This is a genomic window from Chryseobacterium indologenes (genome assembly GCF_002025665.1).
In the GTDB taxonomy this organism is placed as follows: Bacteria; Bacteroidota; Bacteroidia; order Flavobacteriales; family Weeksellaceae; genus Chryseobacterium; species Chryseobacterium metallicongregator.
Window position 1 is genome coordinate 2,883,292 of record NZ_CP018786.1, and the last position, 57,671, is coordinate 2,940,962.

The window sequence follows — 57,671 nt, forward strand, 5'->3', positions numbered from 1 at the left end:
TTATATGGGAGAACGTTGTGAAGGAAATGCGTCATGTGTTCCTATCTGCCCTGTTCAGGCTAAATATAATGCTTTAAAAACCTTGAAAAAAGCTTTATATAAACTTAATGACAACGAAAATCTTAAGCGTAATCCACACATGCAGATTCAGGCGCAGAGTGTGGTTTACAGATTAAGTATTGACCAAAATGATAAAGATAAAATCTCCAAGGTTCATTTGAGAAGATATACTTCAAAAGAGAAAACAGATTTTGTTGAAGAATCTATTGATACTTCAGAGGCTATTGTGATTTTGGCTGCTAATGCTTTTGAAAACCCAAAAATTCTACTGAACTCCAAATATACGGTTAACAACGTTGTCAAAACAGCGGCTAACAGCAGTGATCAGGTGGGAAGAAACCTGATGGATCATATGGTAATGCTTACCTGGGGACTTTTCCCTGAACCGGTTTATCCTTACAGAGGCCCAGGTTCTACCACAAACATTTCGTCTTTCCGTGACGGAAGCTTCAGAGATAAATTTTCAGCATGGATCTCTCCTCTTGACAACTGGGGTTGGGGATGGCCGGCATTTTCTCCGGGTTCTGATGTAGCCTACTTTATCAAAGAAAAACATTTTGGAGCAAAATTAAGAGAAAAGCTCACCGACAGACTTTCCAAGCAGGTATTATTTCATTTTGAAATTGAACAGCTTCCAAATCCTAATAACAGAGTTACGATTAACGATCAGTATCTGGATGTAATGGGAATTCCGCGCCCTGTTATTCACTATGAACTGACAGAGTATGAAATGAAAGCAATGGAACAGGCAAAACATGCCTCTGATCAGATGTTTAAAAGATTAAATATTGAGAATTTCACAAAGTATACTGCGGAAGACAAAAATTCTGTGATGTACAACGGAGAAAGATATTCTTATAACGGAGCTGGCCATATCGTAGGAACTCACAGAATGGGTTCTACAGCAGAAGATTCTGTAACCAACAGCTATTGCAAAACCTGGGATCATCCGAATTTATACGTCGTAGGCGCAGGAAATATGACGACTCTGGGAACTTCAAACCCTACTTTAACCTTATCAGCATTCACGATCCGTTCTGTAGAATCTATTCTTGCTGATCTTGAAATTCAACTAAAAAAATAACATCATGAGACAAAGACTTATCAATAAAACAGCACAACCACAGGAAACGTTATTAACCGAAGGAAGGATGGCTGCAAGAAGCGCCGTTGTTACTGAAACCATTTCATTACCTTCTTTATTATTTGATTCAACACTTGGCAAAGAAGATTGGATAGAAGGGTTAAAACATCACAGCAAAACCTTAACGAATCTTTTGCTTAATGATCAGATCAAAGATTTCAATGCTTATCTGGAATCTGAGTTGGGTTCTGGAGTTTCAGAATTAAAAAAAGGGATAACGGAAATTGATTATAAACCGGTTTTACAAGATCTATTGCAAACGGCCATTCTTATCGAACACTCTACAATCCCTCCTTACCTTACGGCTTTGTATTCAATCAAGGATGGAACTAACGCTTTGGCTTCACAAATTATCAGAAGTGTTGCTGTAGAAGAAATGCTTCATCTGATTATGGTTTGTAATGTTCTGAATGCCATTGATATTCAGCCTTCTGTCAACAAACAGGAAAACTACCCTACTTATCCGATGAAATTACCTATGAATGTTGATTTCTATGTAGGGTTGGAAACATTTTCAAGCAATAGTATTGCCACATTTATCGCAATTGAAAGTCCAAGCCAGCCTTTGGTAAAAGCTCCGAAATATGATCACGAAGCTGACACTTCTGCGTTATATTCTCAAAGAACGGCAGTACAGGAAAACAACTTCTGGACGCTTGAAAACATGAAAGCTTTCATCATGGAAAATGTACACACCATTGGTGAATATTATGATGTTTTATTCTTCTATATTGTTATTTTCCAAATCATTGCTTATTACAAAAAGCATGGCAGCCTTCCGAAGACTTTTGAGGAATTAAATACAGGTGGAATTTTTACAGGAGATTCAAAAAAACAGATCCGTCCGGAACAATATTACGGAAGTGGAGGAAAATTACATTCTGTAGAGGCTTTGGCCGGAGTAATTGCTGTTTTCCAGGAAATCAAAGGGCAAGGTGAAGGTGCTGATGATTCTATTTTTGATGTTGACCCATCCCAGTTTGAAGAAGGGGTTGAACTGGCACATTATTTCAGATTCAAAGAAGTTTTCCATGAGCATTTCTATCTGGGAGGAAACTATGAGCCTTTCATGGATGAAAACGGAATGATGCCTGTAACGACACCACCTACAGGAAAAGATCTTCCGGTAGACTGGAATGAGGCTTATCCGATGAAACCTAATCCGAAGATGGAAGACTATATAAAAAACAAAGAATTACATGCACAGGCTGTTGAGTTTAATAAAACTTACAGACGTTTATTAGACGCTATACAAAGTGCTGTAGAAGGAAATCAGAGAGAACTTGAAAAATCTATTATGTATATGTACGCCCTGAAAGAGCAGGCTGTTAATCTGATGAAACAACCGTTGGATGCGCAGACTAACGCTGGGCCAACATTCGAATACATCAATCTATAACCATAAAAACGATATATCATGTTAAAAAGAAAAAAAGAAAGTCCGGAAGCGGGAGGAGAACAGTTATTCCGCAAAATGCCGGGTCAGAAGGAAGTTAATCTGGCTGAAGTAATGGATGGATATTCAAAACTTCTTATTGATGATCCGGTAAGACCATTCAGAGAAGACAACCTGCAGGCTATTGAAAATAATGTAGATTATGGAGTTCTGGCTGCACTGGATGGTACCTGGGTAAGCTATAATGTCAATTACAATAAAGACGTTCCAAAACCATCATTAGCAAGCGGAGTACATACTACCATCATGCCTTCCCCAGGAACCAATTCAGGGACAATACCTGGAAAATTCGCTTTTGACAGTGAAGAATATATTGAGAAACTGACATTCTCCATCGTTCCCGGAGGAGTGCGTAACCGTGGTGGTGCAAGCGAACTTTTCTGCGGAGCAGTTAAATATGAACAAACCATTAAAAGTGTTAATGCTGTTCCAGGGCAGGATGCCCTGAAATATACACCCATCCACGAAGAAAACGGAATGTACCTATGGCTGAGTGATGTCTATAATCATGCAGCAACGAAAGAATCTATTGAAAGAGACCGTGGTATTCATGCTATTTCAACAGAGGATGCTAAATATGGATACACCGGCGAATACAGAGATGAGCCTTTGCTAAGGATAACACCAGACGGAGAGCCCAACCCTAAATATATTCTTCAAAGCCAGCTGGAGCCGGGACAGCCTTATTATGAAATTATTCCGGCACAGGAAATAAAGCCGGGAGCAGGACTTGATGGTCCTTATTTTATCCCGGACTACTCTATCTCAAGAAGCGGTGTTATTCCTCATGGAAGTACCATTACTTTGCTTGGAGATATCATCCCTCAAAATAAAGATAAAAAGACGTACTATTTAATTGATGGCTCTCCTCAGTTCCCTTATGGTAAAGAAGCCTGGGAAACCAATCATCTTTCAATTTCACGTACAATGGGAAATGCAGGAGTAACTCCTCAGGAAATCATTGATCTTGATCAACCAGCACCGGAGTGGGTTCATCAAACGCTTGATGATGATAATGATCCGGGTTCAAACAAGATTTATACCCAGAGAATACTGGCTGATGATCTTTATCCTTACTCTGTGCGCCCTGATTTGAGATTAAGAGATACGCTAAGAGGCCAACACGTCAGCAATCATGTTCATGTGAGAATGTCTTCAAAAATGAAAACCGGAGCGCAGGGAGGAGTTTTGAACGTTCCTTTTGTCAACCGTTTCGTTCCGACTGTTGAAGTGGATATGGACATGTGGATTGAAACCATCATTGAAGACGGAAAAGAAATTCTTCAGCTTCAGTACGAACAAATCGTATTCTTTGAATTTGATTTCGGAAACGATGGAGGTACTACGAGCTGGCCTCATATTCAGGTTAATACTCTTCGTAAGATACAGGATATTCCTGAGGATCAGAGAAAGGTTATTGAAGAACAGTTTTATAATACCAACGGAAATCCTGATGCAGCTTCAGGATGTCCTTATCATAAAGGATAGACTACCAGGTATCATACAAAAAAGGGGCAATAATTTTGCCCTTTTTTTGTATATTATTTATAATAACTTATAGATTATCATGGGTCTGTTCTACCATGAAAGATATTGCCTTTTTAATTTTTTCCCGTCCTTCAGGTGTATTCGTATCTATACCACAGAAAAGACTACCATTCAGAGATGCAAACATATTGAGGTAGTATAGTCCTGAAACCATGATAGCCATAATAGAACGGTAGGTATCCATTTTATCTTTAAAACGGGATTCCATCAATAATTTGAAGATATATTCTCCATTTTCTTCCTGAGTATCAATCAGTTTTTTTAATGATTTTCGGGGCTCAGAAATAGTCCACAACAATAGTTTTTGAGCTTCTTTATTGGCGTATACGTAATCAAACTGTGAAAGAAGCATATGTTCGATAAATTCTCTGCCTCCATCTTCAAGATTCGGTTTCATCTTTTCCACTTCCTCGCTGGTTACTTTTACCCAGAAATCCTGTGTACGGACATATTCGTCCATCAGGCCATCCATTCCGCCAAAATAGGTATAGATCATTTTTTTATCTACTCCGGCAGTAGCAGCGATATCATTAATCTTCAACCCTGCATGTCCCTTCGTTTTGAGTATTTTTCCAACTGCATCCAAAAACTTTTTTTTGCTGCGTTCTTTATTCCTAATACTACCTGATGCTGACTTTCTTTCCATGACTAAACATTCAATATACAAGTTTAAGAAATTTTTTTATCATTTTAGACACCTACCAGTGTCTAATTTAATCTATTTGTATATATTTGCACAAACTAAAACCATTTTATATATAAAACACTATTGAAGTTGAAAAATTAAAAACTATTCAGATTGTATCGTTAGTTCCCTCAGTTTAAAATATTTCGAACATCAACGACTGAGGTAAAAACACAACTAGCAGCATCATTTTTCTATAGTGATGCTGTTTTTTTATCTCAAAAAATGGAATGATATTAAATAAAATACTTTTTTATAGATATTTTTTATCACTTATTCTTTTTAGGAAGTATATACTTACTATAAGATAGAAATACTGTTGTATTTTACAGATTAAACCTATTGAAAAAGATTAATTAATAGAATTTCTTACTCTTAAAACAAAAATAACATTCTGAATTTCAAAACATTAAATAAAATTAAGAAAAATTTTACCATTTTACACACTTCACAGTGTCTTATTTTATATATTTGTACAAACTAAAACCAACTATATATTTTAAAACACTATTAGGTTGAAAAATAAGACAATCAAATTGTATTATTGAGTTCCCATACTTTAAGACAATTTCAAATACGAAACAACTAAGGTAGAAACACAACTTATAGACAGACCATTAGATTTCTAATGGTTTTGTTTTTTATAGAAAGTTCAATTTTCAAAATTAAAAATCTAGAGGTTTTCATAGGTATGATGCAACATGAAAGAAATAGCTTTCTTGATCTTATCCCTTCCTTTAGGCGTGTTCACATCTATTCCACAGAAAATGCTTCCATTAAGAGAGGAAAACATATTCAGGTAATAAAGTCCGGAAACCATAATTGCCATAATAGAACGAACATCTTCAGCATTATCTTTAAAATGGGAATCCATCAAAAGTTTAAAAATGTACTCTCCGTTTTCTTCCTGTGTTTCTGTAAGTTTTTTTAAAGATTTACGAGGTTCTGACAAGCGCCAAAGCAGGAGTTTTTGCGCTTCTTTGCTGGAATAAACATAATCAAATTGAGATAAAAGCATTTCTTCCATGAAAGATTTCCCTCCATCATCCAACTTGGGTTTTATTTTGCCGATTTCTTCAATGGTTACTTTGCTCCAGTAATCCTGCGACCGGATATACTCATCAATCAACCCGTCTATCCCTCCAAAATAAGAATAAATCATTTTCTTATCCACCCCGGCTGTAGCAGCAATACTATTCACTTTCAAGGCAGTATACCCTTTTGTTCTCAGTATCTTTCCCACTGCATCCAAAAACTTTTTTTTACTGCGTTCCTTGTTCCGGATACTTCCTGCTACAGACTTTCTTTCCATGGTAAACTTTCAATCGTACAAGTTTATGAATTTTTTTTCGTTTTTAGACACTTTTTAGTGTCTAAATTTATATATTTGCATAAACTAATAACCATTTTTAAATAAACAGACAATCAAAGTTGTGAGGTTGAGAGAGATCAGGTTGTACCGTTAGTTCCCTCAGTATAAATATTTTAATATTCAATACTGAGGCAAAACATTACTTCAGCAGCATCATTATGTATGTAATGGTGTTGCTTTTAGTAATGATGATATTTTTAGCGGTCCCCTGTTATGCTGTCGTTTTTATATACTTCAATCTACTTTTTACAATTTTATTATTCTCTTATAATGCTGTATGCGAAAGGGTTTTCTTGAGGTTTCAAATTGCTGATCAAAATATTTTTCATTTTTTTAAACCTTTAGACACTACGAAGTGTCTTATTTTGTATATTTGTTCAAAACTAATAACCATTTTACATAGAAGCACTATTTGAGTTGGAAAAATTATAAGTTTCGAACAAAAAGCAACTAAGGTAAAAACACTAAATGCTGCAGCGTCATGAGTTCTCTAATGATGCTGTTTTCATTTAGCGTACCTTATTTTCGTTTTAATGTACAGAAAATTGTATTTACCGGGAATCCGGTAATAGAATAGTTGATATGAAGAGAGACTGTCCAAGGACAGTCTCTTATTTTTTTCAAGATTGAAGTATATTAACCTCTGGCTTTTTCGTCTGTAAAAAACTGAAATCCATTCTTCTTCTCAATAAGCTGCATTGGATATAATGAAGGATTATATTCACCATTCAAAACTTCATTCAGCGCATGTTTTTTGGATTCACCAAATGCAATAGCCAGAATATGATCTGCATTATTGATAATAGGTGCAGTCAAAGTAATTCTGAACATTTCCTGAGGTTTAAGATAATAGGCAGAAACCCATTTTTCTTTTTCATTTAAAACTTCTTCTCCAGGAAATAATGAAGCCGTATGACCATCATCTCCCATTCCCAGCAGGATAAAATCAAAAACACCTTCATCGTCAAGAACAGTTCTGATCTGCTGTTCATAAGCTTTAGCATAGTCTTCAGGAGTGATTCCTTCAGCATACATAGGAAAGATATGGTTTTGATCTACCGGAACCTGATTGAGAAGTGCCTCATCTGTCATTCGGAAGTTGCTTTTATCATCGTTCAAAGGAACCCATCTTTCATCTACCCAAAAAAAGTAGACTTTATTCCACTCAATCTGTTCTTTATATTCTGGTGTCGCCAGCAGTTTGAAAATGGCTTTAGGCGAAGATCCTCCACTGAGAGCCACTACAAAACGGTCATTTTTCTGAATAGATTTTTTTGAAAGGTCAACAAATGTATCTGCAGCCTTTGTGTACAGTTTTTCCAGATCGTCAAATACTGTAATATTCATTTTCTGTTTGTTTAAATTTATATTGTTTTATACCCAGCTGTGTCCTTGTCTTTCTACCAAAGCATTCACGTCTTCCGGTCCCCAGCTTCCTGCTTTATAGTTTGGAAAAGAAAGGTCTTTATTATTTTCCCAGGCTTCCTGTATGGTGGTGACAACATCCCATGCTTCTTCCACCTGATCGGAACGCATAAATAAGGTAAGATCTCCCAAAAGAGCATCCTGTAATAAGGTTTCATAAGCTTCCGGAGTATCATCCTGACAGGCAAAATTATCGAAAATCATTTCAGCAGGCTTCAAATCCAACGTCAGCCCTGGTTTTTTAGTCATGAACTGTAATCTGATATCCATCATTGGCTGGATATTAATAATCAACCTGTTTGCTGACAAAAGATGTGGACTGTCTGAGAACGTTGAGTGAGGAAGCGGTTTAAATTGTATGGTAATGTAAGAGTGTTTTTCTTTCATTTTTTTCCCGGTACGAACATAGAAAGGAACATCCTGCCATCTTTCATTATCCAGATAAAATTTTATGGCAGCAAAAGTTTCTGTATTGGAATCCGAAGCAATTCCATCTTCCTGACGGTAACCTTTCACTTCCACTCCGTTTATAGTACCTTTTCCGTACTGACCTCTTACCGCATAATGATCCACCTGATCGGAAGATATTCTACGAATTGATTTAAGAACGTCTACTTTTCGGTCTCTGATTTCACCAGACTGCAATGAAGCAGGTGGTTCCATTGCTACCATACACAGGATCTGCAACAGGTGGTTCTGGATCATATCCCTTAATGCTCCTGTCTGTTCATAGAAAGCTCCTCTTGTCTCTACCCCAACTTCTTCCGCTACTGTAATCTGTACAGATTCTATGTATTTATGATCCCATAAAGGTTCAAAAATTGAATTCCCAAACCTGAACGCCAATATGTTCTGCACTGTTTCTTTCCCCAGATAGTGGTCGATACGATAGATTTGTTCCTCTTCAAAAGTTTTAGCCAAAAGACTGTTTAATTCAATCGCAGACTGTTTATTATGACCAAAAGGTTTTTCAATAATAATACGGTCCTTTTTCGGATCAGAAGCCAATGAAGTTGTTTTGATATGATTGGATATCGTGGTAATAAAATTAGGTCCAATGGATAAATAAAATAACCTGTTTGCTCTTATCCCATACACGGAATCAAAATCCTGCAATTTCTGCTGTAGATTCTCATAAGAACTTTCTTCATCCAGCTGATGCTGAAAATAAGTAATATGAGCCTGAAACCCTGCCCAATCTTCAGAAGTCACTTTTTTTCTGGAGAAACTCTCAAGGTTTTCTTTGATATAATTTCTAAAATTTTCGTTGGTATTTTCTGCCCTTCCCAATGCTACAATATTAAAGCCTTTGGGCATTCTGCCATCGATATATAAGTTATAAAATGCCGGAAAAAGTTTTCTTTTTGCCAGATCTCCTGTAGCACCAAAAATAACGATAGTTGTTGGCTGCAAGATTCTATTTTGATTCATTTCTTCCGAATTTTTAATTGTTTGCACTTTGCCAAGAAGTATGGAAAACTCCCTCTCTGTCAATACGCTGATACGTATGAGCTCCGAAATAATCACGCTGAGCCTGGATCAGATTCACAGGAAGAGATTCTGTAGTATAGGCATCAAAATATCCCAAAGCCGTCTGGATTCCCAAACTTGAGATTCCGTTGGTAACGGCATAGCCTGCAGTTTTTCTTAAAGCTTTGATTTTTGATTTTACCAATTCAGAAATATCGTGATCAAGAAGAATATTAGAAAGAGTAGGATTTTGGGTATACGCAAAATAGAATTTTTCCAGTAATACAGAACGTATAATACACCCTCCTCTCCAGATTTTCACTACATCTTTCAATGGAATTTCAAAACCATATTCTTCAGATGCTTTTACCAGTAAAGATAAACCTTGCGCATAGCTGATTAAGGTAGAAAGGAAAAGAGCATCACCCACTTCCTGAATGAATAATTCTGTATTTTCCGGATTTGTAATTTCGCTTTCAGTATAGATTTTTGAAGCCTGAATTCTTTCGTTTTTATAAGCAGATAAAATTCTTGAAGTTACAGCAATATCAATAGTAGGAATAGAAACTCCTATTTCCATAGCTTGCTCAGAAGTCCATTTTCCGGTTCCTTTCGCTCCTGCTTTATCTAAAATCTGATCTACAAGATAGCTATCTGTTAATGAATCTTTTTGGGTGAAGATATCTCTGGTAATTTCAATAAGGAAAGAGTTCATTTCGCCATTATTCCATTCTTTGAAAACCTCATAAAGCTGTTCGTTATTTAGACCTGCTCCTCTTTTAAGAAGATCATAAGCTTCACTGATAAGCTGCATAATTGCATATTCAATACCATTATGTACCATTTTCACATAGTTTCCAGCAGCCCCTTTTCCCATATAAGCTGTACATGCTTCGTTGTCTACTTTTGCTGCAATGGCTTCCAGCATTGGTTTCAGAAGTTTGAAGGCTTCCAGATCACCTCCCGGCATTATACTTGGTCCTGTTCTGGCACCTTTTTCACCTCCTGACACTCCCATTCCCATAAAATGCAGTTTTTTGGACGCCAGATCAGCAACACGTCTGTTGGTATCTTCAAAATAAGAATTTCCTGCATCAATCACGATATCGCCTTCACTTAAAAGTGGGGTAATATTTTCCAGCACAGCATCTACAGGTTTTCCAGCAGGAACCATAAGAATAATTTTTCTTGGAATTTCCAGTGCGGATACGAAATCTTCTAAAGAGCCTGTACCTTTTACCTTCATTTCTGAAGCATCTCCTCCTTCTAATTCTTTCACTTTTTCCTGATCAAGGTCGAATCCTGCGATTGAAAATCCGTTGTCAGCAATATTATAAAGCAGATTCCGCCCCATTACTCCAAGGCCAACCATCCCATAACTATATCTTTCCATTATATTGGTATTAATATGAATTTTGTTATACAGACAATAAAATTACGGAAATGCCTAGTATGAAAAAAATAAAAGGAAATAAAAAGTTGAGAGCACTTTTGTTTTTCCCTCATTTATAAGCCCCTAATATTCACATTTTCACATGATTTTGTGTTTACAGAATAAAATTCAATCATTAATATGGGAATGATCTATTAAAACAGTCTGTTTTTTGGCATAATTAAACTTATATTTGCCAAAATTTATAAAGTAATGAACTATAAACTTGAACTCAACACTCAGGAGCCTAATTCTAAAATCGTTTTTAATAATATCATATTTGATTCGTTCAAGATTAATATAGTTGAAAGATATATTGGGTCAATGAAGGCTCGTCCTACATTATGTGAGGTTTTATTTAAAGTAAGAACTTTAGATAATGTCATTATCAACAGAAAAGATGGTAATATAAGAGTAAAGATAAAGGGTGATGATTTTGAAACATATCAGAAACTATCCAGAGACCTGAACTCTTATGAATACAAAAACAAACTGATTAACAGAAAAGAGGTAGAACAGAATTATGTTCATTTCATCCTGAGTTTAGTAATTACAAATTATCAGCTTAATTAAGCTGTTCCGGGCACTCTCCTTCTATCATTTTGCAGAGGGAGAATGTTCAGAAAACAATACACAGAAAGCAAGCAGTTTTTTCATTAAAAACTGTAAGTTACACTGAGCGTTCTATTTTGATTCTCAGCCATTTCGGCCTGGAAGCATTTAAAAAAGTATAGTTTAAATCAAATTATTCGTTATTACGTAGGATATTGCTTCGATAATATTCTTTACTCCAATTCTCTCAAACAATTTGCTTCTGTGAAACTTTATGGTACTTGGTGACACAAACAATTGTTCTGCAATTTCTTCTATTTTTAATCCCTGAAGGTAAAGTCGTATTATTTCTATTTCCCTTAATTTTAGGGCAACTTTAGATTCTTCTGTCCATTTTCCCGTGAAGAGATTATACTTCCAATAGGTCTCTGAGGTATTGGAAACAATCCTGATATTTCCTGCAGACCGGTTGAGAGAATAAGACACTACACAGACTATTTTGGAAATTTCTCCATCATCAAAGAGTTCTATAGGTGTAATCTTATGATTGACAAGCACATCTACACTATTGGCATATTTCAGATGAAAATCATAGGTAATGGTGTGTACTTTTTTTTCTTCAGGTGAAAGGCATTCAAAAAACTTTAATCCGTAGGTACTTACTTTCTTTAATATGTCAAGATCGGCCTTCTTAGTGTATTTACGAAAAAAATTATAACCCATTTTTTCAACTTCAGCAGCACTTAAACCGGAAAAAAGAAGAGGATTCTCAGAAATAAACTCTAATTTTTTTGTTTTAAGATCTGCAATGTAAACACAGCCCAGACTGGTTTCTGATACCGCTTTTAGTACATTAAGATACTTCTCTGATGCCTTTGCGGCATATAATGAATTATTTTTATCACTCATATTTTTGACATGATAATAAGATATAAAACTTTTTTATTAGACGACTTTTGCAAACATATTCATAATTAAGCTAAATAAAAAATCTATTAAAACTTAATTATAATTAAACTAAAAACTACAAATCACTTATTTTGATAATAAAAAAAACTGCATAGATTCATTTTATTACATTTTTAATACCTTGAAAATTATATATTTCCACTTTGTACGGAGATGAAAAAAGAAAAAAAGCAGAAGAATGAAAGAAAGATATTTATATAAGTCAATATTTTAAAAGGAAATTTATATTTTTTCTGTTTTGAAAGCATTTTTGGAGGATCAGTTTCTAATTAATTCATCAAGCTTTGATTTAAAACTATACGAAAGTATAGTAACATTCAATTTTTAATAAATTAATTTTACCCAAGCCATAACAATAAAAACTAATCAAAGAGAACCATCTAAAAATGAAAGATTCCAAAAAAAATTAAAAACTACAACAACTTATACGCAGAAAAGTGAGTTTTTTTATAAAATAGATTAAACCATCACTCATCTGCAACCGAAATTATTCCCACTCGCTTAGTATTCTACTATTTTTCCTGTTTATCCATTGATCACTTTTGTTAAAGAGGTGATGTGGAAGTACAGTAATATGCTTTAACCCACTTATCGTCTCTGTGAATTGAAAACACAGTTTTTCTATGAGTTTCTGAAACGAATCCCATAAAAAAGCACGTGTACTTTTCAAAAGGACACTTAAGTAAATTGAATAACAGACTCTAACTTAAAATGAAACTATATGAGAAAAATTCTACCCATTATCTTATTTTTAATGATTTTTGCGCATGCCCGGGGACAAACCTGTTCTCCTGTTCCTGTGCCTTTTTCACAGTCATTCAGCAGTGGTGCACTACCAGCATGCTGGATCAGCCAAAACCCTTCTTCAACCTCAACGAACGCTAATGTTAAGTGGAAATTTTCCGGATCAGCGGGATATGGAGCTACCGGAAACGGAGGGAAACCTGCCGGAACTTTTGCATGGGTTGATGCATCTTCACCTTATGCAGGTGAACACACCGTTGAACTGATTAGCCCTCAGATCAACTTAGCCGGATTAACGAATCCTTATATCAAATTTGAATGGTTTAAGGATCATTTGACAGCACTCAATGGCACAGTGCCTGCTGCCGACAACAATCAGCTAAAACTTGCCGTAAATAACGGTTCCGGATGGGTACAAGTCTGGTCCGGTGATACCAATTCTCCTGAATGGAGAACAGTTGGTGTTCCTTTGGCAGCAAGTTATGTCGGAACAACTATTCAGCTAAAGTTTGCCGTTGATAAAGATGTAGCAGGAAATGGTGATTTTTATGACGATGTATTATTAGACGAAGTTCAGGTAATACAAGCTCCTACATGTTTTGAACCTGTTACTTTGCCTGCATCTAATATTGCACCTACTTCTGCAACACTGAACTGGACTGCTCCGCTTGTACCTGCACCAGCTCCAGCCAATGGATATGAATATTACTACAGTACAAACAGTACTCCTCCTGCAGCTGCAACACCAGGCACACCCAATCCCGGAACAAGTGCTAATATCAGCTCTCTTACTTCGGGTGCTACTTATTACTGGTGGATAAGATCTGTCTGTTCTGCAACGGATAAATCACAATGGGTAGCAGGTAATCCTTTTACACCAGGACAAATTGGTGGAGGTGCTGCCACTCATGCTTTCCTACCCGTTTATTCCTGTTCTGGATTCAATTATTCCCAGCAGATTTATATGGCTTCAGAGATTGGAGCCGCTGTCGGAACGAATAATTATATAACAGCTATCAGATTTTTTGTTTCCACAACTGCAGCTACCCAAGCTAATTATAATCAATGGGTAGTGTATATGGGAAACACTTCACAAGCAGATTTTGCAACCACTTCAAGCTGGATCCCTTCCCCCTCTTTAACACAGGTATATTCTGGAACTTTACCGGCAATGGTAGCTGGTACCTGGGTGGAAATTCCTCTAAGCACACCTTTCCTATGGGACGGTGTCAGCAATGTGGTGATAGGTGTTGATGAGAATTCAACAGGAACATCATGTACCGCCAACTGGGGAAGTTATTCTGCAGGAAATAACCGTGGAATGATTTATTACAATTCAACTACCAATCCGGACCTGGCAAATCTTCCTACTGCAACAAGCAGATATGCTGTATTACCGAGGGTACAATTGACAGGTACAACGTTACCAAGTTGTACCAACACTCCTCCAGCCAATATTGCAATAAATAATATTACAGCTACCTCAGCCAATGTTACCTGGACTGCAACAGCCAATGCCACATATGTTGTAAGATACAGAATACCTCCTTCCCTTACATGGCAAACGATCAATATAACGACTCCTTTTACTAATAATGTAACGCTTACCTCTTTAACTGAGCAGACTCAATACGAGGTAGAGATCGCAACCATTTGTGGAACGCAAGGGACATTTTCTACCCCGGTCAGTTTTACAACACCTGCACTCACTTACTGTAATGCTGCAACAGCAACAGTTACGAACGGTTACATTAATAACATTACGATGATGGGTACCAATGTACCTTTAACCAGTAATAACTCAGGGCCAACAACATATACGGATTATTCTACAGATCCTACAAAGACCATTACACTCCTGAGAAATTCAGTTAACAATACATTGTCTGTAGGAAGATCAATTATATCAGGAACCTATTCTACCAATGCGTGGATAGATTTTAACGGGGATGGTATTTTTGATAACAACCCAACAACCACTGCTGGCGGAGAAAGAATTATGAATCTTGGTTATTCCAGCACAACTCCTGTTACTGCTACTTTTGATGTTCCCGCAAATGCTTATTTGGGAACAAGTAAAGTAAAAATGCGTGTCATTGTATATTCTCTCACTCCAGCCAACGCCTGCGGACCTTTAACAAGTAATGGAGAGGTGGAAGATTATTACGTAAAGTTCATTGATCTTCAGCCTTGTACTACAGCTGCTCCTACTACTATTGCAGTGAATAACCTTACTCATAATTCTGCGTATGTCTCATGGATACCAACCGCCAACGCAACTTACGTTATCAGATGGAGACAAGGAAATACAGGTGCTTGGCTTCCAAGTGCAACAGGACAAACACTTCCGGCAGGACAAAGCTTTTATACAATAACAGGACTTACCGAGCAAACCGGATATCAGGTACAAATTGCCACAATCTGTAATGGAAGTCAGGGAGCATTTTCTCCAAGTATAAGTTTTACAACTCCGCCATTAACGTATTGCAGTATGACCGGAACAGGAATTAACGATTATATTTCAAATGTGAAAGTTACCCCTGTCAACTTCCCAGTAATGGACAACACATCTGTTCAAACGAATTACATCAGTTACACATCTGCTACTACACTTATCAATCTTGAAATCGGTTCCCAGGGAAATCAATTATCGGTTTCTAAAGAATGGGCAGGTACTCAGTATGCTGATGCCGTAAACGCTTGGATCGATTGGGACAGAGACGGAGTTTTCACAGATGCTGAAAAAATAATGACTTCTACTGCCAGCACAACAACTCCAATAACAGCAACTTTTAATGTTCCTGCAACAGGAGTTTATACAGGTCCACTAACCACTACGATGAGAGTGGTACTGAAACGAACCAGTGCTCCTGTAATGTGTGCAGATGCAGCCAATGGAGAGGTAGAAGATTATGCTGTAAGATTAAGACCTTGTAATAATACAACACCGGGAAATCCTGTATTTACCAATATCACACATAATTCTGTGAATATAAACTGGACTGCTGCAGCCAACAATAATGCGTTTGTTCTGGAATACAGACCTGTTACAACACCTGCTTCTGCATGGACCACTTTAAACCTATCTGTTTTAGGAGGAAACCCGCCTGTAACAATCAATGCTTTAACTCCTGCTACTACTTATGAGGTAAGAATTGCAGCGGTTTGTGGCAGCACAGGAATCGGAGTATATACTCCAATAAAAACATTTACAACAAGATGTGATCCTACTCCACCATTTGTAACGATAAGTAATGTAACATCAAACTCAGCCTTAATCACCTGGAATCCGGTTGTTCCAAGTGCCTCTTATATTTTAAGATGGCGGGAAGTAGGCGCTGGCCCATGGAATACACCAACGATCCCTCAACCACCGGCAAATTCATATACGATTCCAAACCTTGATTCATTTAAAACATACGAAGTACAGGTAGCCAATATTTGTAATGGAGAAACAACAGCCAATCCGTGGTCTAATCCAAAAGTATTTACCACAGAAAGAATATGTGAAATTTCTCCTCCGGGGCTTATGATCACTCAGATTATGCCAACAACGGCAGAAGTGGTATGGGATCCTTTTCCGGGAACTACTTATATACTGAAGTACAGAAAAGTAGGTATTCCGAGCTGGACAGAGGTTGTGGTTCCTACGAATACTTACACCATCACTGGTTTGCTGGAACTCACTAAATACGAAATGCAGGTAGCCAATCTCTGTAACGGAGTACCGGGAAATTTTACAAAACTGTATTATTTCACTACTCCAACCGTCATCTACTGCCCGATGTCAGCAGCTAATTCTACGACAGAATTTATTTCAAAGGTGACCGTGAAACCTAATGGTAATAAGGAAATGATAAATGAATCTCTTGCATCTACTTATTCAAACTTCACAGGAAATCCTTTACAATTTATTGAGTTGATCCAGGGATCAAAAGGTAATCAGATTACTATTGAAAAAACTTTAAGTTCAGGAACTAACGCTGGCGTAGCGGTCTGGATTGATTTTAACAGAAACGGAGAATTTGACATCAATGAAAGAATTCTGGCAGACGGGCCTAATGGAAACCCAACGGCAAGTACTACTTTCTCTGTTCCTGACAATGCTTTCATAAGTATGACAGATTATAAATATGTAGTCATGAGAGTCGCTTTACAGAAGGATGGTATTCCTGTGAACTGTACGAATTTCAAAGACGGCGAGGTGGAAGATTATACGGTCAGAATTTCAAAACAACCTGTACCAAATTCTCTTAATCAAGCAGACATCCACATTTATCCCAACCCGGTAAGCTCAGTATTGTATGTAAAAAATATAAGCTTCAAAGCTCAATATAAAATTTACAGTGCTGCTGGAAGATTGATATCAAGTGGAATCATTCTGAACAATGCTATTGATGTGAGCAATCTTATCCATGGAATGTATATGATCGAGATAGAAGATGGAGGAATAACCGTTCAGAAGAAGTTTATTAAAGAATCTTAATCTCTTTTGTCAATGAAATTTCAATTTTTAGAATCAAAATTTAGTAATTCATGAAAAACATCATACTCAGTTTATTATTCATTATCTTGGGCATTCAGATTTCGGCACAAAGAGATACAGATCACTGGTTTGCTCCTTATTATGCCTCCACAAGTTACACACAGGCATTATACCTTTCTACAGATTCCGCAACCCCTTTTGTTGTTACAATTAACAATAACAATACTCCGATTGGCACTGTCACAATCAGCAAAAATGCCCCACAAACCTTTGTTGTACCCATTTCTGCTATCGCCGCCAATGTTACATCAGACGCTTATAGTGTTATCACGAAAGGGTTACATCTACAAGGGACAAAGCCGTTCTACTGTTCATTAAGAATAGTAAGCAACACTACACACGCCGAAATCATCACCAGTAAAGGGAAAGCCGGGATTGGTAAGGAATTTTACGTAGCCGGAACTCCTACAACCTCATCACTTACCGGATATAATTTTACAGCAGGAATACTGGCCACTGAAAACAATACCGTAGTAACCGCTACATGGAGTGGAAACGTAACGTTCTTTGGAGCAGCACCAGCCACCAATACTCAGACCATTACACTTAATAAGGGACAGTCTTTTATTTTTGCAGGAGGTCCCGGAACGGGAGGTCAAAATCAGTCTGCTTTTATCGGAGCTAAAATTGTTTCTGACAAACCCATTACGCTTACCAACGGAAATGTAAATGGAAATTTTGGAAATAATACCGGATCTGGCTCTGATGCCATCCTTGATCAATCTGTACCTACAGAAAGGCTTGGAAGTACTTTTGCCATGGTAAGAACCAGATCTTCCGCTGATGATCTGGAAGGAGGTATCATTATTGGAACGGAAGACCATACCCAAATATTCATCAATGGTTCCAACACTCCTATTGCCACCATAAACAGTGGTGATTTTTACAGGATCACTGGGAACAATTATGTACAGCAGGGGAATTCAGGGCATTTTAATATGTTTATTACGACTTCAAAAAATGTCTATTTATATCAATTGGTTTCAGTAAATAACAGCAGTGCTACCTGTGGTTACAACTATATTCCACCATTGAACTGTTTTTTACCCCGAAAAATTGATGAAATCGGAAAGATTAATGAAATGCCTACCGGAACAGGTACCACAAGCACTGTCCCGAATGGAACTATAGTAAAGCTGAATATTTTAACTGAAGCCGGAGCCAATGTAATGGTAAACGGAGCTCCGCCACTCGCTTCAGAAGGCCCTTTTCCGCTAACAGGAAATAGCAGCTGGGTAACGTATGCCATCCCCTCTATCACCGGAAATGTAACAGTTATTTCGGATAAAGCGGTAACCGCAGGGATTAATGGAGGATACAGTACTTCCGGATATGGAGGATATTTTGCCGGGTTCTCCTCTATCCCATTAATTGCAAAACAGACAGGAGAATGTATTCCTGGTATTGTACTTGAAGTGGATGACAGCTATGATACTTACCAGTGGTTTTTGAATGGAAACCCTATTACAGGAGCCAATGCGAATACTTATACTCCGTTGGTTTCCGGAAATTATACCGTAAAAATAGCAGTAGGATCATGTACGCCGGCCATCACTCCGGTTTACAAAGTATTCACATGTCTTGAAGAGTCTACCAAAGCAATGACTGTCTGCGAAGGGTATCAGTCTATAGTACCTCAGTTTACCAATTCTACTCAAAGCTATGTTCCCGGCACGGTAACAATTCTTACACCTCCGGCAAACGGTACAGCAACCATCGATCCGGCAGGAGTAATTACTTATGTCCCTAATTTCGGTTATATGGGTACAGACACTATTGTTTATAAGTTTTGTGGAAACAATCCTGACTTTACAGATTGTGAGCAGGTAACTTTAACGTTAACAGTTTCCGAAAGCCCAATTGTTAAAGATGCAGCCTTAAGGTCATGTTTTGAACCTTCTAATCCTGTCCTTGGCATATTTAATTTAACCTCAGCAGGAGTGAATGTACAGCCGGGAACAATTAAACAATATTATCCTTCTCCTGCCGATGCCCACAGTGGAACCAATGAAATCCTGAACCCAGCCAGTTATATTGCTCCTGACGGAGTGGTTTACATTAAGGTAAGCAATGCCAACGGATGTTACAGAATTGCAGAGGTTACGCTTACGGTTATTCCTCCTACCTACTCGGAGGTACTAAAGGATAAAATTATCTGTATGGAAAATACCACCACACTGGATGCCGGCCCCGGATATACTTCTTATCTATGGAGTACTGGAGCAACAACACCATCCATCAGTAATGTGGGAGTGGGAACTTATTGGGTAGATCTGAAAACGAGAGAATGTACTACAAGGCAAACCGTAAAGGTTTATCCATCAGAAAATCCTGTAATTTCAGATATTAACATCAGCAATAATACGGTTACCTTAACTGCAATTGGAGGAACAACACCTTATCAGTATTCGATGGATAATATCAACTGGCAGAATGAAAATGCATTTACCAATGTTCCGCGCGGAAGCAATACTTTTTATGTAAAAGACGGTTATAACTGTACTCCTGTAGAGGTAGAAATTACAGTTCCTAATCTTATTAATATCATTACGCCTAATGGTGATGGAATAAATGATGTACTGGACTATTCTGCTTTGGCAGGGAAACCCAATTTCACATTCAGTATTTATGACCGATATGGAAGCAAAATTCACGAAGGAAGCAAATTAAACAGCTATCAATGGGATGGCAGCATTGGCGGCAAGAAAGTATCTACCGGAAACTACTGGTTTGATATGGGCTGGAATGAGACCAACAAAAAACAGACTCCGATAAAATATACGGGATGGATTATGGTAAAAAACAGAAATTAATCAAACTTTTAAACCTCTATTTTAAGTATGAAAAAGCTATTATATATTTTCCTTATATTATTTTCCGCAGTACTTTTTGCTCAAAAAAACAGTAATGTAAGGTTTGCAGTGTACAATAATGTCATCGGAACTTCCAGTATGTTTGATCTTTATAAAAGCAGTATTGAAAGGACAACTATTTTTAAAACCAAAGCCCATTTACCTTCTCATTTAAAGAAGTTTGATTATCTGGCTGACAAAGGTTTAATAGAAATTAAGTTTAAAAAAAATGCAGGCTTTCCCGATAGTTTATCTCTGGAAATGCTGAATGAGCAGAACAATCTTCCAAAGGACAGAACTGTGTTTATTGAAGGTTATCCGTTCAATGATACCACAACCCTGGTCTACAATGATATGATCAGCAATATTGAGCTTATAGATTCCAATGGACAGAAAAACATCCATATTTCAACAATAAGAAATTAATTACTGATATGAATCGGAAGTTAATTTAAAAGCTGAGACTATTTCGAAATGAAATAGTCTCTTTTGTTTTTCACTATATTCGTAATCTTTATTTCAATAGTTTTGAAAACCAGACATAAATATCCATATTACCAGGAATATCCAGTTTTTTTCGCAGATTGTATTTTTTGGTCTGGACTGTTCGTACTGAAGTAAATGTATATTCAGCAATATCTTTGGTAGAAAAATTCAGGTATATATAGGCACAAAACCTGATTTCTGAAGTTTTTAACGGAGAAACCTTCAGAAGCTCCTCTGAAAAGCGGGGACAGTATTCATTGAATCGGGTTAAGAATTCAGAGCTGTTTTCTTTGGCAAGCTGTATGACTTCTTTAAAAATACTTTCCTGAGCTGGTGACTGATGGGGCATATCAATCTTATCCAGACTTTTACTTTTGTGTTTTCTGTAGTAATAGAGGAAAAGAAAAATAAAAAGAATACATACTGCAATACTTCCTGATAAAATAAAAAAAAGTTTTTTTGATTCTTTCTTAATGTTGGTTGTTTCTATTTCACTCTGTTTATCAACAGCATCATTCAACATTTGATTTTGCTCACTGTTCGATGCTTCTATCTTCAATAACCATTGAGAATAATAGCTGAGACTATCTTTTTGCCCAAGGTCCTCATACAAACTTTTCAGTTCTTCCGCTACAGCAATTTGATAATTTTCACTTTTATAATAATTATTGGCAATATTTTTACAAATCCATAAATAATGCTGAGCCTGCTCAATATTTTTTACCGCCCTAAAATAACGCGCAGCATAAAAAGCCGTAATATACTGTATACCAATATCATCAATTTTCTTTTCATTCCGGAGAGCTTCATCAATATAGATTTTTGCAGAATCCATTTTATGAAGATCTGTATATGCTCCCGCAAGATAAGCAGAAGTTTTATAGCTGTTACTCAGCCTATTTTTGTCTATTCTATAAAGGTTACCTTTATTTTCTCTATAAATTTTGGAATATTTGTAAGCGATTCTGGAATATTTTAGCGCCAGTTCTTTTTTATTCTGATCACCATATTTACTTGCATACTGCCGATTGATCAGATAAATAAAATAGGCATTACCCGTTTTCATGGTCTCATCATAGATTTCATCCAATTGTTTTAAAGAGGCTACCCTTTCATTCAATTTCTGGTATAAAAAAGATTTTTGAATATGAAGGTAAAATATGACTTCAAAATCTGTATCCGAGCTAATAAGGTTCTCCTTTTCTACTTTATCTATATAATAAAAAGACTTCTTGAAATCATTCATTCTGTCATAGATATTCGCAATCTTGAGATATCCTAATGCAACACAATCATTATAAGAGTTTTTTCGACACACCTCAATAAGGCTGTCAATTTTTTTTATTTCTTTTGGCCCGGCGGTAGAAAATTCGATGTCAAAGATGATATTCTTAAATTGCTTCTCCGTATGCTGTGAATAAAAAAAAGAAAAGATAAAGAAAAAGAAAAAAGACAAATTTTTCACCATACTCCACTATAATTAAAAATACAATATTACTACTACACCGCCCTACATTACGCAAAATACATACGTATTATATACACAAATCAATAAAAACGCAATAAAATATTATTTACTTTATAAAATTAACAATTAATTTTGAATACCGGAATATTATTTTAAAGCTCAAAAAAAATTGTTCAATCCTCATTTATTCACGATAAAATTTTGCTCGCTAGGAATATTAACCTTCTGTTTTTCAGAAACTGCTAGGTAGGTAAGGTTTAATACTATTTCAAAAATATATTTCTAAATAATTAGTTTTTCTTAATCATCCTTAGTAGCGTACCTGCAGCATAGACAAAGTCTGTAGGTACTTTTTAAAAGAATACATTGTACAGATAATATCAGCTGATACAATTCGAATACTTTACCAATATTCCCAGAGATGAAGTCAAAGTATAAAAAACGGATACAATTGCACTCCCGGAGAAATGAATTGTACACTCCCTAATATCATTACTCCAAATGACTCTGGTATTAATAATTATATTGACAATTCTTGCTATACATATTGAACAGATTAAGGATATCTTTTTTGAACTCTTCCTCAGTATGATGTGAAAGAAAATACAACATAAAAAAAATAGTTTTTTTAGTCGCAACCACTCAAATATAAAATACAATATCAACACTAAAAAACTCCCGAGTAAACAAAATCACATACGTATTACGTACACAATTTAATAAAATCATAAAATATCATTGTTTGCAATACAAAATTAGCAATTACTTTTGAAGACCCGAATTTTTATATTCATTCTTCGCAATACCACTATTTAAATACCTAATTTTTAAAATGAGAAAAACTCTATTATCATTATTTTTGATTTCTGGTTTCTGTCTTTCCAATGCCCAAAGATGGGAAACCTCTTCACAAAAAGTGTCTGAGATCAGAAGAGAGGTAAAAATCAAGTATGCTTACAAAACTGATATTAATGCTTTAATACAGTTATTAAAAAACGCTGAGGAAACCGGCGCAAATGCAAGAGCAGTAACGATTCAATTACCGACAGCAGAAGGAGCCATAGAAAGCTTTGCAGTGTACAGCAATCCTGTGATGGAAAAATCTTTGGCTGAAAAATATGGATTAGGATCTTATGTAGGAGTGGGAATTGATGACCCATCCAAATATGTAAGATTCAGTACATCTCCTACAGAAATACAGTCAATGATTATTAAAGACGGTGTTTTTCAGTTTATAGAACCGATTACAACAGATAAAAAGACCTATGGTGTATTCTATAAAACAGAAAGAACAGAGTCTGAGCATGGCTTTAGCTGCAGCATGGAAGGTAAAAAAGGACTGGACATCAAATCTTTAAAGAATTCCGGAAAAAATAAACTTGCCGGAATCAATATTACTGGAAGACCGGCTGCCTCAAGATACAGAAACCTACAGACTTGCCTTGTCTGCAACGGGAGAATATACAACCCTTTTTGGAGGGGTTGCAGGAGCACTTGCCCAGATGAATAATACCATGACCAGGGTAAACGGTGTTTTTGAAAAAGAATTTGCGATTCATTTGAATATACAAAACCTTCCCAATATCATTTATGCCAATCCTGCCAATGATCCTTATACAAACGATTTGAATGGCCAGCTGCAACAAACCTTAACGGCTCAGGTAGGTAATGATAATTATGATATCGGACATGTTTTTAATGCGGCAGGAGGAAATGGAAATGCAGGCTGTATAGGCTGCATATGTACCGACCCAACAGCAGCGGAACCGCTAGGAAAAGGTTCTGCATTTACACAGAATGGCAACCCTGTGGGAGATACCTTTGATATTGATTATGTAGCCCATGAGATGGGGCACCAGCTTGGAGGTAATCATACATTTTCGACTGTTACAGAAGGCTCAGGAGTCAATATAGAACCTGGCGGAGGAACAACCATCATGGCCTATGCAGGAATCACAGCCAATAATGTTCAGATGAACAGTGATGCTTATTTCCACTATTCATCCATCAATCAAATTCTTACCAATCTTGAAGGTAAAGTGGGGTGCGGTGTAGCAGAAAATATCGCTAACAATAATGCACCAGCTATTACTCCGCTTATTTCCTATAATATTCCTAAAGGGACAGCCTATTATCTGGATGCCAATGCAGTTGATGCAGATGGAAATCAGTTTACCTATAACTGGGAACAGTATGACAGCGTAGGCTCAACGAGTTCCATCTCAGGAGACAGCGGCTGGGGATTCAATCCTGAGGGTTCACTTACCCGTTCTTTTCCTGCAGTGGCTTCCGGAAGAAGATATTTCCCGAGCCTGCCTGTAGTGATGAGTGGGAAACTGACCAATAAAGATACATGGGAAACAGTTTCCTATATTCCCAGAGTGTTACATTACGCTGTAACTGTACGTGATAATAATCCAAACAGACCCTTAACTATTTCTGCAGAAAATACAGTAACCGTTGGAAATGACGGACCTTTTAAATTCAAAGGATTAACTCCTTCTACTACGCTTTATAATAATGCAAACAATACCATTTCATGGGATGTTGCCAATACCAACCTCGCCCCATACAACACAGCCAATGTAAAGATTGAATATACAACCGATCTGAATAACGGAGCAGCATGGACAGAACTGGTAGCTTCAACTCCGAATGACGGAAGTTTTGAAATACAAATGCCTGCTGCGCTTCAGGGAAATATTAAACTGCGAATTTCAGCGGTAGGAAATATATTTTATGCGGTTTCTCCTACACTGACTGTAGGAAATGCTCCGGCTTCTTCAAACAATCCACCAACGGGGCTTGCTGCGTTCGACAATGATATATTAAAAACCTCAGCAACTGTTTCATGGAATCATGTACCGGGAGCAACCTATTCTGTGAATTACAGAAAAACAGGAGGAGCAAACTGGTCCAATGCTGCCAGTCCGGTTAGTTCTGTGTTATTAAATAATCTTGAAGATGAGACCTCTTATGAAGTTCGTGTAGCATCTGTGATTAATAATGTTCCCGGGGCATTTTCATCTGTATATAATTTTAAAACCAAAGGATTACGCACCGGATATGACTACTGCCTGATGACTACAGGAGGAAACACGACAAACAGCCCGTATTTCAGCGGAATATTAAGAGTGACTTTAGCCAATGTGGATTTAGCTGGAAACGGGACAACCGTTCAGCACGCTTATAAAGATTATTCGGAAGATCCTGCCAGACTGATTCAGCTTACTCAGGGTGCGCAATACAATATGAACTATATTGTGTATGCTAACCGTGCCGGAGGAAACTTTCAGGATTGGGTACAGGTGTGGATTGATTACAACAGAAACGGAGTATTTGAAGCTTCAGAAAGAGTAGGCATTAACGGAGCTGTTCCCAATGCCAATAAAAGACACCAGGGAAGTTTTGCATTTACAGTCCCAGCCGATGCTTATAATGGCGACAAAACATTAAGAATGAGAGTTGCCAGTGGTTTTTACAATGCTTCAGTTGATGCGTGTACAAGCCCATCTTTAGATGATAATGGTGACCTGTTCTCCCGTGGCTCAGTATGGGATTTTTCTGTAAAGATCAATGCGGCACTTGGGATTAAAGAATCAGCTCAATCCTCATCTGATATCGAAATTTATCCTAATCCTGCAGATACATTTATAGAAGTGAAAAACCTGAAAGGTAAAGCTGTCTACAAAATTTACAGTGCAGACGGAAGACTTGTTCAGGAAGGGCAACCGGACGGAAAAAGAATCAATGTTGCGTCATTGATCAAAGGAATGTACGTCATCACCATAAAGGATGATAAGACGACTTATAATACAAAATTAATCAAGAAATAGTTGTAATAATTAGTGTACCGTACCTGCAGGTATTACAGATGACCCGCAGGTACTTTTCCAAATTTATTTTAAAAAGATAAAACCCAGTCATTAACTCATAATAAAGCAAAAATCTCTAACAAAGTAAATAAACTAACATTTTCATTTAAACACCTTTTAATCTTGTGCCTGCAGTATAGATTGGGTTTCCTGCAGGTACTTTTTAAAGCGTTTAATAATAAAAACAGATAAAGAAAAGTATAATTCTATATTGATAAAAAAACATTTTTAATCATCGTTTGTATTGTGTACCTGCATAATAAGTGGTTGTTTGCAGGTACCTTTTTTACATAAGAATCTAAAAAAATATGATATGCTAAAAAAACTACTTCTTCTGATATGTACTGGTTTTTCAGTCTTATCTTTCTGTCAATCTAATGAGGTTCTGTTTATAGGAAACAGTGTCACGTATTTTAATGACATGCCTGAAATTTTCAAAAATATAGCTGCTTCAAAAGGAAAGAATGTTTCCATAACAACCCATACGCCGGGAGGAACCGGATTTGTTAATCACGTAGATGATCCTGCACTGTACCAAAAAATAAAATCAAAAAACTATAAGTATGTTATCATGCAGCCCGGTACTGGTGAATCTGCAGGTCATTCTTATCCTGTTTCCGTGACAGCAGAGCGTGGCCGCAAAATCAGGGATTCCATCCGAAAATACAGCCCATGTTCCAAAATATTCTTATATGAAATTCCGTATGGAGTACCCTCTGCTAATGAATATAATGTATATTTTACTTTTCAGCAGAAAATAAAGGACTCCATTACTAAGATGTCTAACCTGATGCAGGTAGAAATGGTTCCTGCCGGAGAATCAGCAAGGCAGTATTACACTTCATCGCAGGATCTGGCTCTTCATGGATCGTATAATGATATTCATCCGGGGCCGAAAGGAAGTTACCTTGTAGCAGCTTCTATGTATTCTGCGGTTTTCCAGGATCATGTTTTCCCTTCTGCATTTTATAACGGACTGCCTCAAAACACTGCTGAAAATTTTCAGGAGATTGCTGATCAGGTCTTTTTTAATAATCCTGCACAATGGAACAGCAATGCGTTTCATCTTCATTCGGATTTTATCGCAGGAATTAATGGAACCACTGTGAATTTCACCAATCATTCCGCCAATTACACTTCAGTATTATGGAGTTTTGGTGATGGTACCACAGATTCCTCATCAGATCCGGCTCATCATTATGCCTCTCCCGGAAGTTATACCGTCACCCTGACAGTTAATAAAAATACCTGTTCAGAAACGTTAAGTAAGGTTATTACTATCGGTTCTCTGGGAACTGCAGATCTTGCCATTGAGTCCGAGCTTACCTTTTACCCTAATCCGGTCACCGATTTTTGTTACCTGAAAAGTAAAGGAAAAATAAAGAATATCATCATTTATGATATAGCTCAAAGGAAGCTTGCCGATTGGAAAAACCTGAATGTTTTTGATCTCAAAATAGATTTTTCAACGTATGAAAAAGGAGCTTACTTGATGAGTATTCTATATGAAAATGATCGTAGGGAAAACATTAAAATCATGGTCAAATAATTAAATAACTGAAGAAAGAGAACTCAGATTGAGTTCTCTTTCTTTTTACTATATAAATAGTGTATTTCTAGATATCAACACATTGAAGTGTTATCAAATCTTATCCTGCAACAACTTCCTCTGCATATACAGCACCTTCATAACAGGCATTGTAAATTGCTTTCAGTTCCTCTAAAACAGGCACTCTCGGATTGAAACCTGTACAAGGGTCTGCTAAAGCGTTGGCTGCAATATAGTCAAGGTTTTTCTCCCAATCTTCTTTTGAAATTCCGAAATCTTTGATCGCTGAATGATTGTTAACTTCAGAACGTAGTGTCTCAATAGCCTGAGCCAGTTCTTCGGTAGTTTCTTTCCCAATTACTCTTGCCAGATCAGGATAACGTTCTGTAGCCAGAGCATTGTAACGGATCACATTCGGAAGGAAAATAGCATTTGAAGCTCCGTGAGGAATTCCATACAGCGCTCCTACCTGATGAGAAAGAGAGTGAACAATTCCCAACCATGCATTATTGAAGGCTAAACCAGCCATAAATGATGCATCATGCATATTCTGACGGGCCTGAATATTATTTGGGTTTTCTACGGCTTCTTTAAGGTTATCAAAAACAATCTCTAAACCACCTTTAGATAAGGCATCTGCAATATTGTTATCAATATTGGAGACATAGGCCTCCACACAATGTGTCAGAGCATCAAGCCCTGTATTGGAAGTTACATGTGCCGGCATTGAAGCGCAGATTTCCCCATCAATAATAGCAATATCCGGTGTTAATTCATAAGAAACCACAGGATATTTTACGCCTTTCTCTCTATCCGTAATCACCGCAAGCCCCGTAGTTTCCGTTCCCGTACCACTGGTAGAAGGAATAGCAATAAACTTTGCTTTATTTCTCAAAACGGGAACTGTGAAAGGTTTAATCAAAGCATCAAATTCCACCTCAGGATATTCGTAAAATACCCACATAATTTTTGCAGCATCAATGGCGGAGCAGCCACCTAAACCGATAATCCAGTCAGGTTGGAAAGTATTCATCACCTCTGCACCTTTCAGACAGGTTGCTGATGATGGGTCTTCTTCTACCCCTTCGAAAATCTGTGTTTCGATTCCTGCTTCATGAAGATAGGCTATCGCTTTATCAAGGGTTCCGCTTTTTCTCATGGAACTCCCTCCTGTTACAATAACTGCTTTTTTTCCTTTGATATTTTTTAATTCATCAAGACTTCCTGCACCATGGAAGACTTCGCCTGCAATAAATAATTTGCTCATTTTTCTTATCTGATTTTAATGATACAAAATTAGATAAGCCTTCACAAGCCCTGTTATACAAACGAGACTATACGTTATACATTTGCGCCAGTTCCTGTTGAAGTTCGGTGGGAGTTTCTTTGAGTTTTGCTTTTACAAATTTATTGAGGGCAGATGGAGAATTAAAACCCAAATCAAAAGCAATTTCCTTATGGGAAAGATCTGAAAACATCAGCTGCCGTTTAATTTCCGTTAAAATACGGTTATGGATAGCCTGAATAGCAGTCTCTCCACAATGTTTTTTGGTAATAGAGTTTAGCTTTTTGGAAGTAATGGCCAGTTCTTCTGCATAGTACTGAACCGTTCTGTGTTGTTTATAATGTTCATTCAACAGCTTTTTAAATCTTACATACAGGGGTTGATCTGCTGTTTTTTCATGCAGAACCGGATGCAGTCCGTGAATCGATTCAATAAGTCCGAGAAGGACAATTTTAATGTAAAATCTGGCCTGTTCTTTCTTTATAAGGGTGGGCTGTTCGTAAATTTCTTTGATGATTGAAGTGTTGCGTAAGCTTTGTTCAAAGTCTTCCCGTGAAAGTATTGTACAGTTAAGCTGTGTAGAAAGATTAACATTATAGGTACTTAATTCATTTTTCAGAATATCAGAACAAAACAATATTTCTTCAAACAAAATAATCTTCCCGATGAGATCTTCGCTGGAGGCTGCCACAAAATTTACCTGTTCCGGAAATATCACAGAGATTTTCCCCGCTTTTATCCAATGAATTTTATCTTCAATACAAACCTGAAGTTTTCCCTCTTCTACAATAAAAATACAAAAATGGTCTTTTTTGTGAGGTTTTGCATATTGGGCCAAATGGTCTTTATTCAAATCAAAAACCCGGAAAGACAGATTTTTATCTTCCTGTTTCTGAATATTTTTTTTAATCTCCAGTTTCTTCATAGTTCCTTTTACCGCAGCAAAGTTAGGATTAAAAAAAGTTATACGTCTATCTGCCCTAAATAAAAAGCCCCTAAATAGGAGCTTTTTGTAAACTTAGAGTTAAATTGTTCTCTTATATTAATCCAGCTTATCAGCTAATGATTTGCATGGACAAATTAATCATTCTGTTTTCTTCATGAATTCATCCAGGCTGTATATCCCAGGACCGGTAAAAAACAGGAGTAAGGAGCTGCTAAAAAATAAGAGGGCAATTTCTCCTCTGAAGGTGGTTACATCTCCATGCTGAACCAAGATAAACGCAACCAAAGTATTGAATGCAATTACAAAAGAAGCGATTTTCGTTTTGAAACCTAATAATAAAAGTAACGCACAAAAAACATCGGAAAAAGCAGCAAACAAAAGCCCCGGTAATTTTCCTATATGCAAAGGGTCAGCAATTTTCGAGAGCATTTCAGAGAAGTGAAACAGTTTTTCATGCCCATGATTTATATAAAGAATCATACTGATAATCATCCTGAAGAAGAATAAGCCTTTGTCTCTGTTAAAAAAAATCGTGATCTTTTTCATAGTTCATTCCATACAAATAGAAACTCCCAAACAATGTATTGAGAGAGAGTTTCTCATGAGTTTTTAATTATCTGTCTGCCCTATTTCAAGCTTGTTTATTTTCCCATCTTTATTAAAATGGAATTTAAAATAGGCTTTAAAATCTCCGTATTTATCACTGTGGAATGCTCCATACACTGAGTTTCCGTTATCCTCCACTTTATCAATGCTTACGAAATTTTCAATAAGAATGGCATGGGTTGAAAATTCTTTCAGATCTCTTGGGTTACCATCGTCAAGCAATACCGCATCTTTTGCAAAAAGAGATATCCATTTTTCTATATCACTTGCCTGGAAGGCTTCAATAGCCTGTTTTACTTTTATATTTATAATTTTCGAAGTATCCATACTCTTTATTTTTTTGTGTTGATGGTTTTGATACCGTTGTCCACAAGCATTCAGACTGCAAGCCATCATCAATACCATACTTAATAATTTAAAAATATTCATAGTATTATTTTACTGATTAGCTCCGCCATTGACTAATAAATGCTGCCCGTTCACAAATGAAGAAAGATCACTGGCAAAGAATTCGGCAATATTGGCTACATCTTCTACTTCCGCCAGTCTTCCCATCGGACAGCTGTCAATCAGGGATTTTCTCAATTCAGGATAGCTTCCTTCTTCGGCAAAAATTCCCGAATGATCTACAGCGAAAGGGATAATCGTGTTTACAGTTACTCCACGATGCCCAATTTCTTTTGATAACACATCTACCAGATACCTTGGGGTGGTTTTACTTCCTCCATATACTGCCATACCCGGCACAGGAAAAGCTGTGGTACTGGATGCTACATAAATAATGCGTCCATTGTCTTCTACATTCAAAGCTGCCTGCTGCATGGTAAAATAAGCCCCTTTGGTATTGATGGAGAAAAGTCTGTCAAACTGTTCTTCCGTGAACTGCGTTACTGGAGTTTCCACCATTTCAATTCCGGCATTGGCAACAACGATATCTATTTTCCCAAAAGCTTTTTTTGCTTCATCAAAAAGATAGTGTATTTCAGATACTTTTCTCACATCTGCCTGAACGGAAATAACCTTTCTTCCCATAGCTTTGATATTGCTTTCTACCTCATCTGTGGAAGCTTTGTCACGGGAATAATTTAATATGATATCTGCACCCAGCGCAGCATAACGTTCTGCAATAGCTTTTCCCAAACCTCTTCCTGAGCCGGTAATAACGGCTACTTTATTTTGTAATGAATTCATTTTTTTAAATTTTAATAATGATTGTGTGTAATAGTTGTTATTGAACAGTTGATTTTGATGTCTGTCTTTCATGAATCATATCAACTACCTTATTGTTCAGCCAGGCAAATAGAAATCCTGCTAAAATGGGTATTAATAAGTTGAGTACAGGCAATGGTTCCAGTGGAGGGTGAACTCCAAACAGGATGATTAAGCCCAGAAACCAGGCAGGAATGTTGTTCAGTTTTTTTGTTCCCGCAAAGTAGGCTAATGATCCAATGTACAGGAAAACAGCCAAAGGAAAGCCTAACCCTCCGATCAGCTGCTGCAATCCGCCTGCAGTAACCTGTATCAGAATTGCCATCATCATTCCCAGTACAATCTGTAAAAGTGCCCAAAGTGAGGTTTCTATCTTTTTACCGAAAATATAGAAACTGACCCAGGCTACAAACATCACCCATGTAGGCCACTGCATCGAAAAGGAAACAGTAACGGCAACCGCTCCGAAAAATCCGAAAGCAACTGCTATTGGTAAAGTCTTCATAATGTAATAGTATTGGTGTATGATATTAAGCCATAGCCCCATTGGCTCCAATCGTTTGTCCGCTGATCCATTTGGCATCATCACCAGCCAGAAAGACAACAATTTTGGCAATATCAGCAGGTTCTCCCAAACGGTTAAAAGCATTTAAAGAAGCCAGTCTGTCTATTACTTCCTGAGGTTTTCCTTCTGTAAACAATGCGGTGTTAGTAGGTCCCGGAAGTATTGCATTCACATTGATTCCTCTGCTTCCCACTTCTTTAGCGAATACTCGGGTTAGCTGTTCTACAGCTCCTTTGGTAGCTACATAAGTTCCATACGTTGGCATCATCACTCTCGTAGTTGTTGAAGAGAAATTAATAATACTTCCGTTATCAGCAAGCTGGGTTGCTGCTTCTCTTAAAGTATTAAATGTTCCCCTTACATTGATGTCGAACTGACGTGAAAAGTCTTCATCAGTAGTATCTTTGATCAATTTGGTAATCATGATTCCTGCATTATTAACCAATACATCGATTTTTCCATAATGGCTGATCGCCTGATCAAATAATTGCTTTACAGCTTCTGAATTACTTACATCTGCCTGGACTGCAATAGCGTCACCTCCTTTATCTTTTATAGAAGCGACAACCTGTTCTGCGGCATCTTTTCCGCCTGCGTAGTTAACGATTACTTTTGCTCCCGTTGAAGCTAACTGTTGAGCGATTTCAGCTCCGATTCCTCTTGACGCTCCGGTCACAAGGATTACTTTGTTGTTTAATGTACTCATATTACTTTGTTTTTATCAATGTTAATTTGATAGGACAAAGTTGATACATTATGCTCCTCAGGAACGTACAAGAATTATAGGAGATGTTGCAAATTTCTAAGATTGCTTTCCAAAGTACTGTTTTCTATATTCTGCAGGGCTGATTGAAGTATTTTTTTTGAAATAATTGCTGAAATGGGATGTTTCAAGAAAGCCTAAACGGGCTGCAATTTCTTTAATGCTAAGGGTTTCATCCTGAAGCATTACTTTTGCTTCGGTAATTGCTTTATCAGCAATCCATGAAGTGATTGTTTTTCCGGTTTTGCTACTGATAACGCTTGATAAATAATTAACATGGAGAGCCTGCAGGTTCGCATAATCCTGAACCCTGAACTGGGTATTGGTCTTTCCACTGATCAGATCTCTGAAATGCTGTTCAATATTTTGTTTGAAATTTTTTACAATCCGTGAACTGCGGTTCCCTTCATAAATAGGATTATAGTCCTGAAAGAAATATTCTTTGATTTTAAGCAGCAGCGTGATCACAAGAGCACCGATAATTTTGTTTTTATATAATGAATGTCCTTTATATTCTTTATGAATCAAAGCATATAATTCTTCTATCTGGCTAAACTGGTCAGGAGTCAAAACACGGGGTGAAACTACTTCTGATAAAAGAAAAGAGAAATCATTATAGACATCTTCATGCACATATTCTTTCAAAAATCCTTCTCCGAAGGTAATCAGACAGGTATGCTTTAGTTTTTCCCATTCAAAAATTCTGTAATTGCCGGGGTTGGTAAAGTAAACAGTATCTGAAGTCACTTCGAATCTCTGATCATCGATTGTGTAATGCCCAAATGCACTTTTAATAAACAAAAAGCTAAAGTAGTTAGGACGAAAAGGTTCTGAACGAAACGGCAAATCCTGGAATGTTTCTTCCAGATAATGAATGGTAAATCCGGATTCTTCCTCCAGATAATCCACAGGAAGTCCTAGTTGCTGATAAAGTTCGCGCAAAGTGTGCACATTCAGGTTACCGTTGGCCATTGCATTCAATTTCGGGTAAATTTAGAAATTAAATTGAGGTTGTCTTCATTTAAATTTCAATAAATAGCGTTTATTTATTCTCTGTATATTCAAAATACAAAAGGAAAAGTACCGTTTATTAGTACTTTTCCTTTTCTATGGGATGTATGGACTACAATAATTTAATATTATATTTTATAAACCATAAGCTTCTATCCACTTTTGTTTTACCTGTTCTGTAATCAGATTGTATTCTTTATCTACTCCATTGGAAAGAGGATCTAAGGGCGTACGGAGCGGTCTTTTTCCTTTTTCTGTATTTACCAGTTTAAGCGTTCCATCTGCAATGATTTGTGGATCCGGAGCTGATTCCATAAAGAGTTTACCAAATACGGTCTGAATTTTCTGACTGATATCTGCCACAGCAGTACCATAAGATTCCTGAATGCCCTCGCGGTCTCCATTAATATGCGCCTTACCGATAATTTCCGTCATGAATCCTCCCGGCTCAAGCAGTACTGACTCTATTCCCTGCCCTATCAACTCTTCATACGAACCTTCTATAAGGCCTTCCAATGCAAATTTTGTAGAATTATAAGCAGACTGTAATGGAAGTGAAATTCGGCCTACCTGACTGGAAATGGTGATGATAAGACCATCTTTTGCAGCTCTCATAATAGGTAAAACTTCATTATTCACTCTCAATGTTCCCCAAACATTCACATCAAAGAGTTTCTGGATCTGTGGTATTGAATAAGATTCAAGAACTCCTGCTCCATATATTCCTGCATTATTGATCAAAACATCAATTCTGCCATACTTTTCATGTACTAAACAACAGCTTTTTTTACAGACTGATCATCTGTGATATCCATATCTACTACTTCTGTATTCTCCAGCGTATTCAGATTTTTTGCGTGTTCAGCATTGCTTCCAGTAGTATTTCGCATCGTAGCTATGACGATATGCCCTTCTTTGTTAAATGTTTTTACCATTAATGCACCAAAACCGGTACTTGAACCTGTAATTAAGATTACTTTTTTCATTCTTTTTGTTCGTCTCTTTTTAATTATTGACTCTTTTTAACTCAGAAGAATACCGGCCGGAATTCTTTTCATTATTACAATATTTCCTTCATACGGTTTATTGTGTCTCAGAAGGAAATACCTTAAAAATGATGTTGCAATTTAGCACAGATTTACTTTCCTTTGTATAGTACTTTCCCAAAGGAAAGCGAAATAATTTGTAAGCGTATGTCTGTAAAAAAAATTAAATCAAGCTGCCTGGAAACGATCAAGCCTGTACGGGATGCTTTGGACGTTTTAAGTGGCAAATGGAAGCTGGCCATCATGGTATCTGTATCTGTAGGTAATGATCGCTTTACTGATATACAGGACAGTATACCAGGTATTACTCCAAAGGTTCTGGCTAAGGAACTCAAGGAACTTGAACAACATCAGCTCATCAAAAGAACTGTTATTGATGATTATCCTGTTAAAATCATTTATCAGCCTCTGTCTTATTCTTCAACTTTAAATCCTATCATATTTGCTCTTAAAGACTGGGGAATTAATCATAAAAGAAAACTTTTTGAAGAAGGATTTACAATAAATGAAATAGGAGAAATTCCTCAATGTCTTCCTGAAGAAGGACAATAAACAACTGATTTAGTTGACATTAAAACAATGCAATATAAAAAAAGCATAAAAAATTTGTTTTTATGACCAATCGGTCATATCTTTGCATTATTATTTTATACTATCATGACAAAAGGTGAAGAAACCAAACAATTCATTATAGAAAAATCGGCTCCTATATTTAATACAAAAGGGATCGCTGCTACTTCTATGAGTGATATTATGGAAGCCACCAAATTGTCTAAAGGTAGTATGTACGTTCATTTTGAGAACAAGGAAGTACTTGCCTGCGCTGCTGTTGATCATAATCTTAAATTACTGAGTGAAAGACTTTTAAACAATTTAAGGAAATTCAAAACTTCTAAAGAGCAGTTATTCGCATATATTGATTTTTTCAGTGATCCTAATCATCCGCCAGTAACCGGAGGCTGTCCTTTATTAAATTTCGGAATGGAAGCCGACGATACCAATCCGGTTGTCAAGGAAAAAATAAACCGTGCTATCAAGCAGGGGCAGGAATTGCTTTCCGATATTATTGAAAGAGGCATTTTCAATAAAGAATTCAGAGCAGACTGGAATCCTGCAGATTTTGCAACGGTTCTTTTCGCAATGCTTGAAGGTGGACATTTGATCGCAAGAATGTCCGGTAACAATGTGAGAATGGCAGTTATTACGCAAAGTCTAAAAAAAATAATTGAGGAAAATTGTGTCTAAATTTTTTTATCCAAAATATGACCGTTCGGTCATTTAAATTTGAAAATAAAACTTTTTAAAAAGTATAATCATAACAATCAATTAAAAACAAAACAATGTCAAAAACAGTTTTAATTACAGGAGCATCAAAAGGTTTTGGAAAAGCATGGGCAGAAGCTTTTTTAGCAAAAGGATACAAAGTGGCAGCAACAGCCAGAAATGTAGAAACACTTAATGATTTAAAAGAAAAATATGGAGATTCCGTATTGCCTTTAACCTTAGATGTAGATAAAAGAGAGGAATCATTAACAGTAGTTCAGAAAGTTCATCAATACTTCGGCAGCATTGATATTCTGATCAATAATGCCGGATATGCATTAACGGGTGCAGTGGAAGAAACCAACGAACAGGAAGCAAGAGCACAGTTTGAAACGAATTTCTTTGGAACTTTATGGCTTACACAGGCGGTACTTCCCATCATGAGAGATCAGAAAAGTGGTCATATCATTCAGGTTTCTTCTATTTTAGGATTGGCTACTTTACCAACCATGGGACTTTACAATGCGTCTAAGTTTGCACTGGAAGGCTTAAGTGAAACTTTAGCAACGGAAGTAAAAGGCTTTGGAATCAAAGTAACGTTGGTAGAACCTAATGGCTATGCTTCCAATATCTGGCATACAGGAATTAATACGCAAAGCAATCCGGTTTACGATGGTGTTAAAAAGGCTTTCTCAGAATCTGAAACTTCTTTTGGAGATGTAGAAGCTACAGCTCCGGCACTGATAAAGTTAGCAGAAACTGAAAATCCTCCATTGCGCTTATTGCTTGGAAAAGTAGCACTTCCTTTTGTAAAACAAAATTACGAGCAACGTTTAAAAGTATGGGAAGAATGGAATGATGTATCTGTAGAAGCTCACGGATAACATCGAAAAAGAGTGTTTTCACAAAATAAGCTCCGTTTTATAGAAGAACGGAGCTTATTTTTTATCCTTTTTTGAGATCAACAACTCACTCACTTTTCTTAGCGTTACTTCCATCTGCTTCATATTGATACTGTTTTCCTGTTCACCTCCTGCAATGTCTATTTCGCTGTGAAATATGACTACTTGAACAAATTACTCATTTCTCAAGGGTTTCCAGGAGCATAATTTTGTCTCATCAAAAAGAAAAACAGATCTACAATCTAATACAATAAAGCAATGAAAACAACAATTTCAACCATCCTTTTAGCAGTAACTTTTACTTTAAGTACACCTGCTATTTCTAAAGCACAAAACAACAAGACCACTACTCTATCATCAAAAAATGACACAAGTATCCGTCCTTTTCACATCAGTATTCCGCAATCTCAACTGGATGATCTTAAAAAACGTATTTCCGAAACCCGTTTCCCGGATAAAGAGACAGTGAAAGATGCTTCTCAGGGAATTCGGCTTGAACAGTTAAAAGAACTCATAACCTATTGGGGCAACGGATACGACTGGAGAAAAGTGGAAAATAAGCTGAATGCTCTTCCACAATTCGTAACCAATATTGACGGACTTGATATTCAGTTTATCCACGTTCGTTCAAAGGAATCTAATGCAATGCCGGTGATTCTTACTCATGGCTGGCCTGGTTCTCCGCTAGAGTTTATCAATGCAATAGATCCTTTAACTGACCCTGTAAAATACGGTGGTAAGGCAAGCGATGCCTTTGATGTGATTATACCTGCCATTCCGGGATATGGTTTTTCAGAAATACCAACTGAACTGGGCTGGAATCCGGACCGTGTTGCCCTTGCCTGGGATGTTTTGATGAAAAGGCTTGGCTACAAAAAATATGTTTCTGAAGGTGGTGATCATGGTTCTGTAATATCTGATGCTCTAGCCAAACAGGCTCCTTCAGGCCTTCTAGGAATTCATCTTACCATGCCGGCTACTATTCCTGCTGAACTTGTAAAGCCAATCAATGCCGGGGATCCTGTCCCATCAGGACTTTCTGCATCAGAAGCAAAAGCTTATCATGCAATGAGTACATTCTTTGGAAGAAATGCAGCCTATGGAGGAATGATGGTAACAAGACCACAGACAACAGGTTATTTACTTTCTGATTCTCCAACAGCTTTAGCAGCATTCCTTTACGAAAAAATTGCAGAATGGAGTGAAAGTGATCTTCATCCTGAAAATGTAATTGGTCGTGATGCCATCCTAGATGATATTACACTTTACTGGCTTACCAATACCGGAGCGTCTTCTTCACGCTTCTATTGGGAAAATAACAAGAATAATTTCAGTGCAGAGGCACAGAAAACAAAAGACATTAAGGTTCCTGTAGCTATTTCGGTATTTCCTCACGAAATTTATCAGGCTCCGGAAAGCTGGTCAAAGAAGGCCTACCCTACCTTATACTATTATCATAAAGCTTCGAAAGGCGGACATTTTGCAGCCTGGGAACAGCCACAGGTATTTACTGAAGAGCTTAGAGCAGCTTTCAAAGATTTAAGAAAAAAACTTTAACAATCATAGGATCAATCAACAAAATCGTTTAATCTAAATAATAAAAATATGGAATTAAATACCATTCAGGAAGTAGAAAATACAACTGTAGTCAATATCAGTAAAGTATTATATTCTGGTAATGTCATCGTAACGGGCGGCCGTAACGGAGAAGCAAAAAGCAGTGACGGCAAACTTGATATAGAACTGACTCCTCCCGGAGCCAAGGGAAACGGAACAAATCCGGAACAACTATTATCAGCAGGATGGTCTGCCTGTTTTATCGGAGCGATGCAATTAGGCTCTGCAAAGCTTGGAATTACACTTCCTCCAGACTTATCTGTCAATACCTCTGTAGATTTGGCCACCAATGATGATGGATTTTTCCTGCAGGCACATTTACAGGTACTTTTACCGGGACTTGCAATAGACGAAGCAAGAAAAGTTGTGGAAACAGCTCATGCGACATGTCCTTATTCAAAAGCAACGCGTGGAAATATTAATGTAAAAATAGATGTAGTAGTTTAGTTTTCAGAATGTGGATTACATTTTGATTAAAACCTTCCCTGCCAAAAGCAAGGAAGGTTTCTATTGTATTAAAATCTGCCTGATGTAAACAATCTGGATATAAAAGTCTATCTATTTAGCAGCTGTAGTGATTTTATTGAATGCATAAGGCACTACTCCTATTCCCAATGTAAGTAAAACACCAACGAGATCATTCAGATTGGGAAAATCACTTACATCAAAATAGTTCCAGATGGCGAATGTCGTGAGAACACACGCAAGACCTACAGACACTAACCCACTTATAAACGCAAGAAAACGACTTACACTTGTATTAGGTTTTTCGGTATTAGAATCTGAAGTGTTATTAAGTGTTGCAGCGGCTCCCTTCATGACCTGCTGACTTTCAGGAGAAGCGGCTAAAAAAGCTTCTGTTTGTTTTGTTTTTTCTACCTCTATCTGAACATTAGCATCTTTATCCAAAAGAAGATCTTTTAAAGAGACTTTATCTTTTTTTAGTTTAAAAAAGACAAGACAGGTAATTAACAGGAAGAGCAAAATAGGCGAAATTGCAATCCATTTTTCAGCATCTGTTATAGGCATTGGCTTTGGTACAGGTAATGTTTTACCAGTTGGTTGTCCATACATAACGACAGAAGTAAAAAGTGTGGTCAATAATAAAAGAAAATTCAATGGTTTCATAGGGATTAGTTTTGGGGTTGTTATTATTTTTTAAACTTCATCTGAATATACTTTACAGCATACAATGTATTTCATCACAAATTTTGTGATTATATAACAACCAGTCAATTACCCAAATGGGTAATATCCTATCAAAAACAATCCTGATATATAGCCTTAAAAACGAAGTATTTACAGATAGTCAATTATAGAGTTAACTTTCTATTATCAATTTCCAAAATTGACAAAATGAGGAACATCCGTGGCAAAGCTGTTCATAGGTAAAAGATTATTTCTGTTACTGTTAAAATCAAAAACAGAATTATTATCAAAAGGAACACGTGGATAATACATGAAAGAAATCTGAATCCTGTTGAAAACCAGATAGGGATTATTAATTAAAACACCTATTCCGATTTTTGTATTGGCTTTGGTTTTCAATAGTTTATCATCGGGCATTCCCAGCCAGCCCACTGCGGTAGTTAAATAAGGACTGAAATGGAAATTCTTCCATGTTTTATTAATAAACAACTGGAGCTGATATCTTAACACTATTTTTTTGGTTCCGATATAATCTGCATTATAAACAGGAAACTCGTCTGCAGAAGAAAGGTTTATCCGATCCTTATAAGAGTAATTATGCTGCGGATTTCCAAGGGCTAGTGTTGGAGAGAAAAAATGTCTTGCTTTGGCAAATTTCCAGTCCATAAGGTTGGTAAAATAAGTTCCGTCAAAGCGGAAAGATTCCCTATTCTGGCTATCTTCATTAAAAAACCTTCCAAACTGTGCTTTTACAGTGAAATACCCCAACTTTGTAAAACGGCCGTAAGATGCTGAAATCCCCACATACGGATTCACTTCTTTATTTCTTGATAAGCCTCCGGCAATAACGTTTACAGAATTACCGTAAGCAATATCCTCAGGCAAATCATACTGGAAAATATTCTTCTGAACTGAAAAGTTTCTCTGAATAAACCCAACAGACATCAGAAAACTGTTGTAAGAGCTGAAATATTTATACTGATCAATTCCAGGGCTGTCTTTGTACTGATAATTCTGGAATCTTCCTATAATGGCAATATTACTGGATATTTTTTCACTAGGATCAGAGGAAACCGGAATCTGATAACCACCCCATAAATCCTGACTGTATACTTTGATCTGAACTTCAGGAAAAGTGGTATCCGTACCTATAGGAAGTAAAACTTTTCGTAAAAAATATTCAAAAGTAAAACCTCCCGCCCACTTCGTTAAAGGTGAGAAAAAGTCTCTTCTAAGGCTGAAATTAATTCTTTCATTTCTCGAAAAATCCCTTTCCCCAAGAATCTGGGCATTGATATAAGTCCCAAAAAGATTATAAGTGGTATAGCTTCCTAAAAGATAATCCTGCTTTTCTTTAGAATCGTTTCTGTAAAGGAAGTCCAGAGTATGTCCCAGTCCCAGTACATTCTCTTCAGTAACTCCCAAACCAATTTTACTTCCGGAATAACTGATTCTTGGTTTCAGGCTCCAGGAATCAAGGACCTTTACAACAACATCTATAGAATCTTTACTGGAAGTACTGTCTGAAACACTGATATTAACTCTGTTTATAAAAGGCATTGCTCTCAGCAAACGTTCAGATTCATAGAGCTTTTGGGCATTATATTCTTCTCCTTCTTCAAAAAGCAAAAAATTATTAACTGTCGATCTTCTCGTACTGGAATGAAGGTGATCCTTTATCCAATCATACCATTTCCCTATTTCCTTGCTGTCTTTAGAGCCATAGCCAAAAGGGTCAATGGTTTCTATCCTGATATTTCTGATAATTTTTTTGTTATATGTGTTTTGCAAAAGTTTTTCAGTATTGGACTTAACGGATGTAGAATCCGGCTCTCTACGGAATATAAAGCGGTGAATGAATTTGGTAACTTTTCTTTTATCTGAAAATTCTTCTATTTTATAATAAAGTGAATCTTTCTTCTCCTGTGCATTTAAAAAGAAAAAACCACTTAAAAAGAAAATCAGAGTTATAGTCGTTTTAGTCATTAGTCATCAAAATTCAATTCAGTTTGTAGTATCAATTTATACGCCAATAAGGCTTAAACACCTACCACATTTAGGAAATTTTTCTATGTACAACTTACTTTATTTAATAGTCACATTTTTTTATATAGCTTTATGTCAGATGATGCCTAACATCGTTATTACATTCAGCGTGAGAGAAAACAATAGTAAAACAACCAATTCTTTCGAAAAATGGTTCTCTTTCTTGTAGATCTTGTTTATTATGAATGATAACCCTATAAATAGTAATCCTGCCACCACCAAAAAAATACTTCGGACTATTAATGCCGGAATACATTCATTTTCTATCATCTGATTCCAATTTTCATTTGATCCTATCCAAAGTCTTGATATCCCTATTAAGCTTAGAAATCCAACTGCATAAATAACACTTTTTAAAAGAAAGAAAGTACTTGTTTTATTGATGTATTCCATTCAGATTATAAAATATAAGCTAAAATTATAAAAAAAATTCCTTCTATAGCTTAAAAAAGAAATACATCACTGCAACCCAATCTTTTTTAATGCCATGGGCATATCTTATGGTACTGTGGCTGCTTGACTCAATGATTTATACCTTGGTTATTATCATGTCTACCACCGTAATTATTTATAAAGAATATTATTTTTTCCATTTCTTCTTTTTTTAACTGTTTTAAATCCTTTTAAAAAGCTCCAGAACCTAAATAAATACAGTGAAAATACGTATTCTTACTTTTAATAAGATCAATAGTTTTGTTTTTACGGAAAACCATAATGAGATAAACCCATTACAAGTTAATTTTACAAACACTATCCCACAAATAGCAGAATAATATTTATAAATGTCAAATAAATGACGACAGAAGAAATAAGAGAAATAGCAATAGACAGTTGCCAAAACTATTATGAATATCTACAGAATAACAATAAAGGTATCCAGGAAGTTGATGTTTTTGATTTAGAATATTTGCCAGGCAGGCATACCGTGATTAAGCTTCGTTTGTCTGCAAAGCTTTTTGATACAGAAGCTGTTTTTTTCAGGAATTTCCGCAATGGTAAAGATTATGATTCCACAGAAATTAAAATTATTGAATACGACAATGATAAAAATATACTTTTAATTAAGCCTTCTGACAATATATCCCCGGATTTCACTGGACTACATAAAAATGACCTTAAAGTAGTCTCTGATCTGAAGTTCCTGGTTGAAAGAGTAAAAGACTGGTATGTACATAATGGAAGCAAGCTCTCCTTACCTACTAGAGCATCAAAATACTCAGAGGACTTTCAGAATATTGATTTTTTTCCGGAGAAAAATCTTCAACCTTCCGAAAACCAAAAACAGTCTTTAAAAAATATTTTCACATCTCCCTTTTCTTATATCTGGGGAGCTCCCGGTACAGGGAAAACCCAATTTGTTCTTGCCTATGCAGTGCTCCATTATATCAAAAAAGGGGATACAATTGCCATTTTAGCTCCCACTAATAATGCGATTGAGCAAGTGTTAAAAGGGATCATTAAAATGACTGATAAGGCAGGGATCGACAGAAAACAAATTATACGTCTGGGAACACCCTCGAAAAAATTTGCTGAGGAATTTCCGGAAGTCTGTGAAGAAAAAGGGGTTCAAAAAAAGCTGGCTGAAATAGATAAACAAATTGATATTCTGGAGCGAATGTTAAATTTTCAAAATCAGCAGCAAGCCATTGACAGATTTATAAACTTAACTCCTGAATTTGATGATTTAATTGAACTTTCTGAGCGTACAAAACAAGATACAGACTCATTGGCTGAGGTGAATATCGTATTCAGAAAAAAGGAAATAGAGGTTAAGTTACTTTCTGAAAACAGCATTAAAGAAGCTCAACAGCTGGAAAAAAATATTGTTAAAATAAATTCTATTTCCCATAAGATTATCAAAGCATTCAGCAGTAAACCAACGCGTGCAGAAAAGGAAGTTTATGAGATTAGAAAGAGAATTTATGATTTCAATAAAGATCTGGAATATTCGAAATATGAACTCTCTGAAATCAGTAAGAAAAGAACGGTTCAAGAGAGAGATTTAGCTGAGATTCAGAAAAAAGTATCTGTAAAAATCACTAATCTGATTGACCAGACCAAATTTCTTCCGGAAGTTCAGTCGGTTCTTTCTAAACTGTCCGTCACAAATATAAAAGAAATTAAAAAAAAGGCAGATACTATACTCCTTCAAAAAAGAGATAAGTTAGAAGTTGACACGCATCTATTTTCAGAATATAAAAATCACAGCTCAGTTGTAATAGAATCTGAATTGGAAAGATATCTGCATTTAAGAGCTAAGCTAGCTATTTCATCTACTGAAGAGCGTTTGAAATCCGTCAATATAATTGCATGCACTTTAGATGGCTATATTGGACGTTACGCAGAATCAAAGTTGAATGTTGAGCATATTTTTCTGGATGAAGCAGGTTATGCCAATATTATTAAAGCTTTGACATTGTTTAATCATTCAACGCCCATTTCATTTCTAGGGGATCACAAGCAATTACCTCCGGTTTGTGAAATCAATGATAGCAGTATTGAAAGGGATGGCAAGTTTTATAATATGTTTTTATGGGCTCAGTCTGCCATTTTCCTGGACACTCTTTTTTCAAAATCAAAGGATTTCTCCAGAAATCAGTACCTGGACAATTCGGAATTCAAATCTGAAAATATTTCAAAGACTTCTTTAAATGCGACCTATAGATTCGGGAATAATCTGGCTCAAATTCTGTCTAAACATGTTTATGAAAACGACTTTAGCTCCAATAATCCGAAAGGTGAAACCCAGATACAGTATATTAATGCTAAAAAAGCTGAAGGACCAAAATCAAGAGTATCAATGAATGAAGTTTCAGAAATAAGCAAACTTGTTCATAGCCTTAAAAAAAATGGAACGGAGGACTTTGTCATTTTAACCCCTTATAAAAAACAAATAAGATTACTCAACAATTCTTTACCACAAGAAAGAAATGATTTGAAAATCCTCACTGTTCATGGCTCTCAGGGCAGAGAATGGGATACTGTAATTTTAAGTATTGTTGACACTTATGATAAATGGTTTGTTGATACTACAATTCCTATTTCCAAAGGTCTTAATCTGGTTAATACTGCTGTGAGTAGAGCTAAACGAAATTTAATTGTAGTGTGTGACAAAAATTATTGGGCAGCGCAAAGTGGGCAGCTTGTCACTGAACTTATCAATTGCGGAAAAGAGATAAAAAATTAATATGATCTCACTCATAACCGATGGAGTAGAATTATTTTATTTTTAAGTCTTGTTTATAATTACATTTTACCTAAAACTGAATAAGCTTTCTGTCAGCGGAAAGCTTATTTTAATTTTAAGTCATAAATTCTGCAAAACGCGCTACAACCTTCTATCAAACTATTTTACAGTGTTTTATGATTTCATTTTGATTTTCGCTGCATCATTCATCAGTGGAAGCTAACTTAAATCATAAAACAATAGCATCCGGTACGACCTTTTTTGCTTATTTTTACTCATTATAAATAAAAATAATACATGAAAAAAATCGTACTTACGGGAATAGCAGTTTTAGGAGGGTTTCTAACAGCAAATGCACAGTGTAAACCCGTAACCGCCCTTGCAGAAAATTTTGATGCCTGGAAAGATATTAATAAATGCTGGACTGCTCAGGCTGGGAAAGCGATGCTGTATGCAAGTGATAAAAGAATTATATTCTATTCAATGAGCAATCCTGGAGAAAATATGTATCTGGTAACACCGGAAATTAAAGCCGGAACCTATACGCTGTCCCTTGATCTTTCTGATAATGGAGGAGAAACTACTTTAGAACTTTTTTCAGTGGACAACCCTTCTGATGTAAAAACCTATGTTTCAATCACGAAACCTTCCAAAATAACAGGTGAGAAAAAAACATTTACTGTTTCTTTGAAAAAAGATTCCCATTTAGGTTTGAAAGTTATGCTGAATGGAGTACATCAGGCGGTTTATATGGATAACTTGTCTCTACAGGCAAAGAAATAGAGACTTATGCTCTATTTTTCACTCATAAAAAAGCATCTGTTTTTACAGATGCTTTTTCTAATTATTATGCTGTACCATTCCAGTTTGAATGATAAATAGTAAATTCAATTGATCTGGTATTGCTGTACTCAGGTTATGGAGAGAATGATAAATTGTATTCTCATTACCATCATTACACATTGCCGCTTCATATCCGGACTGTGAAGGTTGTAATGACTCTATATAAGCGACAGTCATTTTATACTGTTGTCCAGATACCGTTATCTGAAGTACCAGATAAAAAAATAATTGTTTTTCATAGCTTATAAAATATAATCGAATTTATTCTTACTGTTAATATGGCAATGCATTATAAACAAAAAAACAGCATTTCTGCTGTTTTAATATATACATTACTTAACCAAAGTAAACCTGTCCAGATTCATCACCTTCGTCCATGCTGCGACAAAGTCTTTCACAAACTTACCTTGTGCATCAGCACTTCCGTATACTTCTGCTATGGCTCTCAATTCAGAATTAGATCCGAAAACAAGATCCGCACGTGTTGCTGTCCATTTCGGCTGACCTGTTGAGCGGTCAGTTCCCATGTACAATTCTCTATCGTCTGACATTGCTTTCCACTGCGTTCCCATATCCAGGAGATTCACAAAGAAATCATTGGTAAGAACTCCAGGACGGCTGGTGAATACGCCATGTTTTGAACCGTCAAAGTTCGTATCTAAAGCACGCATTCCTCCTATCAACACAGTCAATTCTGGGGCAGTAAGAGTTAAAAGCTGTGCTTTATCAATCAATAAAGATTCGGTAGACACCGTGTATTTTCTTTTCAGATAATTACGGAATCCATCCGCTGCAGGCTCAAGGTATCCCATAGATTCTACATCCGTCTGTTCCTGAGAAGCATCCATTCTTCCCGGAGCAAAAGGAACTTTTACCTCCTGACCAGCATTTCCTGCGGCAGATTCTACAGCAGCATTTCCTGCTAGTACAATTAAGTCTGCCAATGATATTTTTTTATCTCCGTTTTGAGAATCGTTGAATTCTTTTTGGATGCCTTCCAGTACGTTTAATACTTTATTAAGTTGTGAAGGATTGTTTACCTCCCAATTTCTTTGAGGCTCCAGTCTGATTCTGGCTCCGTTGGCGCCACCACGTTTATCACTTCCTCTGAAAGTAGAAGCAGAAGCCCAGGCTGCAGAGATCAGTTCAGCATTGCTTAATCCTGAGTTTAATACTTTTGATTTCAATGTTTCTACATCATTGCCATCAACCAATTCATGATTCACTTCCGGAATAGGATCCTGCCAGATCAGTTCTTCCTGCGGAACATCCGGACCTAAATAACGGGCACGTGGTCCCATATCTCTGTGCGTTAATTTAAACCATGCTCTTGAAAAAGCATCGGCAAACGCATCAGGGTTTTCATAAAAATGTCTTGAAATTTTTTCGTAAACAGGATCCTGTCTCAACGAAAGGTCTGTGGTAAGCATGGTGGGTTTATGCTTTTTGGAAGAATCAAATGCGTCAGGAATAATATCTGCTCCATCCTTAGCTACCCATTGGTGAGCTCCGGCAGGACTTTTCGTCAATTCCCATTCATTTTCAAAAAGATTTTTAAAGAAATAATTACTCCATTGCGTTGGTGTTTCTGTCCAGGTTACTTCAAGACCGCTGGAAATAGCATCTCTTCCGCTTCCTGATTTATAAGTGCTTGCCCAGCCAAGTCCTTGCTGCTCAATTCCAGCTCCTTCAGGTTCTTTTCCTACGTGATCTGCAGGACCTGCTCCATGGGTTTTACCAAAAGTATGTCCTCCTGCAATCAAAGCTACGGTTTCTTCGTCATTCATCGCCATACGGCCGAAAGTATCACGGATATCTTTAGCGGCAGCAATAGGATCCGGATTTCCGTCCGGTCCTTCAGGATTTACATAAATAAGTCCCATCTGTACGGCAGCCAATGGATTTTCAAGATTTCTTGAATGAATATCACCATCCGCATTATCATCGGTAGGAAGCACGGCTGATTGTCCTTCTACAACTCCTTCTGAGCCGTGAGCATAACGCAGGTCACCTCCCAGCCATGTTTTTTCTGATCCCCAATAGATATCAGCATCCGGCTCCCAGACATCTGCACGCCCTCCGGCAAATCCGAATGTTTTAAAGCCCATTGACTCAAGAGCAATATTTCCGGTAAGAATTAAAAGGTCCGCCCATGAAATGTTTCTTCCATATTTTTGTTTGATAGGCCATAGTAACCTTCTTGCTTTATCAAGACTTACGTTATCTGGCCAGCTGTTTAATGGTGCGAAACGCTGTTGTCCTGCTCCTGCTCCACCTCTTCCGTCACCTACACGGTATGTTCCGGCACTATGCCAGGCCATACGGATAAACAGAGGACCATAATGACCAAAGTCTGCCGGCCACCAAGCCTGGGAATCTGTCATTAATGCATGAAGGTCTTTTTTTACAGCTTCCAGGTCAAGGCTTGCAAATGCTTGGGCATAATCGAAATCCTTGTCCATAGGATCTGAAAGGGAAGAATGCTGGCGCAGAAGATCTACTCTAAGCTGATCAGGCCACCAGTCAGAATTCTGGGTTCCTCCGCCTGCTACGCTCTTCTTCATTGTTCCGTTATGAAACGGGCATTTACTGATGTCATTCAAATCTTTTTCCATTGTCGTTTTTTATTTATTTTTATGTGCTACTTAAGTATATGATTATTATAAACATATTTCAGCACTAATTGACTCTATTTTCCAATTAACAGTCTTAATCAGATACTTTAAATACCGATACAGAAACCTTTCCATCGGTTAATAAGGTTAAATTAACTCCTCCAGTTTCAATAGCAAAAGCAATTGTTTCCCCGGCATTAAGTTTAATAAGACCAGTCAAAGTTGTAGAAGTTACGGGAACCGCAGCAAGGGTAACTCCTAATATGGAAACCCGTACTGCATCAAATACTTTTTCCTCAAATACCATCGTTCCATTTTTTAAAATCCCCATTTTTTTACCTCCCAGAATACTCAAATCTATACCTCCAGCCAATTGCGTTTCAAATGACACTTCATAAATTCCATTTTTAGCTGCTGTATACACTCCAGTATTGAGAAGGGAAGCAGTTCCTGTCTTCACATCTTGCGAAGAAAGATCGATCTTATTCCAGTTAGTACCTGAAATTCCAAGATTTACTAATGACCAGGCTCCATCTTTGGATGCATATAAAGACGTTCCTGAATTACTTGAATTATCTTTTAGACCTACCCATACTGCATTTACTGCATCATAATAATAAAATCCTGCAGAAGTAACATTAATGGTTTTGGGAGAAACTGTGGTTACAGCAGATGTAGCAAATACCATAATCCCATTTTGTGCCATATTGTAAGCAAGATCTTTACCCTTTAACTGATCACCAGTAAGCCTTGGAGGTAAAAAGCCATCCTGAACTGCCGGGTCAGTAGCTTTTCCAACAACGTCAAACGTTCCTGCTGGTGTAGCCGTATTTATCCCAACCTGGCTATAGGATACGGTAGAATAAAGAAATGAAAGTAGTACAAGATAAACTTTTCGCATATTTTTAATATTTAGAATTGAAAAATTAAAAGCACAAATCCTGATTAATAGTTATTAAGTAAAAATTTACTTTCTATCATTACTCCTGTTTTCTAGACTAAAAAATATTTAGAGAAAAAATTTCTCTCTAAATATTTCATCTTTAGTTTTTAGAACCACATTAACTATTACACAATATCTAATCATTAATCTAATTCAAATTTCCACTAATTATCATATAGAAGCAAAATTAGCATGTAGAGATTAATGGCTACAGATGTATGATAAAAACTACATCTTGTAAATAAAATACGACACTATATAGACTTAATCTGTTTTTACTATGAGAATAAAAAAAGAGTATACCCATCAGATATACTCTTTAAAAACTTAGAAAAAAACGAAGTAATATATACCCTTATTACTTTAGGATGAAAAGATGCAGATTATACTAAAAAGATACGTTTCCATTTTGTAACAGTATTTCTGCTTAATTTAAAATGCTTGGCTAGCTGACTATTATTTAATTTATGTGTTTTTTGATAATCAAGAATTTCAAAAATGGTCTTCTTATCATAAGATTTGAACTTCTGGCTTTTAGATAATACATCAAAAAAAATAATATTATTAATCTTTAAAACATCAGACAGGGACATGGTATCTTTTGATAAATATTTCTTTACATATTCCCTTTTATCCGGACATTTAGACTCTATGAAATCATGGTAAATCCTTTTATAATTAGGTCCCGTATTTATTGTTTGTACTTGCTTATCCATTTATTCAATGTTGATTTGGGAATTCCGTAATGATTAATGATTTCAAGTTGGGTTTTCTGTTTATTTTCCAGGAGCTCCAACATATAGTCTATAATTTCCTTTGTATATAAACTTTTCCGGAACTGAGGCAGTTTTGATTTTACTATATTTTTATTCTGGCTGCCAACTGGAGCATATAATATTAAATGATTGGAATAGAGACGGAAAAAATCATATTCCAATAATTTTGACCATTTTAGCAGTACATCCACATCCAATGATTTCATGGAATACATTTCCAGAATCTCTTTTTCTGTTGAATGTAAGAATCTGCATATTCTGCTCATATCAATATCTTGTTCATTTACACGCTCATATACCAAAGCTCCGATATGAATATCTTTTAAATTTTCCATTTTAAATATATTTATATTCAAAAAACAACTGTTATATCTTGGAAGTAAGCTCTTGTGTTTTCGCGGTTAAACTTCTCGTAATATCACCTAAAAGCTGGTTTATTTGACTTTGATTACAAAAAGTAATATCAATACTTTTTTTCAATATCTTTCCTGAAGAATTTGAAAAAAGAATAATTAAATATTTCCGAAAGATTCTTTCCTTTATTTCTATCCTAATAATTTTTGTTTGAGGCATTTCAAAGACCGGCATTTTTTTTCCACCTGAAAGCCATTGATAATTTTTAATGGAAACCACTTGTCCGGAATTCTCATATTCGAATATAAACCGGTTCTTTAATGCAGCATATATCAATACAAGTAAAGCCGTTAAGAAAAATATTCCTGAAAATAAATGATAACCAAAATACCCAAGACTAATAATGATCAAAAAAAGCAATGTAGATATAACTAACTGAAAAGTCATATAATTGCTTACTTTTTTCTTATTATTTATTTTCATTAACCTCCAATTATTAAAATTGTTTATTCTTATTTATTTTCTCTTTTTACATTCTTGAATTCAAATGGCGGAATATTGCTATTCCGCTCATTCAAAAATGTAATTAAAAATCTAATTCTTATAAAAACTATATCCCACGGATTGTACTCCCCAGTTTTTCAAAAGTTGTGGATCAGTAAGAGTTTGTCTTGTTGAAAGGTTTTCAATTCCATATAACAATTCTACTTTATATTCACTATCTGGGTCAATACTAACAGCTGTACCATCTCCAATACTATAGAAAGCAGATAAGAAATATCTAAGATTTGCATTATTAGAAGCTGTTGTTGTATATGGAACTCCTGAGCTATCATTATTGGCAGCTTCACTCAAATACGGTGAAATCTGAGTGGTTTGCATTGTTACAGTAACTACATCAACAACATTCCAGGCAGTACCCGTTTTTTTATACAATCTGGCATATGCCCTGCTATGAAAGAAAAGTGGCACTTTGATTCTTCCTGTACCCCCTTCTATATTTACTTGAGAATAATTAAATCCGTAACTCATTTCAAACCATGTATTCCATGTTGCCGTTCCTCTCCTTATCGACCCTGCAGGAAATTTAAATACAACTTCCGAATTAGGTACCACCCAGCAGTTAGCAGGTTGAATAGTAGTCCCGGTCCCTCCATCCTGCGCATTTGTTTGCATCGTATTTAATATAGATGTTAAGGGCACGTTCGCGCTAGTGTTTTGTCTCACATTACTATCAATATTATACAAAACAAAATCATTCGGATTTACAGGCTTAAACACCCCTACATTTCCATTTCCATCAGCAACCATAGGAGTTCCAGCCGGAATAACTGGCAAGTCTCTAACTCGCAATTGTCCATTAATATCCAATGTTTTTGTAGGAGACGTTGTATTAATTCCAACATTTCCTGTTTGCGCAAATACGCCAGTTGACAGCCCTAATAATACAGCTGCAAAAGATCTAACTTTTGTGTTTTTAATCATATTTAGGTTTATTTTTTTCATTCATTTGCCTGTTATTCAACTTTGTTTTTTTAAGATAAAATAATTTAATCAAGTAAAACATGTTATTTCTTTAAACACAAAGGAGAAATTATCTCCTCTGTGTGAAATAACCTTGAAATTTTTGATTAAAATGTTTGGGAACATATTTAACTTAAATTGTTAAATCAAGTAATAAATTATTGTTGCAAATATCTGATAACCTTAATAAAACCTAAAATAATTTTTGTAAATATATGTTATCATTATTGTAATTTTTAATAATATAGCATGTAGTTTATAAATGACATTTAATTTTTTCAATAGTAATTAATTTTTACTACATTTACAACAATAATTAAATATAATAAATAAAAACATAAAAATAAAACACTAAAATTAGCAATGTCGCACAGAATACTTACATCCCTGCTATTAATTTTTATACAGAGTTGTTACGGTCAACTAGTCGATACTGCATGGTATGACACGGATAACGGACTTCCCCAGAATAGTGTAAAAGATATCATTAAAGATAAACATGGGTTCATATGGCTGAGTACAGAAAATGGTTTAGTACGTTATGACGGATATAGTTTTGTTACTTATAATCATCTTAATCTTAAAAACAACAGGTTTACCACATTTTTTGGCAGTGTAGAAAAAGACTCTATTTATAATTTTACTGCTTATACAGAAAACATAGTTTTACTCAATAAAAGAAACATAAACACTTTACGTTATCAGACAGATTGTGTAAGAAAAGCATTGCATGAAAGCAAGTTATATGGATTATTTGTAAAAAATGGAGCTCCTGAAAAAATAGATCATAAAGACTTCTTTATTTATTTTGGTAAAAAAAACACCTATCATCTATTTAATAATGGAATTATACAATATAATGATAGAAAGATAGTACCCATAAAGAAACTGCATAAGAATTATATAACCAATACTTTTTGTTTAGGACAAAATATTTTTATCATTTCCAGAACATTAAAAAAAATTATCAAAATTTCGTCAGGGCAAGTCAGATATTTAGATGCCTCGGATATTTTTTTCCAAAATAATGTGAAAGTATATTGGAGCCAAATTAATGATCAATGCTTTCTTTTTCATGACAATACCTTGTATAGAGTATCCTTTCAGCATAATGAAATTGGTTTAAAAAAAATGATTCATTATGATCTTAATGAAAACTCCTTAGCTTCCATTTATCATGATGAAATCAACAATAAATTATATCTCGGAACATTATCAGATGGATTGAATGTCATCAAGTTTAATAATTTTCATGTAGCTAACCGATCTGATAAATCCTATGAAAATATTTTTTATTCAATACTTCCCTTTGAAGATAATAAAGTAATTACCCCTTCCGGAGATGTATACAATGAAAACGGATTGATAAAACAGTATCATTTTAATACGACAAGCCGATATTTCTTGTTATATGACAGTAAAAAAAATATTATTGTTCAAAATGGGGCTTCATTACTCCGTTTTTTTCAAAACTCCAACTACTCGAAAAGTGAATCTATATATTTTGAGAAAACACCATCTCATGTATTGAATGTCAACAATTACTATGTTATTGCATTTCATGAGCAACCTTCATTACAATCTCAGCTCACCTTCTATAAAGACTCCAGTTTTAAAGATCCCTTTTTACAATTTTGGGTTCCAAATATTGTCACTTCAGTACAGAAGTTGGCTCACAATAAATGGCTGATAGGGAGCAGAGAAGCTTTATATACAATAGAAGCACCAACATTTACCCCTAAAAAAATTTCCACCGAGCCCTTACACATAAGAGAAATTACAAAGACAAAGGATGGAAATTTTTGGATCATGACTCAGGGAAACGGTTTTTTCCTTTATAATAAGGGCCAACTTATTAAAATGCCGGAAGATAAAAACGGATACCTTTTATTTGCCCATACTATTCTGGAGGACAACAAAGGATTTCTTTGGATCAGTACTAACAATGGTTTATTCAAAGTATTCAAAAACAACTTACTGCAATATGCTAAAGATAAGAAAACTTTACCTAACTATTACCGATATAGCAAGGAAGACGGGTTTAATACGAATGAGTTCAATGGTGGAGGTGCTCCCAGCTCTTCAGTTCTTCAGAATGGATATTTTGTATTTCCATCCATCAAAGGCCTGGTGTTTTTTGATCCTCAGAAAATAAGAAGTTATTATCCTAAAAACTTCTTTTTGGAGCGGGTTATTTTTTATGACTCCAAAAGCAGTATAAAAGGGCAGAATATTAATCTGGAAAACAATTTTTATAAAGCAATTATATTATTGGATGTGCCTTATTATGCCAACAGAGCCAATTTGGTTATCGAAGCAAAACTAAAAGATTCCAAAAATGAGAAATGGGAAAGGATAAATAGTGATGGTAAATATTATATCTCAAACCTGGAACCAGGCCAATATCAACTTATTGCGAGGGTATTAATTTCTCCCGAAGGGAAATATCTATACAAAACACTCAATATCAATGTAAAATATTTATTTTATCAAACACTTATTTTTAAATTCTTTATTGCTTTACTATTAATTCTTATTGTATTTACCCTTTTTAAAATAAGAATAAAAAGACAGAAAAAGAAAAAAAGGGAACTTGAAAAAATTATCGCAACAAGAACCCGGAAACTGTCAAAAACAGTTTCAAAATTAGAACATACCAAGGAACAGCTGCGAAAAGAGAGTATACAACAGAAAAAATTATTAGAGACGATTAGCCATGATATCATTACTCCTATAAAGTTTTTATCCATCACAGCTCAAAAGTTATACGAGACTGACGAGCATGATCGTTACATTCAAAAGAAATATTTTGAAAGTTTCTATAAATCTTCAGTAGAATTTTACAATTTCGTAAAAACCTTAAAAGAATACGCGGAGATATATAATAATTCCGAAAAGAATGAAATTTATAATATTTACGAACTGGTAGAAGTCAAAAAAGCTCTTTTTGAAGGTGCTGCCAAAGAACAAAACGTCGTTATTATTAATAATATAAAAGATCCTACCTATTCAAAAATCAATCAGAATGTACTAGCAGTTATCATCCACAACCTTATAGATAATGCAGTTAAAAATACTACCAGTGGAATCATAGAACTTTCTATGTTTGAATATAGCCGTACCTTCTTCCTGGAGGTAAAAGATACGGGCAAGGGAATGAGTAAGGAACAAATGATCTATTATGAAAAGCTTCAGGATAATATTGAAAATGAAAAACTGGTTTTACAAAAATACAGTTTAGGATTACACCTTATTCTTCAGTTACTCATGATGATCAATGGCAAAATTGAATTTAAAAATAATATACCTCAAGGAACGATAATATCAATCAAAATAAAAAAACAAAAACATGAATAAAAAAATTATTATTGCAGATGATCATTTTGTAGTAAGATTTGGCACTACACTGATTTTAGAATCCCACTACAAAGATGTACAGGTTTCCTGTGCAGAATCCTATACGGAACTCATAGAAAAGCTACATATTGAACAATTCGACCTACTAATCCTGGACATCAATATGCCGGAAAGCAAATATTTAAGTATGATTGGTGAATTAAAAACGATGCATCCCCATCTTAAAATTCTGGTTTTTTCTGTGTATGATAATGATATTGCAGTGCAGTATATCATAGAAGGCGCCGATGGATATATTAATAAACTATCTGACGAAAACAATATCCTGGAAGCAGTTCAGCAAATCTTTGAAACCGGAACCTATTATTCTCCGGATATTGTAAAAAAACTCGTTTCTTCAGCTAAAAAAAACAATCCTGTAAATCCACTTGAAACATTATCAGAAAGAGAAAAAGAAATATTTGACCTGTTGGTTAAAGGGTACGGGAATATTGAAATATCAAATGAATTAAACCTTCACCTTTCTACTGTGAGCACCTACAAAGCAAGAATTTATAAAAAGTTGAATATTAAAACCACGGTTGATCTTGTAAGACTAGGCGATAAAAACCAGACACACAAACATAAATAAACTCCTATATTTAGTTTTTTCTAAAAAATAATCTATTGAAGTACCTACTGAATGAATGAATGTAAATAAAAAAAACGGAATAAATATTCCGTTTTTTTTTAATCATCTGTATTCTATAAGAATCGTAAAGTTGTTAATACAATTTTATTAATGCTTTTTTGACTTAATTTTCTTTTGTAATTTTTGGGTTAAGTCAAGTAGTTTATTGATTTGTTCTTTTTGAGCATCAATCTGTGTTTGCTGTTTGATAACATGCAAGTAAAGTTCTTCTACTTTCTCCAATGTCTGGGTTGAAAGTTCTGATAAATTAAATGAGTAAAGTCCATTTTCTGTTTTTGCTAAATCATTAATAGAAGTTACCCCAGGTAAATGGTTGTTCTCTTTAATAAATTTTTCTGTATCATAAATATTTAAAAATTTATATTTAGAATTCAGTAAAGATTTTCCGTTGTAATACTCTTCGAATACATAATCGGGATAGGTAGTTGTTGCTGTCGTAATACTTCCGCTTACTTTTAATTTTTCACCTGGCGCAAAAGTAGTAGTTGAATATCCAACACCCACATTCTTAACAAAAAAAGCATTTCCATCAGGTTCGATCTTAGCTTGTGTAACTCCATTAACTCCAGAAGTTGGAGTTGTCAGAAAACTAATACCTGTAGGTGCATTTGTACCACCTGTCCCAATAGTAAGTCCAGAACTATTTCCTGCAGCTACAACTTGTGCTTCTGAGTTGGTATCACAATAAATAAACAATGAATAATTTCCACCATTGGAAAAGCCCATTGAAGATCTTGTTCCCGTTCCTGAATCCTGTACGATACCCAGCCCCACACTATTATTAATAGTTGTAGTTTGTTGATTCACAAATTTCAGATCCTTTCCATTTTGTGTAACCGTTCTCGTACTGGTAAGAGTGCCATCTGCATTATAAATATTGTTATAAGAACTGATCAGTTTCTGCCATACTGAACCATCAAAATAATAGTAGCCAATACCGTCAATATTTACTCTTGGTCCGGTATTGTTACCTGCTGAGATATCTGTAATATATATCAATGCTCCTTTTTGATTAGCTCCATAAAGTACATCTCCTTTAGCGGAAAGCTGTGCACGGGTAAGCCTCGGTGCCTGAAGTCCGTCAAGATCAGTAGCCCCTAGTTTTCCATTAACATCCAATGTGGAGTTAGGCGTTGTAGTATCAATCCCTACACCTGCCGTCTGTGCAAAAATGCCAGCAGAAGTTACCATTAGGGCTGCCATAAATAAATTTGTTAAATTTTTTCTCATTGTTTTAATTTTAATATTTAAACTTTTTTGAAGTGAAAAATATGGGATAAGCAAGTAACCCTGATTCTTATATCCACTTGTGCATTGTTAACGTAAGACAGAAAAACATT

At 35.9% G+C, this 57,671-nt stretch carries 45 protein-coding genes (1 of these 45 running past the window's edge); 19 read left to right on the top strand and 26 right to left on the bottom strand.

Annotated features, from left to right (window positions below):
* The 3 genes in view from BUE84_RS13165 to BUE84_RS13175 are tightly spaced (at most 18 nt apart) and all read left to right on the top strand, a layout consistent with a single transcriptional unit that may run on beyond the window.
* Positions 1 to 1,144 carry the 3' portion of a GMC oxidoreductase gene (locus BUE84_RS13165; RefSeq protein WP_079242009.1) on the top strand. It extends 932 nt beyond the left edge of the window, so the window shows 1,144 of its 2,076 coding nt (coding positions 933-2,076); its start codon lies beyond the left edge, outside the window; the stop codon is at positions 1,142 to 1,144.
* 4 nt (positions 1,145 to 1,148) lie between these two features.
* Complete coding sequence (locus BUE84_RS13170) at positions 1,149 to 2,603, top strand: ferritin-like domain-containing protein (RefSeq protein ID WP_079242010.1); 1,455 nt, start codon at positions 1,149 to 1,151, stop codon at positions 2,601 to 2,603.
* Positions 2,604 to 2,621: 18 nt separating this feature from the next.
* Positions 2,622 to 4,148, top strand: a complete 1,527-nt coding sequence (locus tag BUE84_RS13175) for a peroxidase, FMP-type (RefSeq protein WP_079242011.1) — start codon at positions 2,622 to 2,624, stop codon at positions 4,146 to 4,148.
* 67 nt (positions 4,149 to 4,215) lie between these two features.
* Here BUE84_RS13175 and BUE84_RS13180 read toward each other — a convergent pair whose 3' ends face one another.
* From BUE84_RS13180 to gndA, 5 genes are all read right to left on the bottom strand, one after another.
* Positions 4,216 to 4,854 carry a TetR/AcrR family transcriptional regulator gene (locus BUE84_RS13180; RefSeq protein WP_079242012.1) on the bottom strand — a complete coding sequence of 213 codons (639 nt, stop codon included), beginning with the start codon at positions 4,852 to 4,854 and terminating at the stop codon, positions 4,216 to 4,218.
* Positions 4,855 to 5,566: 712 nt separating this feature from the next.
* Positions 5,567 to 6,205 carry a TetR/AcrR family transcriptional regulator gene (locus tag BUE84_RS13185; RefSeq protein WP_079242013.1) on the bottom strand — a complete coding sequence of 213 codons (639 nt, stop codon included), beginning with the start codon at positions 6,203 to 6,205 and terminating at the stop codon, positions 5,567 to 5,569.
* 696 nt (positions 6,206 to 6,901) lie between these two features.
* The gene (gene pgl / locus BUE84_RS13190) at positions 6,902 to 7,612 is read right to left on the bottom strand and encodes a 6-phosphogluconolactonase (RefSeq protein WP_079242014.1); all 711 of its coding nucleotides are present in this window, start codon (positions 7,610 to 7,612) and stop codon (positions 6,902 to 6,904) included.
* A gap of 27 nt (positions 7,613 to 7,639) precedes the next feature.
* Positions 7,640 to 9,121 (bottom strand): glucose-6-phosphate dehydrogenase, encoded by a 1,482-nt coding sequence (zwf, locus tag BUE84_RS13195; RefSeq protein WP_079243941.1) that lies wholly within the window; start codon positions 9,119 to 9,121, stop codon positions 7,640 to 7,642.
* Positions 9,122 to 9,134: 13 nt separating this feature from the next.
* Positions 9,135 to 10,553, bottom strand: coding sequence for an NADP-dependent phosphogluconate dehydrogenase (gene gndA / locus BUE84_RS13200; RefSeq protein WP_079242015.1), 1,419 nt, complete (start codon positions 10,551 to 10,553; stop codon positions 9,135 to 9,137).
* A 252-nt stretch (positions 10,554 to 10,805) separates the two neighbouring features.
* Here gndA and BUE84_RS13205 point away from each other — a divergent pair, with 252 nt between their 5' ends.
* Entirely contained in the window at positions 10,806 to 11,165 is a 360-nt protein-coding gene (locus tag BUE84_RS13205; protein WP_034696561.1) for a hypothetical protein, read from the top strand.
* 162 nt (positions 11,166 to 11,327) lie between these two features.
* Here the strand turns inward: BUE84_RS13205 and BUE84_RS13210 are convergent, their stop codons facing one another.
* On the bottom strand, positions 11,328 to 12,053 hold the full coding sequence (locus tag BUE84_RS13210; RefSeq protein ID WP_079242016.1) for a response regulator transcription factor: 726 nt from the start codon (positions 12,051 to 12,053) through the stop codon (positions 11,328 to 11,330).
* Between the two features lie 781 nt (positions 12,054 to 12,834).
* Here BUE84_RS13210 and BUE84_RS13215 point away from each other — a divergent pair.
* From BUE84_RS13215 to BUE84_RS13225, 3 genes are read left to right on the top strand one after another with little or no spacing between them, the layout of a single operon-like run.
* Positions 12,835 to 17,343: a fibronectin type III domain-containing protein gene (locus BUE84_RS13215; protein WP_079242017.1), complete on the top strand. Its 4,509-nt coding sequence runs from the start codon at positions 12,835 to 12,837 to the stop codon at positions 17,341 to 17,343.
* Between the two features lie 50 nt (positions 17,344 to 17,393).
* Positions 17,394 to 20,216, top strand: a complete 2,823-nt coding sequence (locus tag BUE84_RS13220; protein ID WP_079242018.1) for a T9SS type B sorting domain-containing protein — start codon at positions 17,394 to 17,396, stop codon at positions 20,214 to 20,216.
* 27 nt (positions 20,217 to 20,243) lie between these two features.
* Positions 20,244 to 20,681, top strand: coding sequence for a hypothetical protein (locus BUE84_RS13225; RefSeq protein ID WP_079242019.1), 438 nt, complete (start codon positions 20,244 to 20,246; stop codon positions 20,679 to 20,681).
* 88 nt (positions 20,682 to 20,769) lie between these two features.
* Here the strand turns inward: BUE84_RS13225 and BUE84_RS13230 are convergent, their stop codons facing one another.
* Complete coding sequence (locus BUE84_RS13230) at positions 20,770 to 22,209, bottom strand: helix-turn-helix transcriptional regulator (RefSeq protein WP_079242020.1); 1,440 nt, start codon at positions 22,207 to 22,209, stop codon at positions 20,770 to 20,772.
* An 832-nt stretch (positions 22,210 to 23,041) separates the two neighbouring features.
* Between BUE84_RS13230 and BUE84_RS24830 the strand changes: the two genes are divergently transcribed.
* The 3 genes from BUE84_RS24830 (at position 23,042) to BUE84_RS13240 (ending at position 27,633) form a co-directional block, all read left to right on the top strand.
* Positions 23,042 to 23,719 (top strand): hypothetical protein, encoded by a 678-nt coding sequence (locus tag BUE84_RS24830; protein ID WP_238594259.1) that lies wholly within the window; start codon positions 23,042 to 23,044, stop codon positions 23,717 to 23,719.
* Entirely contained in the window at positions 23,652 to 26,045 is a 2,394-nt protein-coding gene (locus tag BUE84_RS13235) for a reprolysin-like metallopeptidase (protein WP_238594426.1), read from the top strand. The genes BUE84_RS24830 and BUE84_RS13235 overlap by 68 nt, the downstream gene beginning before the upstream one ends.
* Before the next feature lie 352 nt (positions 26,046 to 26,397).
* Positions 26,398 to 27,633: a PKD domain-containing protein gene (locus BUE84_RS13240; protein WP_079242022.1), complete on the top strand. Its 1,236-nt coding sequence runs from the start codon at positions 26,398 to 26,400 to the stop codon at positions 27,631 to 27,633.
* A gap of 100 nt (positions 27,634 to 27,733) precedes the next feature.
* On the opposite strand, the gene BUE84_RS13245 is transcribed toward BUE84_RS13240, so the two are convergent.
* The 10 genes from BUE84_RS13245 to BUE84_RS24940 form a co-directional block, all read right to left on the bottom strand.
* The gene (locus BUE84_RS13245) at positions 27,734 to 28,900 is read right to left on the bottom strand and encodes an iron-containing alcohol dehydrogenase (protein ID WP_079242023.1); all 1,167 of its coding nucleotides are present in this window, start codon (positions 28,898 to 28,900) and stop codon (positions 27,734 to 27,736) included.
* Between the two features lie 67 nt (positions 28,901 to 28,967).
* Positions 28,968 to 29,843, bottom strand: coding sequence for a helix-turn-helix domain-containing protein (locus tag BUE84_RS13250; RefSeq protein ID WP_079242024.1), 876 nt, complete (start codon positions 29,841 to 29,843; stop codon positions 28,968 to 28,970).
* A gap of 159 nt (positions 29,844 to 30,002) precedes the next feature.
* Positions 30,003 to 30,410, bottom strand: a complete 408-nt coding sequence (locus tag BUE84_RS13255) for a DoxX family protein (RefSeq protein WP_079242025.1) — start codon at positions 30,408 to 30,410, stop codon at positions 30,003 to 30,005.
* A 63-nt stretch (positions 30,411 to 30,473) separates the two neighbouring features.
* Complete coding sequence (locus BUE84_RS13260) at positions 30,474 to 30,899, bottom strand: nuclear transport factor 2 family protein (RefSeq protein WP_079242026.1); 426 nt, start codon at positions 30,897 to 30,899, stop codon at positions 30,474 to 30,476.
* 9 nt (positions 30,900 to 30,908) lie between these two features.
* Positions 30,909 to 31,661, bottom strand: coding sequence for an SDR family oxidoreductase (locus BUE84_RS13265; protein WP_079243942.1), 753 nt, complete (start codon positions 31,659 to 31,661; stop codon positions 30,909 to 30,911).
* Between the two features lie 37 nt (positions 31,662 to 31,698).
* On the bottom strand, positions 31,699 to 32,184 hold the full coding sequence (locus BUE84_RS13270; RefSeq protein WP_079242027.1) for a DUF1097 domain-containing protein: 486 nt from the start codon (positions 32,182 to 32,184) through the stop codon (positions 31,699 to 31,701).
* Between the two features lie 25 nt (positions 32,185 to 32,209).
* The gene (locus BUE84_RS13275) at positions 32,210 to 32,950 is read right to left on the bottom strand and encodes an SDR family oxidoreductase (RefSeq protein ID WP_079242028.1); all 741 of its coding nucleotides are present in this window, start codon (positions 32,948 to 32,950) and stop codon (positions 32,210 to 32,212) included.
* A 96-nt stretch (positions 32,951 to 33,046) separates the two neighbouring features.
* A complete protein-coding gene (locus BUE84_RS13280; RefSeq protein ID WP_079242029.1) occupies positions 33,047 to 33,979 on the bottom strand; it encodes a helix-turn-helix domain-containing protein in 933 nt (310 codons plus the stop codon).
* Positions 33,980 to 34,153: 174 nt separating this feature from the next.
* Positions 34,154 to 34,759, bottom strand: a complete 606-nt coding sequence (locus BUE84_RS13285; RefSeq protein ID WP_158521362.1) for an SDR family NAD(P)-dependent oxidoreductase — start codon at positions 34,757 to 34,759, stop codon at positions 34,154 to 34,156.
* A 29-nt stretch (positions 34,760 to 34,788) separates the two neighbouring features.
* Positions 34,789 to 35,004, bottom strand: a complete 216-nt coding sequence (locus BUE84_RS24940) for an SDR family NAD(P)-dependent oxidoreductase (RefSeq protein WP_079242031.1) — start codon at positions 35,002 to 35,004, stop codon at positions 34,789 to 34,791.
* 207 nt (positions 35,005 to 35,211) lie between these two features.
* Between BUE84_RS24940 and BUE84_RS13295 the strand changes: the two genes are divergently transcribed.
* The 5 genes from BUE84_RS13295 to BUE84_RS13315 all read left to right on the top strand — a co-directional run bounded on the left by BUE84_RS13295 (position 35,212) and on the right by BUE84_RS13315 (position 39,293).
* On the top strand, positions 35,212 to 35,616 hold the full coding sequence (locus BUE84_RS13295) for a winged helix-turn-helix transcriptional regulator (protein ID WP_079242032.1): 405 nt from the start codon (positions 35,212 to 35,214) through the stop codon (positions 35,614 to 35,616).
* A 105-nt stretch (positions 35,617 to 35,721) separates the two neighbouring features.
* Complete coding sequence (locus BUE84_RS13300) at positions 35,722 to 36,309, top strand: TetR/AcrR family transcriptional regulator (protein WP_079242033.1); 588 nt, start codon at positions 35,722 to 35,724, stop codon at positions 36,307 to 36,309.
* A gap of 95 nt (positions 36,310 to 36,404) precedes the next feature.
* Positions 36,405 to 37,211, top strand: coding sequence for an SDR family NAD(P)-dependent oxidoreductase (locus tag BUE84_RS13305; RefSeq protein WP_079242034.1), 807 nt, complete (start codon positions 36,405 to 36,407; stop codon positions 37,209 to 37,211).
* 276 nt (positions 37,212 to 37,487) lie between these two features.
* Positions 37,488 to 38,786, top strand: a complete 1,299-nt coding sequence (locus BUE84_RS13310; protein WP_079242035.1) for an epoxide hydrolase family protein — start codon at positions 37,488 to 37,490, stop codon at positions 38,784 to 38,786.
* Positions 38,787 to 38,834: 48 nt separating this feature from the next.
* Entirely contained in the window at positions 38,835 to 39,293 is a 459-nt protein-coding gene (locus BUE84_RS13315; RefSeq protein ID WP_079242036.1) for an organic hydroperoxide resistance protein, read from the top strand.
* 111 nt (positions 39,294 to 39,404) lie between these two features.
* Here the strand turns inward: BUE84_RS13315 and BUE84_RS13320 are convergent, their stop codons facing one another.
* On the bottom strand, positions 39,405 to 39,974 hold the full coding sequence (locus BUE84_RS13320; protein ID WP_145953247.1) for a hypothetical protein: 570 nt from the start codon (positions 39,972 to 39,974) through the stop codon (positions 39,405 to 39,407).
* 207 nt (positions 39,975 to 40,181) lie between these two features.
* On the bottom strand, positions 40,182 to 41,981 hold the full coding sequence (locus tag BUE84_RS13325) for a hypothetical protein (protein WP_079242038.1): 1,800 nt from the start codon (positions 41,979 to 41,981) through the stop codon (positions 40,182 to 40,184).
* A gap of 853 nt (positions 41,982 to 42,834) precedes the next feature.
* Here BUE84_RS13325 and BUE84_RS13335 point away from each other — a divergent pair.
* Complete coding sequence (locus BUE84_RS13335; RefSeq protein ID WP_079242040.1) at positions 42,835 to 45,228, top strand: DEAD/DEAH box helicase; 2,394 nt, start codon at positions 42,835 to 42,837, stop codon at positions 45,226 to 45,228.
* A 297-nt stretch (positions 45,229 to 45,525) separates the two neighbouring features.
* Positions 45,526 to 46,011, top strand: a complete 486-nt coding sequence (locus BUE84_RS13340; RefSeq protein ID WP_079242041.1) for a hypothetical protein — start codon at positions 45,526 to 45,528, stop codon at positions 46,009 to 46,011.
* Positions 46,012 to 46,403: 392 nt separating this feature from the next.
* On the opposite strand, the gene katG is transcribed toward BUE84_RS13340, so the two are convergent.
* The 6 genes from katG to BUE84_RS13370 all read right to left on the bottom strand — a co-directional run bounded on the left by katG (position 46,404) and on the right by BUE84_RS13370 (position 52,265).
* On the bottom strand, positions 46,404 to 48,686 hold the full coding sequence (gene katG, locus BUE84_RS13345; RefSeq protein WP_079242042.1) for a catalase/peroxidase HPI: 2,283 nt from the start codon (positions 48,684 to 48,686) through the stop codon (positions 46,404 to 46,406).
* Positions 48,687 to 48,780: 94 nt separating this feature from the next.
* Positions 48,781 to 49,587, bottom strand: coding sequence for a hypothetical protein (locus tag BUE84_RS13350; protein WP_079242043.1), 807 nt, complete (start codon positions 49,585 to 49,587; stop codon positions 48,781 to 48,783).
* Between the two features lie 425 nt (positions 49,588 to 50,012).
* Positions 50,013 to 50,345, bottom strand: coding sequence for a transposase (locus tag BUE84_RS13355; RefSeq protein ID WP_079242044.1), 333 nt, complete (start codon positions 50,343 to 50,345; stop codon positions 50,013 to 50,015).
* The gene (locus BUE84_RS13360; protein WP_079242045.1) at positions 50,321 to 50,740 is read right to left on the bottom strand and encodes a transposase; all 420 of its coding nucleotides are present in this window, start codon (positions 50,738 to 50,740) and stop codon (positions 50,321 to 50,323) included. The genes BUE84_RS13355 and BUE84_RS13360 overlap by 25 nt, the downstream gene beginning before the upstream one ends.
* A 31-nt stretch (positions 50,741 to 50,771) precedes the next feature.
* Positions 50,772 to 51,242 (bottom strand): hypothetical protein, encoded by a 471-nt coding sequence (locus tag BUE84_RS13365; RefSeq protein WP_079242046.1) that lies wholly within the window; start codon positions 51,240 to 51,242, stop codon positions 50,772 to 50,774.
* Positions 51,243 to 51,353: 111 nt separating this feature from the next.
* On the bottom strand, positions 51,354 to 52,265 hold the full coding sequence (locus BUE84_RS13370) for a hypothetical protein (protein ID WP_079242047.1): 912 nt from the start codon (positions 52,263 to 52,265) through the stop codon (positions 51,354 to 51,356).
* Between the two features lie 381 nt (positions 52,266 to 52,646).
* On the opposite strand from BUE84_RS13370, the gene BUE84_RS13375 reads away from it, so the two are divergent.
* Together BUE84_RS13375 and BUE84_RS13380 are read left to right on the top strand one after the other, a co-directional pair.
* Complete coding sequence (locus BUE84_RS13375; protein ID WP_079242048.1) at positions 52,647 to 55,640, top strand: two-component regulator propeller domain-containing protein; 2,994 nt, start codon at positions 52,647 to 52,649, stop codon at positions 55,638 to 55,640.
* Positions 55,633 to 56,271: a response regulator transcription factor gene (locus tag BUE84_RS13380; protein WP_079242049.1), complete on the top strand. Its 639-nt coding sequence runs from the start codon at positions 55,633 to 55,635 to the stop codon at positions 56,269 to 56,271. The genes BUE84_RS13375 and BUE84_RS13380 overlap by 8 nt, the downstream gene beginning before the upstream one ends.
* Before the next feature lie 147 nt (positions 56,272 to 56,418).
* On the opposite strand, the gene BUE84_RS13385 is transcribed toward BUE84_RS13380, so the two are convergent.
* Entirely contained in the window at positions 56,419 to 57,561 is a 1,143-nt protein-coding gene (locus BUE84_RS13385; protein WP_079242050.1) for a hypothetical protein, read from the bottom strand.
* Between the last annotated feature and the right edge of the window lie 110 nt (positions 57,562 to 57,671).

What these genes read in the sequence shown, in the direction of transcription:
- BUE84_RS13305 (WP_079242034.1), top strand. Translation starts at nt 36,405, where the DNA reads ATGTCAAAAACAGTTTTAATTACAGGAGCATCAAAAGGTTTTGGAAAA.
- BUE84_RS13380 (WP_079242049.1), top strand. Translation starts at nt 55,633, where the DNA reads ATGAATAAAAAAATTATTATTGCAGATGATCATTTTGTAGTAAGATTT.
- BUE84_RS13315 (WP_079242036.1), top strand. Translation starts at nt 38,835, where the DNA reads ATGGAATTAAATACCATTCAGGAAGTAGAAAATACAACTGTAGTCAAT.
- BUE84_RS13300 (WP_079242033.1), top strand. Translation starts at nt 35,722, where the DNA reads ATGACAAAAGGTGAAGAAACCAAACAATTCATTATAGAAAAATCGGCT.
- BUE84_RS13295 (WP_079242032.1), top strand. Translation starts at nt 35,212, where the DNA reads ATGTCTGTAAAAAAAATTAAATCAAGCTGCCTGGAAACGATCAAGCCT.
- BUE84_RS13325 (WP_079242038.1), bottom strand. Translation starts at nt 41,981, where the DNA reads ATGACTAAAACGACTATAACTCTGATTTTCTTTTTAAGTGGTTTTTTC.
- zwf (WP_079243941.1), bottom strand. Translation starts at nt 9,121, where the DNA reads ATGAATCAAAATAGAATCTTGCAGCCAACAACTATCGTTATTTTTGGT.
- BUE84_RS24830 (WP_238594259.1), top strand. Translation starts at nt 23,042, where the DNA reads ATGAGAAAAACTCTATTATCATTATTTTTGATTTCTGGTTTCTGTCTT.
- BUE84_RS13370 (WP_079242047.1), bottom strand. Translation starts at nt 52,265, where the DNA reads ATGAAAAAAATAAACCTAAATATGATTAAAAACACAAAAGTTAGATCT.
- BUE84_RS13355 (WP_079242044.1), bottom strand. Translation starts at nt 50,345, where the DNA reads ATGGATAAGCAAGTACAAACAATAAATACGGGACCTAATTATAAAAGG.
- BUE84_RS13265 (WP_079243942.1), bottom strand. Translation starts at nt 31,661, where the DNA reads ATGAATTCATTACAAAATAAAGTAGCCGTTATTACCGGCTCAGGAAGA.
- katG (WP_079242042.1), bottom strand. Translation starts at nt 48,686, where the DNA reads ATGGAAAAAGATTTGAATGACATCAGTAAATGCCCGTTTCATAACGGA.
- BUE84_RS13280 (WP_079242029.1), bottom strand. Translation starts at nt 33,979, where the DNA reads ATGGCCAACGGTAACCTGAATGTGCACACTTTGCGCGAACTTTATCAG.
- BUE84_RS13340 (WP_079242041.1), top strand. Translation starts at nt 45,526, where the DNA reads ATGAAAAAAATCGTACTTACGGGAATAGCAGTTTTAGGAGGGTTTCTA.
- BUE84_RS13360 (WP_079242045.1), bottom strand. Translation starts at nt 50,740, where the DNA reads ATGGAAAATTTAAAAGATATTCATATCGGAGCTTTGGTATATGAGCGT.
- BUE84_RS13220 (WP_079242018.1), top strand. Translation starts at nt 17,394, where the DNA reads ATGAAAAACATCATACTCAGTTTATTATTCATTATCTTGGGCATTCAG.
- BUE84_RS13255 (WP_079242025.1), bottom strand. Translation starts at nt 30,410, where the DNA reads ATGAAAAAGATCACGATTTTTTTTAACAGAGACAAAGGCTTATTCTTC.
- BUE84_RS13270 (WP_079242027.1), bottom strand. Translation starts at nt 32,184, where the DNA reads ATGAAGACTTTACCAATAGCAGTTGCTTTCGGATTTTTCGGAGCGGTT.
- BUE84_RS13230 (WP_079242020.1), bottom strand. Translation starts at nt 22,209, where the DNA reads ATGGTGAAAAATTTGTCTTTTTTCTTTTTCTTTATCTTTTCTTTTTTT.
- BUE84_RS13210 (WP_079242016.1), bottom strand. Translation starts at nt 12,053, where the DNA reads ATGAGTGATAAAAATAATTCATTATATGCCGCAAAGGCATCAGAGAAG.
- BUE84_RS13320 (WP_145953247.1), bottom strand. Translation starts at nt 39,974, where the DNA reads ATGAAACCATTGAATTTTCTTTTATTATTGACCACACTTTTTACTTCT.
- BUE84_RS13335 (WP_079242040.1), top strand. Translation starts at nt 42,835, where the DNA reads ATGACGACAGAAGAAATAAGAGAAATAGCAATAGACAGTTGCCAAAAC.
- BUE84_RS13385 (WP_079242050.1), bottom strand. Translation starts at nt 57,561, where the DNA reads ATGAGAAAAAATTTAACAAATTTATTTATGGCAGCCCTAATGGTAACT.
- BUE84_RS13275 (WP_079242028.1), bottom strand. Translation starts at nt 32,950, where the DNA reads ATGAGTACATTAAACAACAAAGTAATCCTTGTGACCGGAGCGTCAAGA.
- BUE84_RS24940 (WP_079242031.1), bottom strand. Translation starts at nt 35,004, where the DNA reads ATGAAAAAAGTAATCTTAATTACAGGTTCAAGTACCGGTTTTGGTGCA.
- gndA (WP_079242015.1), bottom strand. Translation starts at nt 10,553, where the DNA reads ATGGAAAGATATAGTTATGGGATGGTTGGCCTTGGAGTAATGGGGCGG.
- BUE84_RS13245 (WP_079242023.1), bottom strand. Translation starts at nt 28,900, where the DNA reads ATGAGCAAATTATTTATTGCAGGCGAAGTCTTCCATGGTGCAGGAAGT.
- BUE84_RS13225 (WP_079242019.1), top strand. Translation starts at nt 20,244, where the DNA reads ATGAAAAAGCTATTATATATTTTCCTTATATTATTTTCCGCAGTACTT.
- BUE84_RS13350 (WP_079242043.1), bottom strand. Translation starts at nt 49,587, where the DNA reads ATGCGAAAAGTTTATCTTGTACTACTTTCATTTCTTTATTCTACCGTA.
- BUE84_RS13170 (WP_079242010.1), top strand. Translation starts at nt 1,149, where the DNA reads ATGAGACAAAGACTTATCAATAAAACAGCACAACCACAGGAAACGTTA.
- BUE84_RS13185 (WP_079242013.1), bottom strand. Translation starts at nt 6,205, where the DNA reads ATGGAAAGAAAGTCTGTAGCAGGAAGTATCCGGAACAAGGAACGCAGT.
- BUE84_RS13250 (WP_079242024.1), bottom strand. Translation starts at nt 29,843, where the DNA reads ATGAAGAAACTGGAGATTAAAAAAAATATTCAGAAACAGGAAGATAAA.
- BUE84_RS13215 (WP_079242017.1), top strand. Translation starts at nt 12,835, where the DNA reads ATGAGAAAAATTCTACCCATTATCTTATTTTTAATGATTTTTGCGCAT.
- BUE84_RS13205 (WP_034696561.1), top strand. Translation starts at nt 10,806, where the DNA reads ATGAACTATAAACTTGAACTCAACACTCAGGAGCCTAATTCTAAAATC.
- BUE84_RS13310 (WP_079242035.1), top strand. Translation starts at nt 37,488, where the DNA reads ATGAAAACAACAATTTCAACCATCCTTTTAGCAGTAACTTTTACTTTA.
- BUE84_RS13375 (WP_079242048.1), top strand. Translation starts at nt 52,647, where the DNA reads ATGTCGCACAGAATACTTACATCCCTGCTATTAATTTTTATACAGAGT.
- BUE84_RS13180 (WP_079242012.1), bottom strand. Translation starts at nt 4,854, where the DNA reads ATGGAAAGAAAGTCAGCATCAGGTAGTATTAGGAATAAAGAACGCAGC.
- BUE84_RS13365 (WP_079242046.1), bottom strand. Translation starts at nt 51,242, where the DNA reads ATGAAAATAAATAATAAGAAAAAAGTAAGCAATTATATGACTTTTCAG.
- BUE84_RS13260 (WP_079242026.1), bottom strand. Translation starts at nt 30,899, where the DNA reads ATGAATATTTTTAAATTATTAAGTATGGTATTGATGATGGCTTGCAGT.
- pgl (WP_079242014.1), bottom strand. Translation starts at nt 7,612, where the DNA reads ATGAATATTACAGTATTTGACGATCTGGAAAAACTGTACACAAAGGCT.
- BUE84_RS13240 (WP_079242022.1), top strand. Translation starts at nt 26,398, where the DNA reads ATGCTAAAAAAACTACTTCTTCTGATATGTACTGGTTTTTCAGTCTTA.
- BUE84_RS13175 (WP_079242011.1), top strand. Translation starts at nt 2,622, where the DNA reads ATGTTAAAAAGAAAAAAAGAAAGTCCGGAAGCGGGAGGAGAACAGTTA.